We start from the raw sequence: 54,995 nt of genomic DNA, 5'->3' as shown, positions 1-54,995 counted from the left end.
GTGGGCCAGTCCTGAACGAGAAAAGCCCCTGAACCGAAATGCGGTTCAGGGGCTTTTCTGTTTCCATACGGTTCAGCGACCGCGAGGCCGGAGAAGCGCCCTCTCGGACACTTCCCCGGCAGATCCTCAGCTGTCGATATTGGTCCCTGCCGCCGCGATCGCGACGAGGCCGGAGGCCGACATGCGGATGCCGTTCACGCCCAGCATGATGTTGGTGCCGTCGGTCACCACGTCATTGACGATGGCGACCGAGTTGATCGTGGTGTCCAGCGTATTGCCCGCGCTGTCGGTGGCCTTCACGGAGAGCGTGTAGGCGCCGTTTTCGGCCTTGGAGCCATCCGCCTTGGTGCCGTCCCACTTGTAGGAGCCCTGCGCCTCGGCATCGAGCGTCACGGTGTTGACCACCTTGCCCGAGGAGTCCTTGATCTCCGCCGTGATCGCGGCAGGCGTGCCCTCGACGTAGTAGGTCCACTGCGCCGGCGCATCGCCGAGACCGGCTACCGGGGAATCGAAACGCGCCTCGCGACCGATATAGTTCGAAGCCGCCGACATCTGCTGCGAAGCAAGCTGGCCGAGGATATCCCCGAGCTTGCCGGTCTGCTGGATCGACTGTTCGACCTGCGAATACTGCACCAGCTGCTGCGTATATTCCGAGGTGTCCATCGGATCGAGCGGATCCTGGTTCGTCATCTGCGTGGTCAGCAGCTTGAGGAACAGGTTGTAGTCGGACAGCAGCCCGGAGGAGGAGGTTGCTGTGGTATCGTTCGTCGCCGTGGACGAAGTGCCTGAAACGGTGGTCATTGCTCTGGTGCCTTATGCCATGAGATCGACATGGCCGCTGCTCCTCAGCGGCCGGTAGATCGGGTCGTCGCTCCCGCCGAAGCCATCGGAAAGACCGCCGCCCTGGGACTGAAGCCCCGCCTGGCGGCCTTGTTCGCCCTGCCAGCGCTGCCCGCCGCCCTGACCGCCCGAGCGGCTGTCGAAGCGCAGGGATTGCCCGTCGGAGCGTACGCCTGCGTCGGCCAGCGCGCGGTTCAGGTCGGTGGCTTCGCGGCGCAGCATGTCCAGCGAGGACGCGCTATCCGCCGAGACGACGGCGCGCAGGACGCCGTCGTGATCGAACGAGAGACGCACGTCGATCCGGCCCATGTGGCGCGGATCGAGGCGGATCAGCAGGTCGTCGCTGCCCTTGTCGAGCGCGCGGGCGATCTCGACGCCGATGTCGTTGCCGAACTGGCCCTGCTGCACGGCAACCGTGGCGCTCTGCGGCGTCGATTGGGCGGCGGGCGCATAAGGCAGCGCGGATGGGCGCGCGGCGGTGCCGGTCAGGGTCTGGGTGAACAGCGGCGCCGAAAGGTTGGCATCGGCCGAGGATGCGCCCTGATCCGGCGCGGCATCGGCGGGACCGGCAGCGGTGGTCGGCACATTCTGGGCGCGTGCCCCCGAAGGCTCCTGCACGGTGCGTTCGAAACCGGCAGGCGCGCCCGCCTTCGCCAGCTTGGCGGAAGTCTTGCCGGAGGTCGCCACCGCGCTCTCGGCCTTGTCCTTGCCGGCCTCGGTCGCGGGAGCAGCGGCATCGTCATGCACGGGCGGCTGCACGACCGCGAGTTGCGGTTGGAGAGATGCGGCGGCCGTCTGGGGCGGCGCGGCTTGATTGGTCTGGACGGGCAGGACGAGGTCAGAAACTTCGGCATCGTGCCGGGTCGCAGGTGCCTCTGCATCGGCCGGGGCCTGATCGCCGTCGGCACCTTCCGCTTCAACCGTCTGTGTCGCCTGGTCCCCTGCACTATCGCCGGACGAGGCCGCCTGCTTCACCAGTTCCGGCAGGACCGGCTGGTCCGCAGCGACGTGCGGCTTGATGTGCTCGGCAGCGGGTGCGTGCGCGGATGCAGCGGGCTTTGCCGCCACGCCCAGGCCCACCGGCCGGGTATCGGCGGAAACCGCCTGCTGAACCGGAAGTTCGAATTCGGCCTGCGGCAGAAGCGCGGCGTCACCGGAAAGGGCATCGGCAGCCGGAGCTGCCGCGAGATCGGCGGTCGCCTGCGCATCGGGTAAGGGCGCATTCGCTGTCCCGGAGGGCTTGCCGGAGACCGCCTGCGCGGCACCCAGCAGCGACTGGAACGAGCCCGTCGCCTGCCTTGCGCTCTTGAGCGATCCGCCACCGGCAAGGCTGTCCGCCGCAGGCGCCGCAGAGGCGCCGCCGCTTGCCTGGGCGGCCATCGGAAACAGGGAATTCACGGAAACCGGCATTACTGGACGTCTCCCGGCCGACAGATTGCGGCCATCACTTCATCATAGAGGGATCGCGGCCCGACCGGTCGCATCTCCCCTGTTCGTCGGACCTGTCGGCCCCGCCACTCAACTCACTGCCGTCCAGCCCACCGAGCCGAGGCTGCGCAGGCGGGCGCGTGGATGGATCTCGTTCTGCGAAAGCACGACCGTGGCGGGGCGCACGCGTTCGATGATCGAGCGCACGAAAGGCCGCAGCGGCGGGCTGGTCAGCAGGCAGGGGATCTCGCCCTGTCCTGCGAGGCGATCGTAAGTGTCGCGGACCGAGGCGATGAAGGCCTGGAGCTGCGAGGGCGCCATGGCCAGATGGCGGTCGTCGCCCTGGCCGATGATGGCCTCGCCGAATGCCTCGTCCCACTCGCCGCCCAGGGTGACGATCGGGATCGTCCCGTCGAAAGTCTGCTGCGCCGAGATCTGGCGGGAAAGACGGGCGCGGACATGCTCGGTCACTTGCGTGAGGTTGCCGGTCATCGCCGTGGCCTCGGCCACGCCTTCCAGGATCGTCGGGATGTCGCGGATCGAGACGCCCTCGGCCAGCAGGTTCTGCAGCACGCGCTGCACGCCGGAGATCGAGATCTTGCCGGGGATCAGGTCCGCGATCAGCTTCTCGGTATCCTTGTGGACTTCGTTGAGCAGCTTCTGCGTCTCGGTATAGGAAAGCAGGTCGGCGATGTTGTCCTTGACGATCTCGGTCAGGTGGGTGGTGACCACCGTGCCGCAGTCGACCACGGTAAGGCCGCGGAAACCGGCTTCCTGCCGCATGTCGCGGTCGATCCAGAGCGCGGGAAGCTGGAACACCGGCTCCTTGGTAGGCTCGCCGCGAATGCCGATGTCCTGCCCACCCGCGTTGATCACCAGCAACTTGCCGATACGCAGTTCGCCGCGCGCGATCTCGGTTTCCTTGACGTAGACGATGTACTCGTTCGGCAGCAGCGCCATATTGTCGAGAATGCGGACCGAAGGCAGCACGAAGCCGTAGTCGATCGCCATCTGGCGGCGCAGCGCGCGCACCTGATCGTCGAGGCGCGGTTCGGCCTGGGAATCGTTGATCAGCGGCAGCAGGCCGTAGCCCAGCTCGATGCGCAGCGCGTCGATGGCCAAAGTGCGCGAGATCGGTTCCTCGGCCTGCGCCTCCATCTGCTGCTGCTTGGCCATGGCCTCCTGCATGCGCTCCTGCGCGGCATTGGCCTGGGCCTTGCGCGACATCGACCAGGCGAACCAGCCGCAGGCCCCGCCCAGCGTGGCGAAGGGAATGAACGGCAGGCCGGGCATCAGCGCCAGCGCGCCCATCAGCACGCCGACGATACCGAAGGCCTTGGGATAGCGGCCGAGCTGCTCGCCCAGCGCCGCGCCCGTCTTGCCGACCACACCGCCCTTGGACACGAGCAGGCCCGCGGCCGTCGAGACGATCAGCGCCGGGATCTGGCTGACCAGGCCGTCGCCGACCGTGAGGATGGTGTAAGTGGTGAAAGCCTCGCCGAACGGGACGCCGTGGATGGCGACGCCGATGATCAGGCCGACCACGATGTTGATCGCGGTGATCAGCAGGCCGGCGACCGCATCGCCCTTCACGAACTTCGAGGCACCGTCCATGGCGCCGTAGAAGCCGCTCTCCGCCTCGATCTCGGCGCGGCGCTCGCGCGCCTGCGCCTCGGTGATGGTCCCGGCATTGAGGTCGGCGTCGATCGCCATCTGCTTGCCGGGCATGGCATCGAGGCTGAAGCGCGCCGCCACTTCGGCGATACGGCCCGCACCCTTGGTGATGACCACGAAGTTGATGACGATGAGGATCGCAAAGATGGTGAGGCCGATGACGGTCTCCCCGCCCATCAGGAACTCGCCGAAGGCCGCGATCACGCCGCCTGCCGCCTGGTGCCCCTCATGCCCATGCCCCAGGATCAGGCGGGTCGAGGCAAGGTTGAGGCCGAGGCGCAGCATGGTGACGATCAGCAGGATCGTCGGGAAGCTCGACAGTTGCAGCGGCTTCTCGATGAACAGGGCCGTCATCAGGATCAGCACCGAAGCGGTGATCGACAGGGCCAGGCCCATGTCGAGCAGCCAGCCCGGCATCGGCAGGATCAGCATGCCGATGATCGCACTGACGCCCAGCGCCAGCGCGAGATCGCGGCTGGGGCCGAGGCGCGTCAGCAACTGGTCCAGCCTTTGAGAGACGATAGCGTTCATCGGGTCACCGGGTGTGTTCAGTCAGTGGCAGGTGGGAGCGATCAGTGGCGGATCAGGCCGGGCGGCACGGCCACGCCGTCCGACAGGAACGTGCGCAGCTTGTTGCGCATGGTCCGAACCGAGATCCCCAGCATAGAGGCGGCATTGGTGCGGTTGCCCCGGCAATGCTCCAGCGTCTTGAGGATCAGCTCGCGCTCCACGTCGGCGATGTTCTGGCCCACGAGTTCGGAAACTGCGGTACCAACGGAAGGCCCCCTGCCCTCGCCCCCCTCGGCGCGCTCACCCCGCAAGCGGGACAATACGTCGTCGAGGTTAACGGCGATATCGACCACCACCAGGTCGTTGCGGGCGCGGTGCCAGTCCTCGAAGACGGTGGAGTTGGCGGTGCCCACGGCAATGCTGGCGGGTGAACCGCGCACCATTTCCACGGCCAGGCCCATCGCATTGCCGAGATCACCCACCAGCATGAACCGTGTAGGATCGTGTTCGGAAGGAGGCATCATGCCTCCTGCCGGACAATTTCGGTGAGCGTGATGCCCAACGTGCTGTCGATCAGCACGACTTCGCCGCGCGCGATCAGGCGGTTGTTGACGAAGATGTCCACCGGTTCGCCGACGCGGCGGTCGAGTTCGACCACCATGCCCGGCTTCAGGCGCAGCAGTTCGCCGATATCCATTCGCGACCGGCCGAGTACGGCCTGGACCTTCACCGGCACGTCGAACACGGCCTGAAGGTCGTCCGGCGTCGGCGGCGTGGTGGGGCGGGGAGACTGCACGGCGGCATCGTCGCCCGGCAGGTCTGCCGGGGTCTCGTCGGAAAGGTGAGCAGGCGCGAGTTGGCGCGGCTCGAGCTCGTCGCTCATGATCATACCCTTTAACTGTTCATCCATTGACGGATTACGGATGCGGATTCTGCGGGACTGGCCGAAATGGCGTCACCGATGCGGCGCAGGGCGGAGAGCTTGATGCGGCCGTCGACCTGGGCGAGCGCGATTTCCTGATCGAGCATCTCGCCTTCCTCGGCGCGCATTTCCTCCAGCTTGCGCATGGCTTCCTCGTCGCCTTCGGCGGCGCGCTCGTTCAGCGCCATCATTTCCGCGTCGTCGGCGGTCAGGCGGCGCTCCACCACGCCTTCGACCAGCGGCGGCTCGGCGGGCTTGGGCCTCAGCATGCGCACGGCGAAGAGGATGATGCCGCCCACGATCAGGATCTTCAGAACGTCGAAGATGCGGTCCCAGGTCAGGCCGAAGGGCAGGCCGCCTTCCGATCCTTCAAGATCGGCGGGCGCACTGAAGGCCATGTTCTCGACCACGACGCTGTCGCCGCGATCGGCATCGAAGCCCACGGCGTTCTCGACCAGCCGCTGGAGACGCTGCACTTGCGCGGCGGGCAGGCCCTGCGGGCCGCCGTCCACCATGACCGCCACGGTCAGGCGCTTCACCTGGCCCGGCGTGCGCACCGCCACCTTCTGGGTGCGGCTGTTCTGGTAGGTCGTGTCTTCCGAAGTCTCGTTCTGGGCGGAGCGGCGCGCGTCGCCGCCACTGCCGTTGACGTTGCCCTGGTTGTCCGGGAGCTGCGAACCCACCGTCACGCCCTCGGCACCGGCAGAGTTCTCGTCGCTCTGATTGTTGGATTCCACCGTGGTCTGGTGGGAAATGACCTGGGTATCGGGATCGAAGACTTCCGATTCCTCGCGCACCTGATCGCGTTCGAGCACGGCGGCCACTTCGGCGCGCACCTTGCCTTGGCCGACGATCGGTTCGATCATCGCCTCGATTTCGCTGCGCAGGCGCGCTTCCACGGAATTCTGCCGGTCTTCGAGATTGCCCGCACCGGCATCGCCGCCCTCGCCCGCCCGCGCCAGCAGCGCGCCGGTCTGGTCGACGATCGAGACCGCTTCGGGATTGAGATCGGGCACGGCCGAGGATACGAGATAGCGGATCGCCTGGACCTGTTCGCTCGAAAGACGCCCGCTGGTCTTCACCGTTACCGAGGCGCTGGCCTTGCGCGGTTCGGTCTCGAACATCGCGCGGTCCGGCATGACCACATGGACGCGTGCCTTGCTGACCTTTTCGAGGCTTTCGATCGAGCGGACCAGTTCGCCTTCGATCGCCCGCGTCTCGTTCATCTTCGCGCGCGAGGAGGAAATGCCAAAAGGCTCCTCGGCATCGAGCACTTCATAGCCGATCTTGCCGCCGAGTTGCTCCGAGGCCATCGACATGCGCAGCTGTGCCAGCTTGTCGACAGGCGCCATGACCGCAGTACCGTCCGCGGAAATCTGGAAGGGAACATTCTGTCCCTTCAGCTTCTCGGTGATCGACTGGGCCGCCGAAGGATCGAGATCGGTATAGAGATAGCCCATCTCGGCCGCAGGGGTGCGGAAGGCCATCCATCCCAGTCCGACCAGCAGGGCAAGGGCCACGCCGCCCATCAGCAGGGCCCGGCGAGGGCCGATCTGCTCGATAAAGTTCCGCAACGGGTTCAAAAGTCGCCTCGTGTGTCAGCGGCGTCACCCCCTGGTGTCGCCCCTGACATTATAGGATAAACCGCTAGGCAACTCTTGCCGGGAACAGGAAAAGTTTACGCGGCGCCTTCCTGGCCGGCGGCGGTTCCCAGAACGCCTGCAAGTTCGGCCAGAACCGCGGCGCGGCGCGATGCCGCATCGACGTTGAGGCCGCCTTCCGCCCAGCCGATATGAGCGTCGCCCAAGGGCAGCGCCTCGTCATCGACGACGACGATCGACATGGAACGGCGTTCGCGGGCACGGCGATCCTCGACCAACCGTTCGATATCCTCGCGCATGGCGGGATTGGCGCGGATCGAGAGCGCGGTATCGCGCGCCACCTGATCGAGCGCGCGCGTCAGCGCCTCGTCGATGGCCCGCGCGGGCTGCGCGGTGATCGCATGTCCCGCCAGCAATTCCGCGGCCTGGAGCGCGATCGCCCCGGCCTCGGCCACGACCTGGTCCATCACCGCATCGAAACGGCGCTCGACATCGTCGATGGAGGCATGAAGCGCGTCGGTGGCAGCCAGCATGGCTTCCGCCCGCTCGCCCCGTGCCTGCTCCAGCCCGGCCTCGAAGCCGTCGACACGCGCCCGTGCGAGTTCGGCAACGTGGTCCTCGTGCAGGCGCTCGATCCGGGCCTGGAGTTCCGCGACATGCTCGCGCAGTTCGTCGTGTCGCCGCTCATCGACCGGCTCGCTGGTAGGAAAACGAAATATCCTGTCGAAACCGAATGGCTGAATGGTCATGGGATCCTCCATTATCGCCGCACCCTCGGAATTCGTAAATACTTTCAATACCTGAGCTTTCGCTTTGACGAAACAGGTTTGGTCCCGCTTCGCCCGGCACCGCCCCATTCCCGGATCGATGCCGCTTCCGGGCCGGAACCCGGATAAAGGATCAATAGATCATCGCGTCGTCGCTCTTGGGATCGACCAGCATGATCTCGCCGCGATCGCCCAGCGACTTGGCCAGGCGTACCAGCGCCGTCTGCGCTTCCTCACATTCGCGCGCACGAACCGGGCCCATCGCGGCCATGTCGTCGCGCATCAGCTTGGCGGCACGTTCGGTCATGGCGCCGAAGAACATCTTCTTCATCTCGTCCGGCGCACCCTTGAGCGCCAGAGCCAGTTCGCGCTTGTTGCAATTGCGCACGATCACCTGGATCGCGCCCGGCAGCAGGTTGCCCAAATCCTCGAAAGTGAACATGAGCGCGCGAATACGTTCGGCCGATTCCGGGGCCTTCTCGTCGAGTGCGCCCAGCATCGCTTCCTCGGTCGAACGATCGAGCGCGTTGAACAGTTCGGCCATGGTCTCGTGCGGATCGCGGCGCTGGGCGCGCGACAGGTTGGTCATGAACTCGCTCTTCAGCGTCTGCTCGACCTGGACGATCACGTCCTTCTGCACGGTGTCCATCCGCAGCATGCGCATGACGACATCGGTGGCGAATTCGCGCGGAAGTTCGGCCAGCACCCGCGCCGCGTGATCGGGGCGCAGCTTGTGCAGGATCACCGCCACGGTCTGCGGATATTCGTTCTTGAGATAGCCCGCGAGCACGGCTTCACTGACGTTGGACAGCTTGTCCCACATCGTGCGGCCGGAAGGACCACGGATATCCTCCATGATCTCCTTCACCCGGTCCGCCGAAAGGATACCCTCCAGCAGCCGCTCGGTGGTCTCGTAGGAACCGTGAAGCGAGGCCATTGACGAGACTTCGCCGGAAAACTGCACGAGCAGATGCTCGACGACGACCGAGGGCACCCGGCCGAGCTGGGCGATCGTGGAAGACAGCTCCTTGATTTCCTCGGTCGTCAGCTGCTCCCAGATCGGTCCGCCATGATCGCGGCCGAGAGCGAGCATCAGCGCGGCAGCGCGCTGCATCCCCGAGTATTTCTTGAGCTCCGGCGGCTCAACAACCGCAGCCATCATCGTCACTTCGATACCCCCGAAAAATTGCTCGATCCCGTACGGTCAGGGCCATGTTCCCTCTATTTATAGGAGAATGACCCGCGCAACCGCCCGATGGAGACAGAATTGACGATAAATTTAAACAACGGGTTGATCGGCCTCTCTGTCCTGGGCGGAACCAGCGCCTATTCCGCGCTTTCCACCTCGCTTGCCACCCTGGACAGCGCGGCGGTCATGAAAGCCAAGAAGGCCTTCACGCTTGCCGTGCCCGAGACCACGCCGCCATGGCAGGAAGATGCGGATACCAGCCCGGTCAGCTCGCAGATCCTGGCCATCAAGAAGATGCTGTCCCTCGTCGATACGACCAAGGACAGCAATCTTGAGGATCTGCCGGACGTGCAGACCGCCTTCACCACCTACAAGACGCTGGACCGGCTGCGCATCCTAGCCGAAAGCGCGGCCAAGGCGACCACTTCGTCCACCGAACGCGCCTCGCTCCAGCAGGCCTTCGCCAAGGGCCTCGCCGATCTCCAGGCCTATCTCGGCGGCGCCGAGACCGACCTGCTGAACCTGAATTTCGGCATGCCCGCCAGCGGCCAGTCGACAGTCGGCATCAACGCGGGCGTCACCTCTTCCAAGGTGACCGGCCAGGGCGTCTCCAAGACCCGCGATGCGGCGATCGCGGGCATGACCGGCAATGAGGTCTTGCAAGTCACCCTGACCCGGGGCACCACCACGGAAATCGTCACCGTCGATCTCTCGCAGACGACCCAGCCCCCCACGCTCGATTCCGTCGCCGCCGCGCTCAATGCCGCCATCGGCACCTCGCAATCGGTCGATGCCAACGGCAATCCCGTCGTCGATGCGGACGGCAATCCCGTCAGCAAGTGGAAGTCGAACTTCACGGTAGAGAAGAACGACGGCAAATGGGGCCTGGTGTTCAACCCGGCCGGTATCGAGAAAGCCGCCATCGACCAGGTCGGCGGCGGAGACGCGCTGATCGTCGCCAGCGGCGAAACGGCATACGGCTCCCCCACCGCCGCGCGCATCTACAAGGTGGAGGATCTCGAAGGCTCGCTGACCTGGCAGCGCGAGAGCAAGCTCAATGGCGTGGATGCCGACGCCACCGCGCGCGCCAAGGCGGCGGGGACGGCCACTACCACCACCACAAGCTCCTCCTCCACGACGGACACCACCGAGCCCGACTATACGGTCGCCGCCGCGACCCAGGCGCGCGCCATCGTCACCGACGAGCAGGGCTTCAGCTATGTCGTCGGCACGACCGCAGGCGATCTCGGCTCGAACATTTCCGACGGCAAGAACGACCTGTTCCTCACCAAAGTGGACAGCGAAGGCAATGTCGTCTGGCAGCGCACCCTGGGCGCGGCAGGCAGCGCCGAAGGCGCGGCGATCTCGCTGGCGCCCAATGGCGACATCGTCGTCGCGGGTTCGGTCAGCGGCGCGTTCAACAGTGCGGACGACAGCCAGACGGACATACTCGTCTCCCGCTTCAGCGCCGCCGGCGCCGAACTGTCCTCGACCGCGATCCGGCAGATCGGCAATGAAACGGCCAGCGCGGTCACCGTGGGCGACGACGGCAGCATCTATGTGGCCGGCAGGGCGTCCCAGGGCGGCGGCGACGCTTTCGTCGCCCGGCTCGACGCCACCGGCAAAGTGCAGGAACGCCGCCTGATCGACAGCGGCGGCAGCGATTCCATCACCGCCCTCGCCATCGACGGCAGCGGCAACCTTCTGGCCCTGACCAACGAGGGCGGCACCGCATCCGTCCGCCGGTTCGATGCCGCCTCGCTGTCGACGGACCTCGGATCTATCGCGCTCGGCAACGTTTCCGCCAGCGCCATCGCCGTGTCTGACAGCGGCGAGATCGCCGTCGTCGGCACCACCTCCACGGCAGTCAGCGGAAGCCAGGTCAATGCCATCAGCGGCGGCCAGGACGCTTTCGTCACCCGGATCGACAGCGCCCTGTCATCGGCCACCACGACGTACATCGGCACTTCGGCCTCGGACAAGGCCGACAGCGTCACTTACGTGAACGGCACGCTCTATGTCGGCGGACGTACCGCCGGTGACCTCGGCGGCACGAAATCGGGCACCGTCGACGGGTTCGTCGCCCGGATCGATTCGGCCACGGGCACAGTCGAGAACATCTCCCAATGGGGCATGCACGGCCTTACGGCCGAGCCGGTGAAGATCTCTGCGGCCGTCGGCGGATCGACGGTCCTGGGCGCGCTCGGCCTCAGCCGCGGCACGATCAACCAGCAGGAATCGACGACGCTCACGTCCCAGACCAGCCTGCGCGCGGGGGATCAGTTCACCATAAGGGTCGACGGCGGGGCCACGCGCACGATCACGATCGACGCCGACGAGACGATGGCGACGCTCTCCACCAAGATCCAGCGCATCACCGGCACCAAGGCGACGATCACCACCCCGCGTGTGGATGGTGAGACCACGCTGCGGATCCAGGTGAAATCGGGCTACAAGATCGAACTCGGCGCCGGCGCCGACGGCAAGGACGCACTTTCGAAGCTGGGCATCGATCCTGTCCGCCTGGTCGCATCCAAGACGCCGGAAAAGGACGCGCCAAAGGTATCGCCCGGCGGCACCTACAGCATGAACCTGACGACCGACCTTACCCTGACCAACGCCAAGTCCGCAGCTACGGCGCTGGCCAAGATCAATTCCGCCCTGTCGATGACCCAGTCCGCCTATCGCTCGCTCTACTGGGATTCGGGCAAGACCGCCCTTGTCGATGGAGCGCTCGGGTCCGGCGGCGGGTCCGCCTACCAGCAGAAACAGCTTGCCAACTACCAGGCCGCCCTGTCGCGCCTGACCGGTTCCTGAGGTAATCCCAGATGTCTTCACTTCCTCCTATCTTCGACGGCATGGGCCAGGCGATGAAGTTCATGGCCGAACACCAGCGGGTGATCGCCGAGAACATCGCCAACAACGAAACGCCCGGCTTCAAGGCCCGCACGGTCGACGCCCCGGATTTCTCCTCGCTCGTCTCCCAATATGGCGAAACGGCGGGAGCGCCGCGCGTCTCGCGGCCGAAAGTCGAACTCTCGGGCAGCATGACCGCTCTCGGCGCGCGGCCGCCGCAGGCGGGCAGCCATATCGTTCTCGACGGCGAGACCACCGAAACCAAGCCGGACGGCAACAATGTGACGCTTGAAGATCAGCTGCTCAATCTCGGGCAGGTACAGGCCGACTTCGCGGCCATGACCAATCTCTACCGCAAGCAGATCGGCCTGATGAAGACCGCCCTCGGCCGCGGCTGACCGCGCTCCAGGCGATTGCTCCGGTGCTCCAGAAAGGGGCGCGGTCCTGCCGGGATCGCGCCCTTTTCCTTGAAAACCGAACGTCGGCCGTCCTTCTACCCCTAAAGAGGTATCCTTCACCTCGTCCCGTCAGGATGGGAATTCGCCGCCGACGCGGTTTCGTTCAGCCTGCCTTCAAGCTAGCCCATCCTATTCTGGATAAAGAGGTGGGCTGAATTTCAATAGGAGGGGAACGGAATGAACGATGAGACGTTCAAAAACAAAATATATATGTTTCAGATTTTTAACTCTTCGTTTGTGCGATCATCGCGTCATTCGCAGCGCCCACAAATGGTAGGAAAGTTTTTCCTGCAACGAAGCTGAAATTTCCAGGAAACACCACATGACTACCCGTTATGGTGCAAAATAGGAAGGATACTGGTGGAAGTTATTGCCGGGGATCGCAATCCGACCCACTTTGGCACGATATACATAATGGATTATTGACCGAGTGGGCGTTCCGTGGAACAAATTCCTCATCCATAGCCAGATTTAAGAGCTTCAATGACCCAAAAACCGCTTGGATCGCAGAAGCGGACTGGGAAGGCGCTTGCAACGGCGCCGACCGCAATCGAGATCGATGCTTACCGCACGCTCGTCTTTCCGAACCGCATCCGCAAATTCCGAAAGCAGTTGAATATTGGATCGCTGCTTGAGTTGTCGGATAAACTTCCGACAATCACCTATATTCGCCTCTCCAAGATCGAGCGGGGCGAGATCTTCGCGCGTGCCGGAGAGCTGCGGGATATTGCCGCCGCCCTGGGCATCGATGCGGCAGATCTGCTGATCGATATCGACGATCCCGAATTCGACATCTCGGCCTGGGCCGATCCGCTTCATGCCGCCGACCGGGCCGACCCGGAAGCCGAACGTTTCGCGGTGCTCCTGGCAGCGGCCCTGCGCAACCGGCGCGCTTCAGACAATGCACTGACGATCGCCGCGTTGGAGCAGGAATACGGGATCGCCCCGGTTATCCTTTCCCGGATCGAGAATGCCCTGAAGCCTTACGATCGCTGGAACGAAGACGTCCGCGCTTCGCTGCGCCGCCTCTTCGCCGCCGCCGACGATGCCCAGCTGACCGCCGTGGTTCATGACGCCTATCAGCGCGGAGAACTGGACACGGTCCTGCCGCTGGTGGCCAACCCCGAACTGCGCATCGCCAAGTCCCGCGCCCGTATCGGTGCGCTACGCGGTGAGCTGCAGCAGGCTCCCGCCGCCCGCGCCGAGCCCCTTGGCCGAGGGCTGCCGCAGACCCTGCTCGAACGCTCCGCCGCAAGGCAGAAGCCTTCGCCCGAGGCGGTAGAGACTGCGGCGAGCGCGGATACGCTTGTTGCCGAAGCCCCGCCCCAGCGTCTTGTACCGGTATTCGGCAGCCCCCTGCCCGAAGGCCTGATCGCGCGCACCCCCGCCGGAGACCAGGTCGAGGCGCCCCGCAGCGCCGGGCCGCGCGCCTATGGCCTGCGTCTCGGGCGCCCGACCCTGGGTGCGGGCCTGCCGGGGCGGTCGATCCTGGTCGTCGATCCCGATCGCTTCCCATCGGCCGGCGGCCTTGCCGTCGTCACCGAAGGACAGGGCCTGCGCGTGCTGTCGGTCACGCTCGACCGGCACGGCCGCATGCTCGGCTACAGCGAGAATCCCGATCTGGAGATCGCGATCGACGAACTCGATCCGGCTGGCCTCGCAACCGTGGTGGCTGCTGTTTTCGAATAGATGACGGTAATTGACATCTCCTCCGGCCCGTAGTCCCCGCCGGAGCGATATAATGGTATGTGTCCAAGGGTCCGAAAGACACGATGCGCATACCCCATCCATTCAGGCCGAATGGAAAGCGGCCCCCGCCGCGATCCACGGCCATCCCGCCGATCCCGCGCGTCCCCCCGCTGCGCCTGATCGAGCAGGCTGTTGCGGGGCTTCGCGCGCCCTCGCGCGCCCTGTCGCTGCTGATGGTCAATCTCGACCGCTTCAAGCTGGTCAACGACCTTTGCGGCCATGCCTGCGGCGACCACCTTATCGACATCGTGTACGACCGCTGCACCCGGCTCTCCGGGCACCTGGCCGTCATCCACCTCGGCGCGGACGAATTCGCCTGCCTGCTGCCGGTCACAGAGGGCACCAGCCCGAAGATGGCCGCAGAAACGATTGCGTGCCGGCTGCTGGAGGCGATCGGCGATCCCGTCAGCCTCGGCCGCCATATCGTTCATCCCACAGCCGCGATCGGCATTGCCAGCGACCCGGGCGGCACCATGACAGTCGAGGAACTGCTGCGCGGCGCATCGATCGCGCTGTCCCACGCCAAGCAGGCGGGAAGCGGCACCATCGAACAGTTTGCGCCGGAAATGTACGACAGCCTGAGCGAACGCGCCGCCCTGGAGGCGGACTTGCGCAGCGGGCTGCTGCGGGGGGAAATCATTCCCCATTACCAGCCCATCGTCGCCCTGCCCTCTCACCAAGCCGTCCGCTTCGAAGCCCTCGCACGCTGGGATCACCCGCAGCGCGGCCTGCTCGGCCCCGATCGCTTCCTGGGCCTGGCCGAGAACGCCGCGCTCGACGACGATCTGCTTTTCGCGATGCTGCGCCAGTGCTGCCGTGACGCCCGCGACTGGGACGGCCACCTCGGACTGTCGCTCAACATGGCACCCCGCCAGGTCTGCGACCCCGGGATCGCCGCCCGCCTGATGCGCATCGTCTTCGCAAGCGGCCTGCGGCCCGACCGGCTGACCGTGGAGATCACCGAGCATGCGGTGATGCACAATGTCGAGGCGGCACAGGCCACCGTGGCGAGTCTGCGGGAGGCGGGCATCAAAGTGGCGCTGGACGATTTCGGGACCGGCTATGCCAGCCTCGCCAGGATCTCCAAGCTGCCACTCGACATGATCAAGATCGACCGCACCCTCGTCCAGGCGCTCGACAGCGATGCCGGGCGCAAGCTGGTGAAAGTGGTGGTCGACCTCGGCCGGAGCCTCGACATGCCGGTGACGGCCGAGGGGATCGAGACCATGCAGCAGGCCCGCCACTTGTCCCAGCTCGGCTGCGCTTTCGGCCAGGGCTTCCTGTTCGGACGCCCGGTGCCTTCCGGTGACACGGCGGCGATGACGGGCAGGACAGCGCGTTCCCTGTCCCTCTAGGACCGATCGTCATGCAAGAAGGGGAGGAACGGCCTCGTGCCACGCCTCCCCTTCTTGCATCGATAAAGCTTCAGCCCAGTCAGTATTCGGTGTTGAACGAGATCGGTGTGGTCAGATCGAGGCGCGCGATGTCGCCCCTGGGGCTATAGGTGTAGGTCCGATTGCCCGAGAGCCGCTTGGCCTCGTTGGCGATGGCGCCCATCATCTCCATCGACAGTTCGATCTGCCGCTCCAGCAGCGCCGAGTTCACCATCGAGGCGGCCCGCAACTCGCCCAGAGCCTCGGCAAGGCGCTCGCGCGTCTCGTCGTCCATCTGCTCGGTCCACTCCGGGTCGAGCCGGTTGCGGCGCGCCAGCACTTCTTCCAGCGAACCCACGAGCCGGGTCTTCGCCGCCGCCAGTTCCGCCAGATCGAGCGCACGCTCGCGGCCTTCGAGGCGTTCGGTTTCCTCGCGCATCACCATCGAGAGCGAGGTCATGATCTCGATCAGTTCATTCGGCACGGTTGCTGCCTCCCTGAAGGCGGATGATCTGCGCCTCTACGGCGGATGCGATGCCCAGCCCCTTGCCCTTGGCGATCTGGTTGCCGATCTGCTCGGCCAGCACGCCGCGGAACATTTCCTCGCCGTGGCCGCCGTTGAAATCCTCGCCCTGTTCGACGGTTTCCAGCAGGATCTTGGTGATCTGTCCGGCGAAGACGCCTTCGAAATCGCGCGCCACCTTGGCGGGGCTGCGATCCGGGGTCTGGACCACGGGACGGGAAGGAAGCGAACGAAGAACCGGATCTGCCATCTTTACTGTACCGCTATTTCGGCCTGAAGCGCGCCCGCCGTGCGCAGCGCTTGCAGGATGGTGATGAGGTCGCGCGGGCTGACGCCCAGCGAATTGAGCCCGGCAACCAGTGTCTGGAGCGAAGTCCCGCTGTTCAGCACCGCCAGATGTGCGCCGCTGCCGTCGTCCGCTTCCACGCGAGTGCGCGGCACCACGGTGGTCTCGCCATTGGAGAAGGGCGCAGGCTGCGAGACGATCGGCGTCTCGGTGACGCTGATCGTCAGCCCGCCCTGGGCTATGGCCACGGGGCTGACGCGCACGTCGGCGCCCATGACCACGGTGCCCGCCGCCTCGTTGATGACGATGCGGGCGGCCTGATCCACCTGGACCGGAAGATTTTCGACACGGGTAATCAGGTCGATCACCGAACCGCCCGCCGGATTGAGTTCCACGGTGCCGGGATCGAGCACTTGCGCGGCGCCGGGCGCTTCGCGGTTGATGGTGGCCGCGATCTGGCGCGCCGTGGTGAAATCGGGGTTCTTGAGCGCCAGCTTGAGCGTCTGGGCGGAGCGCAGGTCATAAGGGACCTCGCGCTCGACGATGGCACCGCCCGCGATCCGAGCGGTCGTCATGACGCCGCGGCTGAGCCGCGCCGCGGCGCCCTGCGCCTTGAAGCCGGAAACCGCGACCGGCCCCTGCGCCACCGCGTAGATCTCCCCGTCCAACGCGCGCAGCGAGGAAACGAGGAGGATACCGCCCTGGAGACTGGTGGAATCGCCCAGCGCCGAAACCTGCACGTCGATCGCCGAACCGGCGCGGGCGTAAGGCGGCATCGTTGCCGTCACCGTGACCGCCGCGACGTTCTGCGTCAGCATCTGCGTGCCGCGAATGTTCACGCCCATGCGCTCCAGCATGGCCTGCAAGGTCTCTTCGGTGAAGGGAATGTTGCGGATGCGGTCGCCGGTGCCCTGGAGGCCGACGACGAGACCGTAGCCGACCAACTGGTTCGACCGCACGTTCTCGACATCGACGATGTCCTTGATACGCGGCTGCGGACCGGCAAGGGCCACGCCGGGCGCAAGCAGGACCATGCCAGCCGCCAGGGCCAGCAGGGGAGCGCGCATCCTCGATTTGAAACGCTTGGACATCTCTGACCTTATAGGATGATTGGAGCGATGGGCGGGCTGGATCGGCATTTTCACCTCACTTCTTCCCGATCTTCGCCAGCCGCATGACGTAGCCGATGATTTCGGCGACCGCGGCGTAATGCTCGATGGGGATCGGCCGATCGATATCGACGGCGGCATAGAGGGCGCGGGCCAGCGGCGGACTTTCCACGATCGGCACCTTGGATTCGGTGGCGATCTCGCGAATACGCAGCGCGATCGCGTCGAGGCCCTTGGCCACCACGACCGGCGCCGCCATGGCACCGTGGTCGTACTTGAGCGCAACGGCATAGTGCGTCGGGTTGGTGATGATGACGCTGGCCTCGGGCACGGCCGCCATCATCCGCTTGCGGGAGCGCTGCATCTGGATCTGGCGGATCTTGGCCTTGATCTTGGGGTCGCCGTCGCTCTGCTTGTGCTCGTCCTTCACCTCCTGGAGCGTCATCATCATGCGCTTCATGAAGGCGCGGCGCTGGTAGATGAAATCGAACAGCGCCAGCGCGACGACCAGCAGCAAGACCGCGCGGATCGCTTCGTAGGCGAGTTCCCCCGCCGCCGCGCCCACCGCGCCCGGCGCGAAGCCCACGAGCTGGTCGAGGCCGGTCATGCGCGGCCTCAGCACCATGAACACGACAAGTCCGATGGCGCTGAACTTGGCCAGTGTCTTGCCGAACTCCACCAGCGCCCGCATCCCGAAGATGCGCTTGAATCCGCTGGCGGGATTGAGCTTGGACCACTTGGGTTTCACCCGCGACCAACTCAGCATGGCACGGCTCTGCAGGAAGATCGTCGCCACCGCGCAGACCAGCAGCACGCCGAACACCGGCAGCAGCGACAGCGCGAAATGGCGCGCCACGCCGGTCATCAGGTTCTGGGCGCCGTCAGGGTCGAGCGCATAGTCCTCGGCGCTGCCCCAGAGGCGGGTCATCATCATGCCGAGGTGACGGATCGCGGAAATGCCGACCCATCCGGTGACGATCAGCGCGCCTGCCATCATCGTGGCATGGCGCACTTCCGGGGCCATGGCCACTTCGCCGCGCTTGCGGGCATCCTCGAGCTTCTTCTGGGTCGGCTCGTGTGTACGCTGGTCCTTGTCGCTCTCGGCCATGGCTCTAGAGGCTCCATCCGTTCTGCATGAACGACCCCATCGCGGTCGCGAAAGCGGTCAGCATCGTGCCGAGCGTCATCGCCAGCACCGAGATGCCGAGCAGCAGGTTGAGCGGCTGGGTGATGAAGAAGACCTGGATCGAGGGCGCGACACGCGCCGCCAGGCCAAGGCCGACATTGAACAGCGCGCCATAAAGGATCAGCGGCGCCGAAAGGCTGACGCCCAGCGCCATCGCCTGCCCGGTCACCTTGACCGCCAGATCGGCGAACTGCGCGGCGGGTGGAAGGCCGCCCACTGGGAACACCGAATAGGACTGGAAGATCGAGGCGATCCACAAGTGATGGACGCCCAGGCTCATGCAGACGATGACCGCCGCGACGCCGAAGAGGCGGGAGAGCAGCGGCGCCTGCCCGCCCATCGACGGATCGTTGACCAGGGCGGAAGCCAGGCCGACCTGCTGGCTGGCGATGGAACCGGCGATGGCGGCGGCGCTGAACAGGATCTTCACGATCATGCCCATCGCCAGGCCCACCATCATCTCGCCGATCACCAGCAGCGGCAGCGAGGCCTCGGACTTCACGGCAGGCGCAACGTGTCCCTGAAGCATGCCGTAAAGCCCGAGCGTGAAGCCGAGCGCCATCACCAGCCTGATCTGCGGCGGCACGGCATCCTCGGAGAATGCCGGCAGCAGCATGATCACCGCCCCGACCCGGCAGAACAGGATCAGGAAGGTCGCCGCGTCGATCGGCAGGGCCGCGAGCGTCGCCAGGTCGAGAGATCCCCCGCCCATTGCCTCAGCCGGTGACGATGGCGTCGGCAATGCGATCCATGAACGCGCCAAGAGCATGGCCGATCATGGGCAACGACAGCAGCATGACCACGCCCAGGACCAGGATCTTGGGCACGAAAGTCAGCGTCATTTCCTGCACCTGGGTAAGCGCCTGGAGCAGGCCGATGGCAACGCCGACGATTAGCGCGGCGATCAGCATCGGGCCGGCGATGGTCAGCACCAGCACCAGCGCGGCGCGCGCGATCTCGATGGCTTCGGGTGAGGTCATGACGCGGAAACTTCCCCTGAACCGGCTCTAGATCTGCATCCGCATGATGTCGGAATAGGCGTTCACCACGCGGTCGCGCACGGCGACCACGGTATCGAGCGCGGTTTCCGCCGCACCGATCGCGGTGACGACGTCGATGAGGTCGCCCTTGCCCGCCACCTGCTTGGCGCTTTCCGCTTCGGCGGTGCGCAGCGAGGTCGAGGCGTCGGTCACCATGGATTCCACCATGCTGCCGAAGTTGCCGCCAGCGCCGCCCGCAGCGGCGGAAAGGCCGCCGGCCATGTCGCCGAGACCGGCGAGGCCGCCTGCCGCGCCGCCTGCCGAAGGCGCAGCCGTCTTCATCGCGCGGCCGTAGGCGGCCGCGGCGTCGAGTGCTCCGATTGCCATGGAGTGTTTCCTTACTTGAGCAGGTCGATCGTGCGCATGGTCATGCCGCGCGCGGATTCGATTGCATTGAGATTGGCTTCGTAGGACCGCTGGGCCGCCTTCATGTCGGCAGCCTCGATCAGCGGATTGACGTTGGGCTGGCTGACATAGCCCTGCGCGTCGGCCGCCGGGCTGCCCGGCTGGTAGACACGCCCGAACTGGCTCTTGTCGCCTTCGATCGACTTGACGGCAACCTGCGTGGCGCCGCTGGCGCGATCGACTTCGGCGGTGAAAGTGGCCACCCGGCGGCGATAGGGATCGGCATCCGGGGTCTTCGCCACGGAGTCCGAGTTCGCCAGGTTTTCCGCGATCACACGCATCCGCAGCGACTGGGCGCGAAGGCCCGATGCCGAGACGCCGATCGAGTTGTTCAATTCCATCAAGACAGCTCCTGCCCTGCCCTTGCGGCAGTCAGCTTCCTTATAGGCATTTTTTGCCTAGCAGCGCGCACTCCTATAAAATAATTCCTATAAGCAGCCTTGAAAGGAGACGCGCCATGTCCGTCCTCGAAGGCATTCCCATCGACATGTCGATCGTACTCGGATCGACCAGCATCCCCATCCGCCAGGTTCTCAAAATGAGCCGCGGCGCGATGATCCCCCTCGACTGCGGGCACAGTGACCCCACCCGCGTCTACGTCAACGACCAGCTGGTGGCGGAAGGCAAGATCCTGATGAACGGCGAGATCATGTCGCTGGAGATCACCAAGGTCGTCGAGCGCGAGCGCTGAACGCATGGACTTTCTCTCTCTCCTGCGCACCATCGGCGCGCTCGGCGTCGTGCTCGGCATGCTTGTCGGCGCGCTCTGGGTCGTGCGTCGCTATGACTTGAAGCTGCCGCAGAAATGGCTGAACGGCCAGCTTTTCGCAGGCCTCGGCACGGATCGCGGCGAGCGCCGTCTGGAACTGATCGAGCGCCTTTCGATCGATCCGCGCCGCTCGGTCGTCCTCATCCGCCGCGATTACCGCGAGATCAGCCTGCTGATCTCGCCCGAAGGCGTCGTCATGCTCGATTCCGCGCCGTGCATCGGTCCGGTCACTCCGAAAGCTCCTTCCGATGCATAAGCGTTATGCCGTCGCCGCCGCACTCTGCGGGGCGGCAATTCTTGCCGTATTGCCCGAAGCCGCCATGGCCCAGAAGGCCGCCGCCGCTGCAGGTCCGCTCGGAGAGGGCGCGATGTCCGGCCGGGTGATCCAGCTGGTCCTGCTGATGACGGTGCTCAGCCTCGCGCCCGGCATCCTGATGACGATCACTTCGTTCACGCGCATCATAGTCGCACTGTCGCTGCTGCGCTCGGGCCTCGGCGTGCAGGGCGTGCCGCCGAACCCGGTGGTCATCAGCCTGGCGCTGTTCCTCTCGTTCTTCGTCATGGCGCCCACGTTCGACGCGGCCTGGAAGGACGGCATGGTCCCCTACAACCAGGGCCGCATCAACGAGACCCAGGCGCTGGAGCGGGCCAGCAAGCCGTTCCACACATTCATGCTCAAGCAGGTCCGCGACGACGACGTGAAGCTCTTCGTCCAGCTTTCCGGCAAAGTGCCCGCCTCGCGCGCGGAACTGCCGATGACCACGCTGATGCCCGCTTTCATGATCTCCGAACTGCGCCGCGCTTTCGAGATCGGGTTCCTATTGCTGCTGCCCTTCCTGGTAATCGACCTGGCCGTAGCGGCGGTGCTGATGGCGATGGGTATGATGATGCTGCCGCCCGCAACGATCTCGCTACCGATGAAGATCATCTTCTTCGTGCTGGTCGATGGATGGGCCTTGATCGCCGGTTCGCTGGTGAAGAGTTTCGGCGGGCCGGGTTGACGCGGCTCCCTTCGATCGCCTGAAAGAAAGGGCGCGGCAGGATGAAAACCTTGCCGCGCCCTTTTTCTTTTCATCAGGCTCCGTAGCGTAGCGGCCGGTTGTTCAGCCAGGGGCCGAAATCCGCGAAGGCGAGCGGCTCCAGGAACGAAAGGCCGAAAGCGCCCTCGCCCACCCAGCGCACGGCGGCTTCGCGCTCGCCCAGCCCGGGAACCGCGAGGCGGACGATCGCGTCCCGCTCCATGCGCAAGTCTCCGACAAGACGCGCGCCGCCCTGCGAGAGGTCGATCAGCCGCACCTCGTGGCGCTGGTGCGCGGCGTGGAGTTCGGCGCTGCAATCCACCTCGAAGCGGGGTCCGCGCGCGATGCCTTCGGGGCCGATGCGATTGGCGACATGGCCCAGCAGCGCGGCGACATCCACCGGACCGTCGAACTCCACGCCGATCCGGCCGTTGAGCGACCAGCGGATCCGGCCGCACAGGACGTCGCCCGCCTTCAGCGTCACGGCGACCTGGTCTTCCACCGCGAAGGCGCCGTGGACTTCGGCCATGAGGCCGTTGTCGGAAATATTGCGGATACGGCAGATGGTCTCGCCGGACTGGCCCGCGAGCTTGCCGATCAGCAGTATCGTAGTGACGCGCGGACCGCGCGGCGTGAGCAGATCCGGGCCGGACGCACCTGCCGGATCGCGGGAAATGGCGAATGACGATGCGGGCATCGCTGGCTTCATCTTCCCTTCGCTCAGACCGGCGACGCCTGCGTGACCACCACCCGGCGCACCAGGTCCTTGCCGTAGACTTCCACGGCCGCGTCCATGACGACGCGGCGGAAAGCCTCGATGCCGGGCACCATGCCGTCCGGCCCGCTGGCCAGCGGCGTGCGATAGGTCCGCATGTTCACCGCGTTGAGCAACAGCGGCAACTGGCTCGTCACCTCCTCGCCCTTGCCCTTGGCCACTTCGACCTGGCACTCGAACGAGACGTAGCCCGAAAGCCGCCCATCCGGGAAAGTCAGCGGCGCCAGCATCGTGCCGGTCGGCACGAATTCGGTCTCGACCTTGATCGGGCCGAGATCGGGCATGACCTGGGGAAGGAACTGCCTGGCCGCATAGGCCCCGCCGATGCCGACGCCGGTCCCGGCGATCAGGGCTGCGAGGCCGATCACGATCCGCTTGATCACGACATTCTCCAATCTTTGCCCATCGCGTCAGAACTTGAAGCTGGCGTCGCGCGGGAGCGCCGAAGGCTCGGCCATGACGACGATGGTGATACGGCGGTTTTCCGGGCGATCCGGGCGGTCGGGATAGACCGGCTCGGTCCCTGCCTTGGCCACCACTTCGGCGAAGCGATCCGCCGGCAGGCCAGAGGCGACCAGGGCCGCGCGGGCGGAAAGGGCGCGCTGGGCCGAAAGGTTCCAATTCGCCTCGCTCTGGCCGCCGCTGCTATCGGTATGCCCCTCGATCGCCACTTGCGCGCCGGTGCCCGCCAGCTTGCGGGCGATCCGACCCAGGACGCCCCGCGCGTAGTCGTTGAGTTCCGCAGTCGGTCCCTTGAACATAGAGCGATGCTCATTGTCCATCAGATGGATGCGGAACCCGTCGCGGTCGGGCTGCACGTCGATATTGCGCTTGCCCTGCGTGGCGTCGACCGGCGGATCGAGCGAAAGCTGCATTTCCTGCGCCATGACCCGCAGCGCGGCCTCGGGGATCTCGGCCGTGCCGCCGCGCGCCGCGCCCTTGGTCCCGGCTTCCGCCGAGGGCTCGCCCACGGATACGCTGTCGGCCGACTGGGCGCGGCGGCTGTGCCCGCCCATGCCCGGCTGCGAACCGGGCTTGTTGGTCAGCGTCGTCGCCGGGGAGGACCGGTCGGCATTGGGCGAAAAGTATTCCGCCAGCCCCTTGAGCTGGTCCTTGTCCGGGTTGGCCAGCAACCAGAGCAGCATGAAGAAGGCCATCATCGCGGTCACGAAGTCGGCATAGGCGACTTTCCAGGCGCCGCCGTGATGACCGGCATGCGCATGCTTCTTGACCTTGCGGATGACGATCGTGGGATGTTCGTCGTTGCCCCGTGCCACGTTCCGTTCCTCAATCCAGCGCGGCGCGAAGCCGGTCCTGCATGACGGTCAGGCGCACCTGCCCCACGGCCTCGTCGGGACTCTGCCCCCCGGCCACGCGGTCGAGCAGCGCGGCGCTTTCGTCGACGTGCTGGGCGATGAGATCGAAAGCCTGAAGCTGGTCGATATAGTCGAGGACGAAGCGCTCGTCGGTGACGAGCACACCCGCCAGCTGCTCCAGCAGTTCACGCGCCACGCGCATCTCGCGGGCCAGGGCCTGCCACAGCGGCCCAGCGGGTCCATCTGCCGCTGCCGCGACCTTGGCCGCGGGCGCACCTTCCGGCAGTTCCTCTAAATGAGTGGTCATTGCTTCTCTCTGCATTTCGGTGCGTTGCGCGTCTTTGCCTGCCGATTCCGGGCCGGCCATAGTCAGAAAAGTTCCAGTTCGCCGGTCGGCTGGGCGACCGGAGCGGGCCTGGGCCGCTCGACCGGGGGCAGCGGCTGATCCTGAACCAGCGTCGCGCGCACCCGTCCTTCGTAAGGCATGAATTCGACCTTGCGCGCCTGGGTCCCGCCCAGGTCGCAATGGTCGAGCGCAATGCCTTCGGTCCGCATGAAGTTGCGCGCGAACTGCCCGTTCTTGGTGCCGATACCGCCCAGCCCGGCGACGATATTGGCGCCGCCGTAAAGATGGCCGCGCAGGCGCGAACGCTGCGCACCGCGCTTCATCAGATCGTTGATCAGAAGCTCCATCGCATGGACGCCGTAGCGCTGCATGTCCGCCGGGTTGACGGGCACATCGGCACCCGGCTCTCCCAGCAGGAAATGGTTCATGCCGCCCACCCGCGCGACCGGGTCCTGAAGGCAGGCCGCGACGCACGAACCCAGCAGCGTCGAAATGACGACGCCGGGCTGGTAGACCACATGGTATTCACCCTGAACGATGGCGACGCGGCGCATGGCCTCAGACCAGCTCCCCGAAGACGCGCTCGATCTTTTCCTTGAGCGCGGCCGGCGCGAAAGGCTTCACGACATAGTTGTTGACGCCCAGCGCGGCGGCCTTCTGGACGATTTCCTTGTCGGCCGAACCGGTGAGCATGATGAACACGGTCTTGCCGATCACCGGATCCTGCCGCACCGCTTCCAGGAACTGCAAGCCGTCCATGTCGGGCATGTTGTAGTCGGAGATGATGAGGTGAACGCGATCGGCCTTGATCGCGGCAAGCGCCTCGACCGGGCCAGCCTTGTCGCGAATGTCCTTGAAACCCAGATCCTGTAGCGCGCGACGGATCATCGCGCGCATGGACGTCTGATCGTCGACCACCATTACTTTTATTGCAGACGCTGCCGGCATGAACCGCTCCATTTACCTCCGACACGCGCCGAGGATGGCCTCGGGCATGGCGGACAAACTGAATTCCTTTTCGACCGCGCCCGCCTCGAAGGCGGCGCGCGGCATTCCGTAGACCACGCAGGTCTCGCGAGACTGCCCGAGCGTGCGGGCCCCGGCATCACGCATGGCCTTGAGGCCGACCGCACCGTCCGAACCCATCCCGGTCAGGATGACCCCCACCGCGCGCGAGCCGAGCCGCGAGACCGAGTTGAACAGCACATCCACCGAAGGACGATGTCCGCTGACGGTATCGCCCGTCACCAGCCGGATCTGGCCACTGGTGCCACCCAGCAATTCCATGTGCTGGCCGCCGCCGGGCGCGAGATAGACCGTGCCCCGGCGCAGCGGCATGCCGTTCTGCGCTTCCACCACCTGCACCCGCGCGGCCTTGTCGAGCCGCGTGGCGAAACTGCCGGTGAAAGCGGCGGGCATGTGCTGGACCACCAGCACCGGCGGGCAATCCGGCGGCAGGGCACCGATGATCGAGAACAGGGCTTCCACCCCGCCGGTCGAGGCGCCCACCGCGATCACGACGTCGCGCAAGGTTCCCTGCACGGCATTGACGGGCGTGGGCGGGCTGGCCGTGCGGCGCACCGAAGAGCGCGCCGCCGCCTTGACGATCTTGCGCAGCAGCGCGCCGTCCTGGGCGATCTCCAGCGGATTGCCGGAAGGCTTCGCGATGCAGTCCACCGCGCCAAGGCGCATGGCCTCGATGGTCGCCTCGGTCCCGCGCGCGGTCAGCGTGGAGCACATGACCACCGGCATGGGCCGCAGGCGCATGATCCGTTCGAGGAAGGACAACCCGTCCATCCCCGGCATCTCGATATCGAGCGTGACCACGTCGGGATTGAGCGACTTGATCATCTCGCGCGCGGCATGCGGCTCGGGCGCCATGCCGACGACCTCGATAGCAGGATCGTGGCTGAGTAGCTTGTTCAGCAGCGCGCGCATCGCCGCGCTGTCGTCGACGATGAGAACGCGGGTCTTTTCGGGCGCCGGGATCATGCCGATGCTCCGTCATTGCGCGCATAGATCGTCTGGCCGACCGGCTTCATCTGCCGCGCGGCAGGCCCGATGAGGCGCTCGGAATGGCCGATGTAGAGCGTGCCGCCGGGCGCCAGCATCTCGACGAAACGCGCCTCCAGCTCGGCCTTGGCGGTATCGTCGAAATAGATCATCACGTTGCGGCAGAAGATCACGTCGTACTTGCGCCGCATCGGCCAGGGCTCGAACAGGTTCAGCACCCGCGCCGCGACGAGTTCGCGCAGAGAATCGGCGATAACGTGATCGCCGTTCGCTTCCGCGCGCATCCAGCGGCGGCGGTAGCTCTCCGGGATCGGCTCGACCGTGGCTGCCGAATAGCGCGCATCGCGCACGGCCTGGACGACCGGCGGCGAGATGTCGGTGGCCAGCAGGCGCACGTCGCCCTGCTGGAGCCAGGCCGCGCTCGTCGGCCCGTCGCCTGCCAGGCACATGGCGATCGAATAGACTTCCTCGCCGCTGGAACAGCCTGCCGACCAGATGCGCACTTTCTCGCCCTTGCGCGCGCGGTCCTGCAAGCGGGGCAGGACGTCACGGCGCAAGTGGTCGAAGTGATGGTTCTCGCGGAAGAAGTGCGTGTGGTTGGTGGTGAGCGCCACCACCATGGCATGGCGTTCCTGCGCATCGCGCTGCACCAGCGCGACGTAGTCGACGAAGCTGGACAGCCCATGCTCGCGCAAGCGGCGGCTCAGGCGCGAGTGGACGAGCGTCATCTTGGCCTCGACCAGATGGATGCGCGCCTCCCGCTGCATGATCGCAGCAATGTCGCGGAACTGAGCGGGGCGCAGTTCGGCCGTGCCGCCCAAGGCGCTTGCACCCGAAGCGGCACTGCCACTCGCTCCTTCAGGAGAAGCCAGCAGGGTCATTACGCGAAGTCCGGCACCTGGCGGGTCAGGCTCAGCGCATCGAGGTCGAGCAGCAGGCACATGGCCTCGGCATTGGCCGTGTCATGGGTGCGGCGCTCGATCTTGACGAGACCGGCGATGGCGCCCTGCTCGTTGATCTCCACGTCCGGCGCGGGCTGGATCTCGCTGCCCTGGATCACGACGATATCCTGCACTTCGTCCACCAGGAAACCGGCATGGCGGCCATTGATGGTGACGACGAGGATGCACGAGCGCGAATGCAGCTCGCTCGGCGCCCAGCCCAGGCGCTCGGACAGGCCGACCACGGGAACCACCGAGCCGCGCAAGTTGGTCACGCCCTTCACATAAGGCGGCACGCTCGGCAGCGGGGTGGGTTCTTCCCATTCGCGGATCTCGATCAGCGAGCGCATGTCGATGCCGAACAGGCGGCTGCCCAGGGTGAAAGTGACGATCTTGCGTTCGTCGAGTTCGGTTTCTTCGGTGCTCATGCTGCCATTCCTTTCAGCGCATACTTGGACGAGCCGCCGGTCGCGACCAGGGCGTCGATATCGAGGATCAGCGCGATCGAGCCGTCACCCAGGATCGTCGCGCCGCCGAGGCCGCGGATCGGGTGGAGGTTGTCCTCCAGGCTCTTGATCACGACTTCGCGGCGGTTATCGATCGTGTCGACCATCAGGCCGACGTTGCCGGCGGTCTCGCTCTCGACGATGATCACGAGCGATTCCTCGGCCGGGCGCAGAGAGCGCATGCCGAACAGTTCGCCCACTCGGCGTACCGGCAGGTACTGGCCGCGCAGCTCGATCACTTCGGACGTCGGCGAGGTTTCCTTGACCTGGCCCCGCTCGGGCTGGACGGTCTCGATCACATTGGCCAGCGGCAACACGAAACGCTGCTCGCCAAGACGCACGATCATGCCGTCGAGGATCGCCAGGGTGAGCGGCAGGGCCATGGTGAACGTCGTGCCCTCGCCCGGAACGGAGTTGATCTCCAGGCGTCCGCCCAGCGCCTCGACGTTCGAACGGACCACGTCCATGCCGACGCCGCGCCCCGAAATGTTCGAGATGGTCTCGGCGGTCGAGAAGCCCGGCGCGCAGATCAGTCCGTCGATCTCCTCGTCGGAAATCGCGGCATCGGCGGCGATGATGCCGCGCTCGATGGCCTTGGCGCGCACCCGTTCGCGGTTGATGCCGCGCCCGTCGTCGCGCACGCGCACGATGATGCGCGCGCCCTTCTGCTCGGCGGAAAGATGGATCGTGCCTTCCTCGGGCTTGCCCGCGGCGATGCGCTCTTCCGCGCTCTCGATGCCGTGGTCCACCGCGTTGCGGATCATGTGGGTCAGCGGGTCGCCGATCTTCTCGATCACGCCCTTGTCCACTTCGGTCATCTCGCCGATGGTTTCGAGGATCACCTTCTTGCCGGTCTCGGCCGAAAGATCGCGCAGCATGCGCGGCACGCGCGAGAAGGCCTGCTTGATGGGCTGCGCACGCAGCGACATCACATTGTCCTGGATCTGGCGCGTCAGACGCGAAAGCTCGGGAAGCTCGACACGCTCCTGGTCGGCGGGCGAGAGCCGGTCCGACAAGATCGAGCCGCGGATCACCAGTTCGCCCACGAGGTTCAGGAGCTGGTCGAGCTTGGAAAGATCGACGCGGATGGTCTGGGCCACCTCGACGCTGGCGGGACGCGCTTCGGCCTTGGGCTTGTCCGCTACCGCCTTTACCGCAGGTTGCGGAGCAGCGACGACAGGCGCGGCAGCAGGCGCAGGCTCAAGTGGCGCGATATCCCCAGTGACGCCCGCAGTAACCGGCACCAAGGTCAGCAGGTCCGCCGGTGCGGGCAGCGGTTCGAATACGCCGAAGTCATCCGCTTCGGGAACCACGGGATCGTCCACCAGGACGACCAGCAGTTCTTCGCGCGCGATCTCGATCAGCGAGTCCGGGGACACGAAATCGAAGCAGTCGCGGATGTCCTGTTCGGCCACGGTGCCGGGCAGGCGCAGCGTCCAGACGAAATAGCTGTCCTCGGGGTCAAGGTCGCGCAGGCCCGGAAGCGTTTCCATGTCGACACCGGTGACGGCGGCGCCCATTTCTTCCAGTTCGCGGATCACCAGCATCGGCTCGCCGCCGTTGCCCAGCGCACCACGCGAAGGCCCGAAGCGGACGGTCCATCCGGCGAGCTCGGCCGGTTCGGCCGAGACAAGATCGTCCAGCTCGACCGCGACCGGCTCGAAGCCGAAAGGATCGAAGTCCTCGATCACTGCCGCAACCGGGGTGAAGCCGAACTCGTCGGCTTCCTGGACCGGAGCAGGCTCCGGCGCCACCGGGGTAGAGGTCGGGGCCGAAGCGCCCTTGTTCTCCAGGATCGCGTCAAGCTGCTCCAGCATCCCGGCATCGGCCGGAGGCTCGGTGCCGCCTTGCGCCGCCGCGACATGGTCCGACAGGATGTCGAAGGCGCCCAGCAGGGTCTGCGTCACTTCGCCGCTGGCCGGGATGCGGCCGCCGCGCACCTCGTCGAGAACGTTCTCGAAACGGTGCGAGAAGGCCAGCAACGCGGCATGGCCGAACGCCCCCGAACCGCCCTTGATCGAGTGGACGGCGCGAAACACGCCCGCGATCGTCTCGGAAGAGGCATCGCCTGCCGCCATGGCCGAAAGACCGGCCTCGGCCACGGCGAGGCCCTCGGTGCATTCCTCGAAGAAGATGCCCTGGATTTCGTCGAGTTCGTCGCTCACGGGCAGACGCGGCGCACGGCCGCTCCCAGCTTGGCCGCTTCGAAGGGCTTGGTGATCCAGCCGGTCGCCCCGGCCTCGCGGGCGCGGGTCTTCTTCTCGTCCGAGAACTCGGTCGAGAGCACCAGGATCGGCGTGCCGCGGAATTCGGGCACTGCACGCACCGCCTCGATCAGTTCGAAGCCGTCCATCTTGGGCATGTTGATGTCGGTGATGAGCAAGTCCGGCTTCACTTCGTGCATGCGCTCAAGGCCATGCTCGCCGTCATCGGCGCTCTCGACGCGAAACCCCTGCGCAGCAAGGGACGCCTTGAGGAGCATCCGCATCGAGGCGGAGTCGTCGACGGTCAGGATGAGTTTGCTCACGACGGGAATTCCTCTTCAGAAAGGCCGACGGCTTCGGCCAGCCCGCAGGCCTGCACGCGCTCGACGAAGGCGGTGCTGGGATTGACGATTTCGAATTCGTGGCCGGCCTCGCTCGCTTCGGTGCGGGCGGCCACGAGCAGCTGGAGAACGGCCTGGCCGACCGTCTCGACCTGGCTGGCATCGATCTGCATCGCGCCGTCGAGATCGCAGGCCAGGACCATGCGGACGCGCAGGTCCTCGGCAGTCACGGTCGAGCCGTGGACGGGCAGGTGCAGCGAGCGATCCTCGGGAACGGACACCGATTCAGGCATTGATTCAGGCGCCAACGCTTCGATCTGCGCGGGTTCAGGCGGGTTTGGCATTGAGCTGATCCTTCACTTCGTCGAGCGCGGTCTCGAGCTGCGTGAACGAGGGGGCATAGGGAGAAGGCGTCATGCGGCGCGCCAGTTCGATGGCCACTTCGGTCGGCTGACCCTGCGCATGACCGACGATGGCGGTCTTGACGATCAGGTAGGGCTTGAAGTCGGAATCGATGATCTGGTGCAGCTTCTGCGCGATCGGACCGACCAGGCAGTAGGCCAGAAGCACGCCCAGGAAGGTGCCGACCAGAGCACCGCCGATCATCGCCCCGAGGATCTCGGTCGGCTGATCGATCGAGCTCATCGTCTTGATGACGCCGAGAACGGCGGCGACGATGCCCAGTGCGGGCAAGCCGTCCGCCATCATCTGCAGCGCATGCTGCGGCGCCATTTCCTCGGCATGGTGGCGCTCGATATCGCCTTCCATCGCTTCGGCAAGCTGGTGCGGATCCTCGAAGTTCACGGTCATCATGCGCAAGTAGTCGCACGTGAACTCGACCAGGCCCTCGTCTTCCAGCAGGCGCGGGTAGCGGGTGAAGATGGGGCTTTCCTCGGGCGCGTCGAGGTGCTTCTCGATCGAGTTCGCCCCTTCCTTGCGGAACGTGGCGAGCAGCGTGAAAAGCAGCGCCAGCAGGTCGCGAAAATCGACCTCGGTCCAGCGCCCGCCCTTGAAGACGCGGCGGATGCCCGCCCAGGTCTTCTTGACCGTGGTCATCGAGTTGCCGAGGATGAACGCGCCCACCGCCGCACCGGCGATCGCCAGCATTTCGTGCGGCAGGGCGTGAGCGATGACCATTATGTTGCCGCCCGACATCAGGAAGCTGCCGAAGACGCACAGCAGGATGACGACAAGGCCGATGGCGTTGAGCATGAAGAAGATCCGCGATTGATGGCCGCAAAAGGTTACGGGGCCGAAGCCCTGCGTTAGTTATAGGATGCTCGGGCCTGAGGCGGTGCGCCGCGACGGATTTTCAATGACACTCTCGGAACTGCCGGGCTCAAAACAGGCAGGACGCGACCGATCGCCCCGCCATCGTCCTATATAGGGGTGGCGGACGTCCTTGCTGGAGCCATCATGTCACTCAATGCCTATCAACGCGTGCAGCAGATCGCCGCCACGCCTCGCCGGAACGAATACCGGCTGATGAGCCAGATCACCGGCGAGATGATCGCCGCGCGGGATGCGGGCCTGGCCGGCGCGCAACTTGCCCCGGCCCTTCATCGCAATCGAATGGCGTGGTCGACCTTCTCGTCCATGTGCGCCACCCAGGGCAATCAGCTTCCCGACGACTTGCGCGCCAGAATCATTTCGATCGGGATGTGGGTGGACAAGTACACTTCGCAGGTCATTACTGGCCGCGATACGATCGATGACTTGATCGTCGTGAATCGTGCGATAATCGAAGGCCTGGCAAACGAGAACGGTGCCGGCAACTAAGGAAAATCACTTAACGATTGGTGATATTTTTTTAGAAAGTATAATCAACCGCTTATTGCCGCCTCATCCGGCAAGGCCGAATTGTCCTGCGCCGCGTCTATTTACAAAGACGTGTCAGGCCCTATTGGCCCGATCGCCTTGATGCCTTAAGACACAAGGCGCAATAAGCGGGTCGGAATGCAGGAACTGAATCCACCGCCGCAGCGCTTGGGCGGGTCGTTTCCCGTAAGGAAGGCTCCGGTCGTTCCCGCCCTGGTCATCGCGGCGCAACTTGTCTGCGCCGCCGTCTTGTGCGGCTGGGCCTTCGGGATTCCCGGAGGATCGATCGTGGCGGGTAGCGTCGCGGGCGGCAGGATCCTGATGCAGCCTCTCACCGCAGTGGCCGGCCTCGGGGCCGGCGCGGGCATCCTGCTGGTCTATCGTTCCCGGCCGAACCTTGCTCGCCTGGCCTTGGCCATTCCCCTGATCGTGGCCTTTTCGGCGCTGATCCAGGATCTTTCCGGGACCTCCTTCGGCATCGACCGACTGCTTTTCCCGGACAGCGTCGCCCTCCAGCCGCGATACCATCCCGGACGGCCCGGCGTGCTTCCGGCGCTGTCCATGCTGCTCCTGGCCCTGTCGATTCTGGCCTTCCACCCGCACAGCGCCAGCTTTCGGCGCCTGACCGTACCGCTGGCCTGCGTCGCGATCACAGCGGCGGCCATTTCCGGGATGCTCGTTCCGCTTGGCATTTCGCGGGCCGACCCGGCAACCCGCCACGCCCTGATGTCGGTTCCCACGGCCGTGACGATCTGCCTGCTCTCGGTCGGCGTGATCGCGCTGCGACGACAATATGCCTGGCCGCGCAAGTCCGACTTCGGCTTCGGTTCGGCCACGATCCAGACCTGCCTCCTGCTCTGCGTGGTCCTGCCGATCATCTCGGCCCTCGCGCATTTCTGGGCCGAGCAGCGCGCCGTCGCCTCTGCGGAAATGATCGAGATCGTCCAGGCCATTGCCCAGGTCATGCTGTCCTGCGGACTGATCGCATGGGCCTGGTCGCGGATCGCCCGCGAAAGCGGCGCGCGCTCGGCAGTCAACCTCGCGCTCGATGCCGCGCCGGTCTCCATTACCGACCTGGACGGGCGGATCCTGCGCTGGTCGGCAGGCTGCGAAAGGCTCTACGGCTGGACCTCCGAACAGGCGATCGGCCGCTTCCAGCAAGTGCTGACCGGCACGCCGCCGATGTCGGAGGCCGGTGTCGAAACCCTGCTCGGCGGCATTCGCCACGAAAGCGAAACGACCGCCTATCGCAAGGACGGCGCGGCCCTTCGCGTGCTGCACAATCGCCAGGCGGTGCAGTCCCGCAGCGACATTGCGCCGATGATCGTCCATTCGATGACCGACATCACCGCCCGCATCCAGGCCGAACGCGCCATGCTGGTCAGCGATGCGCGGCTTGCGCTGGCGGTGGACCTCCACGAACTCGGCATCTTCGAATGGTCGCTCTCGACCGACCGCTTCGTCTTCCACGGCCATGCCGAACGCCTGTTCGCGCTGGAGCCCGGTGGGTTCGAAGGCGGGCTGGATGACTGGAAGCGGCACCTGCTCGCCACTTTCGGCAGTACCTTCCGCGTGCCCGGCCCGCCCGAGACCTGGCGGCCCGGCCGCCACGGCTTCCGACTTGTCGCGGTGGCACCCGATTCCGGCTCGGGCCTGCCGAAAGTGGTGGAAGGCACCGCCCATATCCATCACGGCCCGGACGACGAGATCTCGCTGATCGGCATCGTCATGGATGCCACCGAACGCGAGCAGCGCGCCGAGATGCTCAAGTCTCGCGAATCCGAACTTCGCTCGATCCTTGATACGGTGCCGGAGGCGATGATCACGATCGACGGGCACGGCCGCATCCGCTCCTTCTCGGTGACGGCGGAGGCCCTGTTCGGCTATTCGGCGGAGGAAGTGCTGGGCAAGGACGTCAGGCTGCTGCTGCCCCGCTACGTGCGCCCCGCCAGCGATCCCGCCCTGCCCGCGACCACCAGCATCACCGCCGGACTCGACCGCCAGGGCAACGAACTGCCGATCGAGATCGCCATCGGCGCGGCCAACATCGGCAGCGAGCGCATTTCCATCGCCTTCATCCGCAACTTGCGCGAGCAGCTTGCCGCCCAGGCCCGCATGGGCGAACTGCGCGAACAGTTCCTCCATGCCTCACGCGTCAGTGCCATGGGCGAGATGGGCGCCGGGCTTGCCCATGAGCTCAACCAGCCGCTTACCGCCACCTCCAACCTGCTGGGCGCCATCGACCTGATGATGGCGCGCGACGGAGACCCGGAACAAGTGCGCTGCATGCTGGAGCTGGCCCGTCAGGAAGTGCTGCGCGCCGGTTCGATCATCCGGCGGATGCGCGCCTTCGTGGCCAAGGGCGAACTGGAGATCCGGGCCGAGCCTCTCGACGAACTGATCGCCGAAACAATTCAGCTCGCACGTTCGCGCAGCCGCATTCCGGGCGTGAGGCTGACCTATCGCCCGAGTGTCGAAGCTGCATGCGTCCTTGCCGATCGCATCCAAATGCAGCAGGTGCTGATCAACCTCATCAACAATGCCTTCGACGCACTCGCGGGCCTCAACGACAGGCAGCCTGAAATCACTTTATCAACCCGCCAGCTGAACGATGCCCACATCATGATCAGTGTCATCGATAACGGGCCGGGCCTGCCCGAAACCATTCTCAATCGCCCCTTCGAGGCCTTTTCCTCCACCAAGGCGAACGGACTGGGCCTCGGCCTGTCGATCTGCCGCCGCATCGTGGAAGCGCATGGCGGGCGCTTCTCCATGCGCAACGTGCCCGATGGCGGCGCGGCGATCGAATTCACCTTCCCCTCCTATTCCGAACTGGAGCTCAAGGCAGGATGACGTCCCGACGCATCTATATCGTCGACGACGATCTCGCCGTGCGCACTTCGCTGGAATATCTGCTGGCGATGATCGGCGACAGCCGCATCACCTGCTTCGATTCCGGGGATGCCTTTCTGGAAGCCGCGCCGCTGCTGGAACCCGGCTGCCTGCTGCTCGACCTGCAGATGCCGGGTGCGTCGGGCCTGCAGGTCCTCAGCACCGTGGGTGGGCGGCCCACCCGCTTCGTGCCGATCGTGCTGACCGGGGAAGGCGACGTTTCCGTGGCGGTACAGGCGATGAAGCTGGGCGCGATCGATTTCATCGAAAAGCCCTGCGACCACCTCAAGCTGATGAGTGCGGTCGAATCCGCTTTCACCCACCAAGCGGCCTCCACGGCCGAGGAACGTCGCAAGGAAAAGGCGATCTCGCTGCTGGAGCAGCTCTCTCCGCGCGAACTGGACGTGCTGAAGGGCCTGATCGACGGGCAATCGAACAAGATCATCGCCCATGCACTCGACATCAGCCCGCGCACGGTCGAGATCTACCGCGCCAAGCTGATGGAGAAGCTCCAGGTCCGCAGCCTCTCCGAAGTGCTGCGCATCGCCTTCGCGGCTGGCCTGGTGCCGATGGATTGAAAGAGTCCTTTTGAAAATCCGCCGCAGGCGGATTTTGGCGGCACCGGCCCTCTCCCCCACCCGACCTCCCACTCAGTGTATCCTAGATGGGAGGTCGGGTGGGGGAGAGGGCCGGTGCAGCAAGCCATTCGCGGATGCGAATGGCTCACTCAACAAAGACGCGGGACACGGAGTACCTCAGAAATCGAAATAGAGGTCGATATAGCCGTACTTGGTGTCGCCGGTCTGGGGCGCATTCGGCGCGTCCTTCAGGAAGCGGCCCTTGGCTAGGTAAGCGACGCCGGTATCCACGCGCAGCACGTCGGGGATCAGCGTGCGGCGATAGCGCGCCTCGAACTGGTTGCCCGCGAAGGCACCGCTAGCGCCCGAGGAGTCCCGCACCCCGGTGTTCGAAAAGCTGTCGGTCTTCGAATCCAGCCAGAGCGCCCGGTACATCATCATCACGTCCGACTTGCCGTCCGGCTTCACTTCGAACCGCGCCCCGCCCGAAATCGTGTTGAAGCGCCCGACCGCGCCATAGAGCCCGGTGGGGCCGAAGTCGAAGCGGCGGGCACCGAACAGGGTGTCGAAACGGTTGTAGGTCTTCGCCTTGGAACGATCGCCGCTGGCGATGTCGAAATCGAAGGACAGGCGCGGCTGCCAGCCACCGGAGAAAGTACGGCCCGCTTCGGCATGGATGAAATAGGCCGAGACGTCGAGATCGGTGAGATCGGTCGGCGCGGTCGTGGCGCGGGTGCGGCCGAACTGGTAGGCACCTTCCACGTCATAGTCCACGCGTCCGGCCTTGGGCGCGCGATAGGCACGCAGGCCCGGCGTGAAGATGTGGCGGTTGCGGGTCGGCCGGTTGGCGCTGTCGCGTTCAGCCAGTCCATAGCCGTAGATCTCCAGGGATCCGCCAAGAACGCCGGCCTTGGTCAGCGAGCCGCCGTAGAATTGCAGGTCGCTGGTTTCCTTGTCGCGCTTCACCGAGTTGTCGTGAATGCCTTCGATATCGTCGGGCAGGCGAAGCTGCGGCATGGCCCAGAGCAAGGTCAGCTGGTCGCCGCCGCGCCCCTTCCACTGGAAATTGACGCCGGTGAAGGCATTGGTCGTATTGCGAAAGGCCTGGCGGGCAACCAGGCGGCGCGAACCCAGGTTCATCGTGAACCGGCCTGCCGTCACTTGTGCCTTCGAGCCGCCGCCCATGCCGAAATCGAGCCCGACATAGGCCTGGACCATCTCCATCGCATCGACTTCGCCGGTCCCTGCCGAGGAATTGGACTTTTCGCCATAGGCGCGGCCGTCCCAGAGTTCGCCGCCGATGCGCCATGGCCCGCCGTCATATTCGACCTGGAGCGTGGTCTTGAGCGAGAACATTGCATCGTCCTGCGCCGCATTGGGGCGGAACTGCCCGTCGATCCCTTCGACGCGCGCGCGCACTTCGCCCTTGATCGTCAGGCCCTCGGGCGCGCCCACGGCCGTTTCCAGCAGTCCATCCGCACGGGCCACCGCCCCCTGCCCTGCCAGGAGCACGCCTCCACCTAATATGCCGAGCAAAACCGGCGCGCGCATCCGGCGCGGAGAGGCGTTCCGATCAAACGGGACCGGGGCGAACAGGCAGGCAGGCATTGGTATCTCCCGAAGTTGCGGTCCATTATAGGATGGTGACCGCAACCCTCGGAGACCGGAACCCGGTTTTTGCCCGCAGTCGCGTCGGAATTTTCCTGATCACTTCAGGGCGCGACATGCAAGCGGTTTGTCCCGCCTGCGAAAGCGGGAAATCGCGGCGCTCCAGCGTGGAGGAGCGCCGCCGCCCGTCAGTGCGCGGCGACCGGCGCCAGCATCGACTGGCGATATTCCGCCATCATCGTGAAGCGGGGATCGGCGCCTGCAAGGTCGCTCATGGTCTTGGCCGCGCGCTTGGCGATCTGCCGGACGCGTTCCTTGGCGACACCGCTGTCGTCGTCGCCGGTGTCGAGAGCGGTCATCTCGAAGAGACGCCCTTCCACCACCCGGCGGTTATGCTCCAGCCGCTCTTCCAGTTCCGCCAGTTCGGCGGGATCGAGCATCGACTTGCCGGTGCGCCAGACCGCGCGGCGGGCACCGGTTTCGGTGCGGGGCGCCTTCTTGGGCTGGGCCTTGCGGCGGATCCGCTCGACGCCGATGTTGCGCAAGTGCTCGACATAGCTGTCGGTCAGCGAGGCCATGGCCTGCCGCGCGAGGTAGTCGGAAGCGCCGGATTCGGTGCGGCCCAGCGCGTCCTCGTCCTCGATCGAGGCGACGATCGACTGACCCTCGCCATCCTCGCCCACGCCCACCGCATCGAGCGACACGGTGACGGCTTCCACTTTCTTGGCGGAAGGGCGCTGATCGGTCATCAGGCGGAAACGCAGGCTCTGAAGCTCGCCGCGGATCTGCCAGTTCACGAACGTCGTGAACTGCGCCTTCTGCGGGTCGTAGGCCTGGATCGCGCGGTGGACGGCGATCGCGCAGACCTGCTCGGCGTCGTCCCAATGGGCGACGAGCCCGTACTGGCGGATGAAATGACGGATGCGCGGCGCGATCAGCTTGATGATCTGCGCGAAGGCGCGATCCACGACGGCGCGCTGGCGTGCCGACTGTGCCTGGCCTTCGGCCGGCATGTTCGCGCTGACGGTCGCGACCGCGGACTCCAGAGCGATGGTGATCTTCGACATGTTGAACCCCCGGTTAGAGAGGAGCTACGGGCGCCCATCGCCGCTGCTCCGCTTCAACGAGACCTGTTGTCTCGTGAATTTCTGAACGCGAGGTTAATCCTATAACCGGATTTCCTATATTTCCTATAAATTTTTTCACTTCGTCGGGAACAAAGTGCATTTCGCCGGAATATCAGCCCGCGAAACGGTCCGGGCGAATGTTGCGGCCGACATAATCGAGCAGCCAGGAGCGGTGCGCGGCGACGGCGCTTCCCGCCATTTCAATCCGGCGATTCGCACTGGCGGCGCCGACCTGAGCATTGAGCAGGGCGCGCGCGCGATCCGGCGAGAGACCGCCTTTCAGGAACCGCACCGCATCACCCAGGCCGAGATGGTGCCCGAGGTATGCTGCCTGCGCCTGTTCGACCACGCCCTCCCCGATCCGCACGCCCGATCCGCGCAGGGACGCGAGATTGGTGCGGGCATAGTCGGCAATCGTCTCGATCGAGGCCTGCGGATCGTAGCGCAGGGCCAGCAAGGCACCCCGGCTCTCGCTCCGCACATGACCACGCTCGTTCAGCCAGCCGCTCTGCTGCGCAAAAGCATGGAGCCAGGTGCCTTCCCGCTCCGCCTGACCTTCCCAGGTCCGGTTGAGGAACTGGCCGATGCCCGCCGCGCTGGAGCGCGGATTACGCGAGTAGGGAAGCCAGCGGCCGTCGGAACCCTTGGCCGCTTCCGCATTGACGATCGTAGCCAGCGCCGCGGCGGGAATGCCGGTACGCGAGGCCGCCGAGCCGAGAATGCCGGCGTAACGGGCATTGGGGCCGTTCTGCATCGAAAGCGCGGCATTGGCGCCGTTTTCGCTTTCGCCTTCTCCGGCCCGTTCACCCTGCTGCCGGGCGAAACGTTCCCATACGCCCCCCTGTGAACCGCAGGCGGCAGCATCGGCAGACGCCTTGGGAAGTGCTTGTTCGGGCGCGGCAGGATGGCCGGATGCCGCCCTTGTTTTCTCGTCGAGCAGGGCCAGAAGGCCGTCCAGCCCCAGCGGATCGGAACGCTTGTCGATCAGGCCTCCGGCCTGTTTCTCGTCATCGCCGCCCAGCGCCGCGCGCCAGAGCCGCCCCGAAAGTTCGCTGCGCGCCTGGGTATAGATCAGCTGCGCCTTCTGCGCCGCCGTCAGTCCCTGAAGACTGCCGGAGTGACTGGCGTTTTGGGCGCCCAGGATCTGGCTGCCGACACCATCGACCATCACGAATCCTCACGGCGCATGGCGCGCCGGGCCTTGATGAACGACATGGCCGCGAAATCGTCGATACCGGCCTGCTCGGCGTTGGCGATCACGCGCGCGGCGTCCTGCCGATAGCCGTCCGCCGCCGTCTCGATGGCGCGGAACGTGCCATAGGCATCGACCGCCTTGTCGCGAAGTTCGTCGAGGCGGGCCTTGAGCAGGACCTCCCGCGCCGTCAGTTGCCGCCGCTCGTGGCGCATGCGCTGGAGATAGGCATGGGAGCAGACGCCCAGATCGCCCGAAGCCAGATCGGCCTCGCGCGTCATGGACTTGGAAACGCGGTCCCGCGCCTTCTCCACTTCGCCCAGCACGCCGGAATGGCTGCTGATCGCCGCGCTCATCTCGTCGATCTCGCGCTGCTGCACGCGCAGCGCGGCATCATACGGCGTCTTCATCCGGGACCTCCATCAGCGCTGCCAGCGCCTCGAAACTCTCCTGCGCGAAGCCGCGATCCTGCTTGCCCTGCTTGAGCAGGTCCTCGATGCGCGGGGCCAATGCCACCGCGCGGTCCACTTCGGCGCTCGACCCGGCGCGGTAGGCGCCGAGACGGACCATTTCCTCCATGTCCTTGTAAGTCGCCATCTCGCGCCGCGCGGCGAGGCGGATGTGGTTTTCCTCCTCGCCAAGGCAGTGCGGCAGGGTTCGCGAGACCGACTTGAGCACGTCGATCGCCGGATAGCGGCCGCGCTCGGCGATCTGGCGGGTGATCACAATGTGCCCGTCCAGAATGCCGCGCACGGCATCCGCCACCGGCTCGTTGTGATCGTCGCCGTCCACCAGCACCGTGAACAGGCCGGTGATCGCGCCCTGTCCGGGCAGCCCCGGCCCTGCCCGTTCCAGCAGGCGCGGCAGTTCGGCAAAGACGGTCGGCGTATAGCCCTTGGTCGCAGGCGGCTCGCCGCTGGCCAGGCCGATTTCGCGCTGAGCCATGGCGAAGCGGGTGACCGAGTCCATCAGACAGAGCACGTTAAGGCCCTGGTCGCGGAAATGCTCGGCCACGGTGAGCGTGGTCCAGGCGGCCTGGCGGCGCATCAGCGCGGGCTCGTCCGAAGTGGCGACGACGACGACGCTGCGGGCAAGGCCCTCCTCGCCGAGATCGTCCTGCACGAATTCCTGCACTTCGCGGCCACGCTCGCCGATCAGGCCGATCACCGCGACATCGCATTCGGTCCAGCGCGCCAGCATCGAGAGCAGCACCGACTTGCCGACACCGGACCCGGCGAAAAGGCCGAGGCGCTGGCCACGGCAGAGCGGCGCGAACAGGTCCAGCGCGCGCACGCCCGTGGAAAGCCGCGCCCCCACGCGCGCCCGCGCCGAGGCGGGCGGCGGCGAGGCCTTGATCTTGCGCAGCATCGCACCCTGTTCGAGCGGCCCCTTGCCGTCGACCGGACGACCGAGCCCGTCGACCATGCGGCCAAGCCAGCCGCTGGAAGGCCGCAAAGCGAACTGGCTGGCGGAAAGGTCTGCGCGCGCCCCGGAAGCGATGCCCTGCGGCTCGCTGAAGGGCATGCAATGCGCGATACCCCGGTCCAGCCCGGTGACTTCCGCCTCGACCTGTCCGGTCGGCGAATTGAGCGTGACGCGCGAGCCGATCTGCGCCGCGCCCGAAAGGCCCTCGACCTCGATCAGGGCGCCGCGAACGGCCACGACCCGGCCATAGCGCTGGTCGGGCGTGAGCAGGCGAAGACCTGCGGCGGCAGCGGCGAGACTGGCCATGAAGCCTTCTCCCGCGTCAGCCCGCGGCCGCGGTTTCGGCGGCGGGCTGCGCAACCGGGGCGGAAATCCCGGCGGGCTGTTCCAGACGGGAAAGCGCGTCGGATTCGTAGCCGATCAGCCAGCGGCAGTCGGCCAGGGCATTATAGAACTGCCCGGTCGCCACTTTCTGCGCGAAACGGATGCAGACCGCCTTGGCCTCCGTCGTCTCCAGCGCGGTCATCAGCCCTTCCAGCCTGGCCAGAAGCACTTGCTGGTGACGCGAAAGATCGGCCGGATCGATATAGGCCATCATGCAGGCGAAATAGAGCTGGCGCGCCGGGGAAGTCGCTTCCTCCGGCTTCATTACGTCGCGCCCGCGCAGGATCGTGGCGTCGTTCTCGACCACCAGGTCGGTACGGCCGACCGCGCGCAGGACCGCACCGTTCACGATCACCGGCTCCCCATTGCGAAGCGAAATGCGAAGAGTCATGTCAATTGCCCCCGTGACATCTGTTTCATTTATAGGATGACAAAGTCACGTCCGTGGCAGTCGTCCATAAATTTTCGCGGCCCTTCGCGCAGGTGGCGCTGCAATTCTTCCTACAATGGCTCTGTTCGGTGGCCGGTACGCCATATTTCCCGGCCGTCACGCACAGGAGAACGAAATGAGCCTCTATTCAGCTCTTTATGCCGGCGTTTCCGGCCTCGGCGCGCAGGCGAGCGCCATGGCCACGGTCGCGGACAACATCACCAACGTCAACACCATCGGTTACAAGGGCGTATCGGCCCAGTTCCAGACGCTCGTCACCGACGGCAAGATGAAGAGCAGCTATTCGGCAGGCGGCGTCACCGCCGCGCCCAAGGCGCTCATCTCCAAGCAGGGCCTGCTTCAGGCTTCCAGCAGCCTGACCGACATCGGCATCGACGGCGCCGGCTTCTTCGTCGTGCGCTCCAGCGCCGACAACAGCGGCCAGATCGCCTATACCCGCGCCGGTTCGTTCACGCCGGATGCCGACGGTTACTTGCGCAACACCGCCGGTTACTACCTGACCGGCTGGCCGCTCGACGCTAGCGGCAACTACGTGAACAACGGCAGCTTCACCTCGCTGGAGCCGATCAAGCCGAACTCGCTGACCGGCGCCGCACTGCCGACCACCAAGATCTCGATGCGCGCCAACCTCGATTCCACGGCGGAACCGATCACCGGCGCCTATGTACCGGGATCGATGGCTTCCGGCGCACTGTCTCCGCAGTTCTCGCGCTCCATGGAAATCTACGATTCCCAGGGCACGCCGCACAGCCTGACCTTCAACTTCGTCAAGACCGCCGCCAATGAGTGGATTGCCGAAATCTCGGGCGATCCCACCCAGATCACCACCTCCAACGGCGCCGCGATCACCGATGGCGTGCTGGCCAGCGGCACGGTGAAGTTCAATGCCGACGGCAGCCTCGATGTCGCCGGATCCGACCCGGACCTCTTCGCCAACCTTGACATCGGCTGGGCCAACGGCGCCGGTTCGACGCCGATCACGCTGGGCCTCGGCACCAACGGCGGGCTTGACGGCCTGACCCAGTTCGGCAGCGATTCCGCCCTGCTTTCCTCCAGCGTCGACGGCGGCGTGCTGGGCACGGTGGCCTCGGTCGAAATCTCGGACAAGGGCATCGTCAGCGCCGTGTTCGACGACGGCACGACCCGCGCGATCTACCAGCTGCCGATCGCCACCTTCCAGAACCCCGACGGCCTTACCCGCACCAGCGGCAATGCCTACGTCGCCTCGGCGATCTCCGGCAACGTCGCGATCAACGAGCCCGGCGCGCTGGGCGGCGGTTCGATCTCGGCCGGTGTGCTCGAAGCCTCGAACGTCGATCTGGCGTCCGAGTTCTCGAACATGATCCTGTTCCAGCGCGCCTACAGCGCATCGTCGAAGATCATCACCACGGTCGACGACATGCTGCAGGAAGTCAGCAACCTGAAGCGCTGATCGAAGCGGCGTTAACGGCCGCTTCCCCAAGACCTTCCCGTTCCCGACGATATTTTCAGGAAGACCAGAAACGTGTCCCTCAACCAGATACTCAATTCCGCCATGTCCGGCCTTGCGGCCTCTCAAGCGGGAATGTCTACGGTTTCCAACAATATCGCCAACGTCAACACGGTGGGCTACGCCCGCCAGAAGACGACGCTCTCCACGGGCGTATCGGGCGGGAAGGTCAACGGGGTCGTGGTCGGCGAACCCTCGCGCGTGGCGGACAAGTTCCTCGAGAACGCGGTGTACCAGCGCGCGGGCAATGCCGGGCGCAGCGAGGCGGTTTCCACCTATCTCGACCGCCTCCAGTCGCTGCTGGGATCCACCGATTCCAAGTCGGGCATCGCCGCCCGGCTGAATGCCCTTTCGACGTCGGTATCGCAGATCGCCAGCCTCCAGGGCTCGGCGCAGTCGATCGCACTGTTCACCGGCAATGTCTCCGACACGATCGACACCCTGAACCAGCTTCAGGGCGACGTGGGCAACCTGCAGGCCGATGTCGAGAGCGAAGTCTCCGACACGGTGGAACGCACCAATGTGCTGCTCAGGAAGATCCACGATCTCAATGCCGAAGTGGCTCGCCTCCAGGGCCTGGGCAAGAGCGTCTCCGGCCCGGCGGACGAGCGCATGTCGGCCCTGGAAGAACTCAGCGGGTTGATGGACGTGAAAGTCCGCGAACAGCCTGACGGCCGCGTCACCATCGACACCGCCTCGGGCCAGGTCCTGCTCGACAAGCGCCTGCGCCAGCTCAGCTACCCCTCGGGCGCTGCGGCTTCGCAGGCGACCTATCCCGCCATCGACATCCGCTTCGCGTCCGACAGCGGCGTGATGGGCGCCTCGACCGGCGAGAAGATCGATTCCACCGCCGTGGGCGGCAAGCTGGGCGGCCTGCTCGACATTCGCGACCGCGCCCTGCCCAATTTCTCCGAACAGCTCGGCCAGCTCTTCACCGGCCTCGCCGAAACGCTGAACAAGGTTTCCAATGAGGGCACCACCCTGCCCCCGCCCAATACGATGACCGGCGAGCCGAACGGGCTTGTCGGCACCGACCGCCTGGGCTTCACCGGCAAGGCGACCTTTGCCGTCGTCGGCAAGGACGGCACGCTGGTCTCCAAGGCCACCATCGATTTCGACGCCCTCGGCCCGACCGCGACCGTCGATGACGTGATCGCCGCGCTCAATGCCGCCTCTCCGAACGGCCTCGCGCCCGACGCCACCGCCAGCTTCACCGACGGCGTGCTGTCGATCAGCGCGGCATCGTCGGCAAACGGCATCGCCATCGCGCAGGACCCGGACACCCCCAGCGACCGCGCGGGCGTGGGCTTCTCGCAGTTCTTCGGGCTCAACAACCTGATCCGGTCGGACACCAGCGCCCTTGCCCCCTCGGGCTTCGTCGCCAGCGATCCCCACGGCTTCGGCACCGGCGAAACCGCGCAGATCGTGCTGCGCGATCCCACCGGCAAGGTCCTGACGGAATATACCCTGACCGGCTCCGCAGGTTCGACCTGGGGCGATCTGGTGACGGAGCTCAACGCCAGCCCGCTTTCGGCTTACGGCAGCTTCGAACTGGACGACAGCGGCCGCGTTCAGTTCAACACCAATACCGCCAGTTCCGGCTCGACGATCTCGATCCCTTCGGACTCGACCAATCGCCTCGGCACCGGACGGTCGTTCTCGTCCCTGTCCGGCCTTACCGGCGCGGCCAGCGGTCTCGGTTCTGCCGAAGTGCCTGCAAACATCCTGGCGGACCCGACCAAGCTGCCGCTGGCCCAGCTCCAGTTGGACGTGCCCGTGGGCGGAAAGGCGATCGGCTCGGGCGACATCCGCAATGTCGCCAGCTTCGTCGATGCTCTGTCCGCCTCCGTGGATTTCGGCAAGGACGGCAGCGCGACCATCGGCACTTTCGCCAACCGCCTGCTCGGCAGTGCCGGTTCGCAGGCCTCATTGGCGCAGACCAACTATTCAGACGCCACCTCGCGGCTCAGCGACGCGCTGGATCGCCGCGATTCCTTCTCCGGCGTGAACGTCGACGAGGAACTCGCCCAGATGGTGGTCCTGCAGAACAGCTATTCGGCCGCGGCACGCGTCATGACCACGGCCTCGGACATGTACGACACCCTGATCGGCATGCTCCGCTAAAAGACAAGGACGAGGACCAGACAATGACCCGCGTAGCGACCATCCCCCTCCAGCGCACCCTTGCCAGCGCCATCACGCGCTCGCAGGAAAACCTCGCCACCAGCCAGCTCCAGCTGACCTCCGGCAAGAAGGCCACCGACTATGCCGGGCTCGGCCTCGATGCGGTGCGCACCCTGTCGGCCCGCTCGATGCTGGCACAGCAGGAATCGTACAAGAGCAACGCCGGGCGCGTATCGACCTCGCTCTCGCTCTACGATGCCAACCTGAGCCAGATCGATTCCTCGCTTTCGGATCTGCGCACCGAACTGATGACCGCCATGGGCACTGGCGATTCTCCCTCGCTTCAGGCCACCATCGAGAGCGCCTTCGGCGACTTGCGCACCTCGCTCAACGCCACCGAGGCAGGCATCCCCCTGTTCGCCGGTTCGCAGACGTCGAGCCAGCCGTTCCTGCCCAAGACCCTTCAGGACACCGTAGGCCTCGACGCCGCCGATGCCTTCGCCAACGACACCGTTCGCCAGTCGACCCGCGTGGGCGACAGCATCGAGCTTGAATACGGCGTCGGCGCCAGCGAGGTCGCCACCAACCTGATTCCCGCCTTCCGCGCCCTGGCCGAGGCCGGTCCCTTCGGCGAAACCCTGACCGATACCCAGAAGCAGGCCATCGGCGATGCGATCGCCCTGCTCGACGTGGGCATCAAGGACGTGCGCACCGTCAACGCCACCAACGGCCGCAACCAGAACAAGGTCGAAGCCCTGTCCGACCGCGCCGACGACCGGATCACGTTGTTCACCGAAGTGATCGGCTCGGTGGAGGATGCCGACCTTGGCCAGGTGGCGATCGACATCACGCAGCGCCAGACCATTCTCGAGGCAAGCTACTCGGTCTTCGCGCAGCTGAACTCGATGTCGCTGGCGCAGTTCCTGAAGTGAACGCCTGACGGCATTGCAACCCCAACAGAAAGGGCGCCGGGATCGAAATCCCGGCGCCCTTTCTGTTTGTCCCGGCTTGCCCCGTCACCCTCTCGGGGCAGTGCTCCCCGGCGCCCGTTCCAGCAGGTCCGCGAATTCGCCCGCCGGGCTGACCGACGGCATCGCCGCCATGGCGCGTGCCAGTTGCGGGCCGCTGGCCTGCGCAGGGCTTCCCGTCAGCATCTCGAACACAGGGGCCGAGGGTAGCCCTTGGAATGCCGCCGCATAGCGCGCGTGAAGGCCCGAGAGCGCTTCCTCGCGGCCCAGCATGGCGAGCGAGATGGCATGGCGCAGGACCACGGCCTGGCCGATCGCATCCAGCCCCCGCCCGGTCGGCAGTCCCGCCGCGGAGGCTTCGGCATAACGTGCCCAGTCGCGCTGCTTCCAGAGGATTTCCGCGCGCAGGGTGTCGGCATCCGGCACGTCCTGGAGCACGGCCATAGCCTCATCGATCCGGCCGATCTGGCTGAGCGCAGCGGCTTCCACCCGCTTGCGCGCGGCGATCATCGGATCGGGGAACGAAGGATCGTCGGACTTGCGAAGGGTCTGTAGCGCCCGGTCCGGCCGTCCGGCCAGAATGAACAGCGTCGCCACCCGCGCCGAAAGCGGGCCGCGCGCCAGATCGCCCGCGCGCACGAAAAGCTGATAGGTCAGCAAGTCGCCCGCACGCTCGTAAAGACCCGCCTGCTGGAGGCGCTCGGCAAGGTGGCTGGCCATGAGGTCGCCCTCGGCCCCGCCCGGCGCGATATCGCGGTAGTCCCAGTAGAGACCGGCGGCCTTGTCCAGCGGCAGCTTGCGCGCGGGATCGAGCGCATCGGTAAGCTTGGTGCGCAACCCCGGAAGGAAGTCCGCACCCTGCCGTCCTACGTCATGATAGCGGAACAGCGCGGCACCTGCGGCGAGGGCGCCGGACAAGTCGCCGCGCGCGTCATAGAGCTTGTAGGTCAGGCGCAGCGCCCGCTCCTCGATGGCATCGCCGCGCCAGGCGTAACGGATCGCGTCGAGCCGCTTGAGTGCCGCTTCCGGTCCGACGGCACGATGCGCCACCTCGGATTCCACTTCGCTCAGCCGCGCGTCCATGCGCTGCTCCATGGTACCCGAACGCTCCACCCGCGCGAAGCGCAGGCGCGCCTGATCGGCATGGCCCAGCGCCAGTTCGGCACGGCCACGATAGAGATTGGCCGCCGGATCCCGGTCGGGAAGCGGCGAAAGCCACTGCATGGCCTTGGCGGGCGCGCCACCTTCGATGGCACCGCGCGCCGCCGCCAGGACGAAAGCCCTGGGACGAGGGATGGCCAGCGCCGGACGCGCGCAATCGAGCTGTTGCAGGGCCTGCTCGCCCAGCGCGCTCTGCGCCAGGGCACGCAGGCGCCAGGCGCAGGCTTCGGGATTGGTTCCCAGCCCCGCTGCGCCGAGCGCGGCAAGCGCGTCGGGATAGCGCCCCAGCAAGGTCAGGGCCGCACCCTGGGCAAGGCGGAAGGTATCGACCATCTCCAGGTCGGGATCGTCCTGCCGCATGACTTCGAGCACGCCGAAAGCCTCGCCGCCGCGCTCCTGTCCGATCAGGCTGCGCGCATAGTTCCAGCGCGCCTGCTGGCGTTCCGGGCGGGGCACCCGCGCCAGCCGGGTCCAGGCCTCGGCCTCGGAGAGCTTCGCCCAGGCTGCCGGGCCGACGATCGCCGGTTGCTGGGCGAGATCGGCAGCGAAGCGCGGCAGGCGCGGAGCAGGCGGCAGGGTCACAGGCTTGACCGCAGCTGCCGCCTGCGGAGTAGCAGGCGATGCGCCCTGGGCCGGAGATTGCAGCGCTGTCGGCGCGGAAACCAGCGCGGCGCCGGGCACGAGCGCGGCAGTCGCAAGCAGACGGGTAAGAATCACAGCAGGGCTCCGGGGAACAGGACCGACATCGTAAACAGCACGCCGCCCAGCGCGCTGCCGATCAGGAACAAAACCGCCGCCAGCATGACCCACAACGCCCCGCCGCTTTTGGCAGCCGGGGTTGCGGCATCAAGGGCGGCGATCTGGGGCGCATCGGTGCGGCGGCGTCCGGGGTTATTCGGTTGGGCCTGGCCCGCCGCGTTTTGCCCGGCCTTGGCGCCAGGAGAATTCCCGTCCGGCGTGCCGGAAGAGAAGACCCTGACTTTCGCCGGGCGCCGATCGTCACTCATCTTAACCTGACTCCTGGGGTTTCGTTCTATTATAGAGGAAGAAGCCGCCGGGCGGTCCGCTCCGTCCGGCCCGATCTGGAGTCTCCGATGCCGTCTTCCGCCCCTTCCCGCAGTGCCTCGCGGCTGGCAGCGCTGCTTGTCGCGACCGTCGCGGCGACGGCAGCGGCAGTGCCGACGCAAGCCGAAACCGGCCAAACCGGAACTGGAAAGACGGAGGCCAAGAAGGCCGACCCGATCCCGCCGCCCGATCCCTCTTTCGTGGTCATGGAGCCGATCGACGCGCCGATCATCGACAGCGGCCGGATCGACGGCGTGCTCCACCTCTCGCTGGCGGTAAAGACGAAGTCCGCAGAGAATGCCGCCGAACTGACCAAGCGCATGCCCGAACTGCGCGCTGCCTCACTGGCAGCCGCCATCGAGTTCGCCCGCCTCCATGCCTCGCCCTATGCGCCCGTGAACGTCGCGCGGCTCTCGGCAATGATGGCCGCGCCCATCAAGCGGCTGGACCGGGGCATCGAGAAAGTGCTGATCGTGAAAGTCTCCGCCGACGAGGGCTGACCCCGTTTCGTCGTCCCGGATCAAGTCCGGGACCGCTGGCGTTCTTGAGGGGAACCCTTGCTTGAGAGCGCCTGGCCGAAAGGTGGGCCGTTCACGGCCAGCGGTCCCGGATCAAGTCCGGGACGACATATATGAAAAAAGCCCCCGTCCAGATCTGGACGGGGGCTTTTTTTCGTTACTGCGCGGGAGGCGCTGCCGGTTGTACCGGCTTGCCGGAGGCCGCAAGCGCCTGCGGCTTGCCGCGCTTTGGCTGGGGCTGGGAAGCCACTGGCGGCGGCGCCTTGATGACCTTGCGGCCCGCCAGCGCCATCGATAGTTCCACCGCCGAACTCGGCGTCATATAGGCCATGATCTGCGCCGTCGCCCGCTCGCGCATGCGGCGCGCGACTTGCGCCTGCACTTCGATGTCGAGCTTCTCGAAGATCGGTGCGGCGCGCTGGGGCTTCATCGTCTGATAGATGCGCGCCAGATTGTCATAAGGCACTTCCGGCTCTGCCTCGCCGTTCTTGCCGGTGGGCGTCGCCGCAGCGGCGGCCTGGTTCTGCTGGGCCTGGCCGGCCAGCCGCGCCTCGCCGGCCTTGACCGCCTGCTCGCGCATTTCCAGCTTGCGCCGCTCGGCCGCCAGAACGCGGTCGCGCTGTGCCCCGGCATCCTGGAGCGAGGCGCCAAGACGGCCGGAGTCGCCCTTGACGGTGCTGACGGGCGGCGCGGCCAGGGCGATGGCATTGGCCACCGCCGCCACTCCGGCCACGCCCAGGATCAGCCGCGAGGGCGTCACCAGGGCGCGGAGCGGAGCCAGCATGCCGCCCACAAGCCCCGAACCGGAAGCCTGGGGCTGCATCATGCAACGGCGCTTTCACGCGAAGCGCGGGCCGTGGCGATATCGCGCACGACGCCGCTGGCATCGTTGATCGCAGCCGGAACGGCAACCTTGCGGCGCGAACGGGTGCGAGCCGGAGCGGCAACCTTTTCGGCTTCGAGAATGCCCGCGACGACCTTCTCGGCATCGCTCGACTTGGCCGCGGGCGCGGCGGTCTTGGGCTTGGTCGTGCGCGGCTTGCGCACGGCGCGCTTCTTCGGCGGCGCCTTTTCTTCCGCCTTGGGAGTCTTGGCGGCCGCTTCCATGATGCGGTCGGCCACGGCATTGCCGATGCCCACCATCAGGGTCAGTTCGTCGCGGATTTCCTCTGCGGCGGCGATGGCAGTGGCCTGGGCCTGGCCGTCGGTCGAGAGCACGCGCTTGAGATCGCCCAGCACCGCGCGGGCCTGGCCGGTCGCCCTTTCGAGCTGGGCAACGCCCTCGGCAAGCTGGGTGTCGCGCAGAGTGCGCAGGCGGCGGCTCATCCGGGCGCTCTGGACGAGCACGGAAACGCAAAGCAGGATCAGCACGACATTGATCGTTGTGGCGAAGGTCATTTCGGATACCCCTTGGAAATGTCAGTGGCCATGCGAATGGCGATATTGCTCGAACGCTGGCCGATATGCGCGCGGCCCAGCGGCACGCCGCCGCACTGGACCTGAAGCGCATCGTTCGGGCTGTGGCTGAGGGCGATCGTCTGCCCCACCTTGAGAGTCATCACGTCGCGCAGGCTCATCAGCTTTTCGCCGAGCACGACGTCCACGGTGACTTCGGTATTGTAGAGTTCGCTGGCCATGTGCGCGGCCCAGATGCGGTCGCGGCCGAGCTTTTCGCCCATGAAGCGTTGCAGCAGCTTGTCGCGGACCGGCTCGATCGTCGCATAAGGCAGCAGCACCGAGAACTTGCCCCCGCGCCCTTCCATGTCGACGCGGAACGTGGCGACGGCGGCGATGTTGCTGGGTCCGGCGATGGCGGCGAAGCGCGGGCTCGATTCCATGCGCTCGACCACCATGGTCACCGGCTCGATCGCCTCGAAGGCACTCGAAAGGTCGTCCAGCGCAAGCTGCACCATCTTGGAAACCAGCATGGTCTCGATCGTGGTGAAGGCGCGCCCCTCGACCCGCATCGGGCGCGAACCCTTGCGGCCGCCCAGCAGGGCATCGACGACAGCATAGATCAGCCCGGAATCGACGGTGACGACGCCGTAGTTCTCCCACTCGGTCACCTGGAACACGCCGAACATCGCGGGCAGCGCCACGCGGTTCATGAACTCGCCGAAGCGGGTGGAGGTGATTTCCTCCAGCGTGACGTCGATCGCATCCGAAGTCAGGTTGCGCATGCTGGTGGCGAAGGACCGCACCATGCGTTCGCAGACCACTTCCAGCATGGGCAGCCGTTCGTGGCTGATCACGTTGGATTCGATCATCGCCTTCAGCCCGCTCTTGGGCGCGGCCGGCATGTCGCTGTCGAACCCGAACAGCGCATCGATGCTGTCCTGGTCGAAAGTGTCGTCGTTGATCGCGCCCATCTTGGGCGGATCGGGGAGGATGAAGTCGTCGAAATCGTCGCTCATTGCTGGACGAGGTCCTGGATCAGCACGTCCTTGACCATGCCCGCGCCAAGCGCCTGGGTCGCACGCGTCATCATCTCTTCCTTGATGCGGAAAACGGCTGCCGATCCGTTGAGGTCGTCGGGCCGCAGTTCGCGTAGGAACGGCTGAAGCGCATCGAGCACCGCGGGCAGCTTGGCCTTGACCTTGTCGGTCTTGCCGTCGGCGGCGACGATGATGAAGCGCAGTTTCAGGAAGCGCGCCTGGCTGTCGCTGCCGCGCAAGTTCACGATCATCGGCGGCACTTCAATATAGGATGAAGCATCACCCTCGCCCGCGGCGCTTTCGGCCGGGGCATGTTCCGCCTCTTCCGATCCGCCGCGCATGAACCACCAGGCTCCGCCGCCGCCCGCAAGCAGCGCCAGGACCGCGGCCCCGCCGATTACCAGCATTTTCTTACCGGACTTCTTGGGCTCCGGCACATCGACCGCCGTAATGTCGATCACGTCGTCGCTGGACACATTCATCCCCTTGGCTCCTGGGATGCGCCCCCTGCACCGAAATGGTGTCCGCGCATCCGCTTTCGCGATTTCGCCTCTATTATAGGAAAGCTGAGCGGCAAAATCTGCCTAGCGCCGAATATCTGGAACTTTTTCGCAAGGTGCCCGAATGGACGTCTCTTCCTTCGTTCTGCTGAGCCATGAGCAGGCCTTGCGCCGCCAGCTCGACATCACTGCCAACAACATGGCGAACACCAGTACCGTGGGGTACAAGCGCGAGCAGGCGCTGTTCCACGAATATGTCGAGACCGTGAAGGACGCGCCGGTCGAGGATGCCCGCAAGACATCCTTCGTGCTGGACTTCGGCGCCGTTCACGACGCCTCGCAGGGCGCCTTCCAGTCGACCGGCAACGCGCTGGACGTGATGATCGACGGCCCCGGCTATCTCAATGTCGAAACGCCCGAAGGCGGCGTCGCCTATACGCGCGCGGGCTTCGTGAAGATCCTCAGCACCGGCGAACTGGCCACGTCCGGCGGCCAGCGCCTGCTGGACGAGAACGGCCAGCCGATCACGGTTCCCACCGATCAGCTGAACCTCGTGACGATCACCGAGGACGGTTCGGTCATGGTCGGCGACGGCCCTGTCGGCCGCCTGGCAGTGACCGATTTCGCGGACGAGAACATGCTGGAGCCGCGCGGCGACGGCATGCTCGCCGGCACCAACGGCCGCATGCTCACCCAGGCGCAGACCAGGCTCAAGACCGGCGGCGTGGAAGGCTCCAATGTCGAGCCGATCACCGAGACCACCCACATGGTCGAGATCCTGCGCTCCTACCAGACCAGCCAGCGCCTCTCGGCCGACCTCAACGACATGCGCAAGCGCGCGATCGACCGCCTGAGCAGGGTCGGCTGACCGCTAGAATCTCTTCTCCACCCACCTGATCCAACGAGGAGCCAACATGCGTTCTCTCTCCATCGCCTCGACCGGGATGCTCGCGCAGCAGACCAACGTCGATGTCATCTCGAACAATATCGCCAACATGAACACCACCGCGTTCAAGCGTCAGCGCGCGGAGTTCCAGGACCTGCTCTACCAGCAGGTATCGCGCCCCGGTTCCAACACCAGCGACACCGGCACCAAGGTCCCCACCGGCATCCAGATCGGTGCGGGCGTGCGCACCGGCGGCGTCTATCGCATCACCGAGCAGGGCGCGCTGACCAATACCGGCAATACCTACGACATGGCGATCGACGGCCCCGGCTATTTCCAGATCACCATGCCCTCCGGCGACATATCCTATACGCGCGCCGGTTCGTTCCAGCTTTCCGACCAGGGCGAACTCGTCACCACCGACGGCTATCTGGTCCAGCCCAACATCACGATCCCGCAGGGCGCGCTCGACGTCACCGTCTCCAAGACCGGCGAAGTCCAGGTGAAGATCGCGGGCCAGGCCGAAATGCAGACCGTGGGCCAGCTCGAACTCGCCACCTTCATCAACGAGGCGGGTCTCGAGGCGATCGGTTCGAACCTGTTCCTGGAAACCGGCGCGTCGGGTCAGCCGACCATCTCCACGCCGGGCCAGCCTTCGTTCGGCACCCTGAGCCAGGGCTTCATCGAAGCCTCGAACGTCAATCCGGTCTCGGAAATCACCTCGCTCATCACCGCGCAGCGCGCCTACGAGATGAACAGCCGCGTGCTCAAGACGGCTGACGAGATGCTCCAGACCTCGACGCAGATAAGCTGAGATCATGCTCACCGCACTCCTCCTCGCGCCCGCGCTGGCCACCGCCCCGGCCATGCCGTCCGGCGAGCCCGCGCCCGTTCTCGCCCGCACCGTCGAACGCGGCGAAGTGCTGTCGGCAGCAGACTTCGTCACCGCGCCGGTCTTTCCGGCGATCGCGCGCAATGCGCTGAGCCCGGCCGAAGCAGCGGGGCAGGAGGCGGTGCGCCGCCTCAATGCCGGTGCTCCGGTACGCTCGACCGACCTCACCGCGCCCCGGCTCGTCCGGCGTGGCGAGGCGGTGACGATCTCGCTGATCTCCGGCGCGCTCAAGATCACCTCGGCCGGGCGCGCGCTCAGCGACGGCGGCAAGGGCGAGCAGGTCCGCGTGCTCAACCTCGCCACCAACCGCACGCTCGATGCCGTAGCCATGGGCTCGGGCGACGTGCGGATCACCGCACAATAGGGAGACCGGCCGTGAACAACCGTTTCGCACCTCTCGTTTCCGTGCTCCTCGCCGCCAGCCTGCTTTCGGGCTGCGGCGCGGTGGGCCGTCTCAAGAACGTCGGCAAGCCGCCGAAGATGTCCGAGGCGGAAGAACCGGTGGCACCGCGCCTGGAACCTTCGCTGGGCAATCACTCGGTGGACGACCGGGCGCTCGTGGCGAACGGCCAGCAGGCGGACGCCGCACGCGGCGCCTCGCTGTTCCGCACCGGCGGCGGCGCTTTCTTCCGCGACCAGCGCGCCTCGCGCGTGGGGGACATCGTGACGATCCGCATCAACATCGCGGACAACGCACAAGTCGCGAACTCCACCACCCGCACCCGCAACGGCAGCGAGAACAGCGGCATCGCCGCGCTGCTGGGGCTGGAAACCGTGATCCCCAAGATCCTGCCGGGCAATCCCGACCCCTCGAACCTCGTCAGCACGGATTCGAAGTCCAGCGCGACGGGCGTGGGCAACACGACCCGCAGCGAGCAGATCAACATGACGGTGGCCGCCACGGTCATCGGCGTGCTGCCCAACGGCAATCTCCAGATCCGCGGCAAGCAAGAAGTGCGCGTCAACTACGAGTTGCGCGAACTCGTCGTCACCGGCGTGATCCGGCCCGAGGACATCGCCCGCGACAACTCGATCAAGCATTCCCAGATCGCCGAAGCCCGCATCAGCTACGGCGGCCGCGGCCAGCTTACCGACGCCCAGCAGGCCCGGTGGGGACAACAGATCTACGACGCCCTCTTCCCGTTCTGATCGGGCGTACTATTGCGACACGAATTGCACCTCTCCGGCAGTAGCCGGAGGGGTTTCGTGCGTAATGCAATAGAGTAACAGCGCCGGATACTGATCGATAAGGGCTAACGACAGCATCCACACCGCCATTCGAAAACTTTTCTTTCCAAATTCCCGGGCGGTTATTTTCCCTTCCTAGAATGAAGAT

Annotated in this window: 60 protein-coding genes (1 of these 60 running past the window's edge); 19 read left to right on the top strand and 41 right to left on the bottom strand. The window is 65.9% G+C overall.

Features of this window, described 5'->3' with window-relative positions:
* Positions 1-15, top strand: the 3' portion of a protein-coding gene (locus NTCA1_RS05375; protein ID WP_143840416.1) for a hypothetical protein. 198 nt of this gene lie to the left of the window's left edge; the window shows 15 of its 213 coding nt (coding positions 199-213); its start codon lies off the left edge, out of view; it ends in the stop codon at positions 13-15.
* Between the two features lie 111 nt (positions 16-126).
* On the opposite strand, the gene NTCA1_RS05370 is transcribed toward NTCA1_RS05375, so the two are convergent.
* From NTCA1_RS05370 to NTCA1_RS05335, 8 genes are all read right to left on the bottom strand, one after another.
* A complete protein-coding gene (locus NTCA1_RS05370) occupies positions 127-801 on the bottom strand; it encodes a flagellar hook assembly protein FlgD (RefSeq protein WP_159829075.1) in 675 nt (224 codons plus the stop codon).
* A gap of 12 nt (positions 802-813) precedes the next feature.
* The gene (locus tag NTCA1_RS05365) at positions 814-2,250 is read right to left on the bottom strand and encodes a flagellar hook-length control protein FliK (protein ID WP_159829073.1); all 1,437 of its coding nucleotides are present in this window, start codon (positions 2,248-2,250) and stop codon (positions 814-816) included.
* 108 nt (positions 2,251-2,358) lie between these two features.
* The gene (flhA, locus tag NTCA1_RS05360) at positions 2,359-4,473 is read right to left on the bottom strand and encodes a flagellar biosynthesis protein FlhA (RefSeq protein WP_086491356.1); all 2,115 of its coding nucleotides are present in this window, start codon (positions 4,471-4,473) and stop codon (positions 2,359-2,361) included.
* Between the two features lie 41 nt (positions 4,474-4,514).
* Positions 4,515-4,973, bottom strand: a complete 459-nt coding sequence (locus NTCA1_RS29040; RefSeq protein WP_086491405.1) for a helix-turn-helix domain-containing protein — start codon at positions 4,971-4,973, stop codon at positions 4,515-4,517.
* A complete protein-coding gene (gene fliN, locus NTCA1_RS05350; protein WP_133083512.1) occupies positions 4,973-5,335 on the bottom strand; it encodes a flagellar motor switch protein FliN in 363 nt (120 codons plus the stop codon). The genes NTCA1_RS29040 and fliN overlap by 1 nt, the downstream gene beginning before the upstream one ends.
* Before the next feature lie 11 nt (positions 5,336-5,346).
* On the bottom strand, positions 5,347-6,957 hold the full coding sequence (gene fliF, locus NTCA1_RS05345) for a flagellar basal-body MS-ring/collar protein FliF (RefSeq protein WP_086491355.1): 1,611 nt from the start codon (positions 6,955-6,957) through the stop codon (positions 5,347-5,349).
* Between the two features lie 95 nt (positions 6,958-7,052).
* Complete coding sequence (locus tag NTCA1_RS05340) at positions 7,053-7,724, bottom strand: FliH/SctL family protein (protein WP_236549111.1); 672 nt, start codon at positions 7,722-7,724, stop codon at positions 7,053-7,055.
* A gap of 151 nt (positions 7,725-7,875) precedes the next feature.
* The gene (locus NTCA1_RS05335) at positions 7,876-8,904 is read right to left on the bottom strand and encodes a flagellar motor switch protein FliG (RefSeq protein WP_374705164.1); all 1,029 of its coding nucleotides are present in this window, start codon (positions 8,902-8,904) and stop codon (positions 7,876-7,878) included.
* Between the two features lie 105 nt (positions 8,905-9,009).
* On the opposite strand from NTCA1_RS05335, the gene NTCA1_RS05330 reads away from it, so the two are divergent.
* From NTCA1_RS05330 to NTCA1_RS05315, 4 genes are all read left to right on the top strand, one after another.
* Positions 9,010-11,748 carry a hypothetical protein gene (locus tag NTCA1_RS05330; protein WP_159829067.1) on the top strand — a complete coding sequence of 913 codons (2,739 nt, stop codon included), beginning with the start codon at positions 9,010-9,012 and terminating at the stop codon, positions 11,746-11,748.
* 11 nt (positions 11,749-11,759) lie between these two features.
* On the top strand, positions 11,760-12,185 hold the full coding sequence (locus tag NTCA1_RS05325; protein WP_086491352.1) for a flagellar biosynthesis protein FlgB: 426 nt from the start codon (positions 11,760-11,762) through the stop codon (positions 12,183-12,185).
* A gap of 696 nt (positions 12,186-12,881) precedes the next feature.
* Positions 12,882-13,934, top strand: a complete 1,053-nt coding sequence (locus NTCA1_RS05320; protein ID WP_236549110.1) for an XRE family transcriptional regulator — start codon at positions 12,882-12,884, stop codon at positions 13,932-13,934.
* Positions 13,935-14,017: 83 nt separating this feature from the next.
* Positions 14,018-15,349, top strand: a complete 1,332-nt coding sequence (locus NTCA1_RS05315; RefSeq protein WP_159829064.1) for a bifunctional diguanylate cyclase/phosphodiesterase — start codon at positions 14,018-14,020, stop codon at positions 15,347-15,349.
* Positions 15,350-15,428: 79 nt separating this feature from the next.
* Here NTCA1_RS05315 and NTCA1_RS05310 read toward each other — a convergent pair whose 3' ends face one another.
* From NTCA1_RS05310 to flgC, 8 genes are read right to left on the bottom strand one after another with little or no spacing between them, the layout of a single operon-like run.
* On the bottom strand, positions 15,429-15,851 hold the full coding sequence (locus NTCA1_RS05310) for a flagellar biosynthesis protein FlgN (RefSeq protein WP_086491350.1): 423 nt from the start codon (positions 15,849-15,851) through the stop codon (positions 15,429-15,431).
* Positions 15,841-16,140, bottom strand: a complete 300-nt coding sequence (locus NTCA1_RS05305) for a rod-binding protein (RefSeq protein WP_133083508.1) — start codon at positions 16,138-16,140, stop codon at positions 15,841-15,843. Before NTCA1_RS05305 ends, NTCA1_RS05310 begins: the two co-directional genes overlap by 11 nt.
* Positions 16,141-16,142: 2 nt before the next feature.
* On the bottom strand, positions 16,143-17,267 hold the full coding sequence (locus tag NTCA1_RS05300; RefSeq protein WP_374705160.1) for a flagellar basal body P-ring protein FlgI: 1,125 nt from the start codon (positions 17,265-17,267) through the stop codon (positions 16,143-16,145).
* A gap of 55 nt (positions 17,268-17,322) precedes the next feature.
* A complete protein-coding gene (gene flhB / locus NTCA1_RS05295) occupies positions 17,323-18,393 on the bottom strand; it encodes a flagellar biosynthesis protein FlhB (RefSeq protein WP_159829061.1) in 1,071 nt (356 codons plus the stop codon).
* Between the two features lie 4 nt (positions 18,394-18,397).
* Positions 18,398-19,183, bottom strand: coding sequence for a flagellar biosynthetic protein FliR (gene fliR / locus NTCA1_RS05290; RefSeq protein ID WP_159829058.1), 786 nt, complete (start codon positions 19,181-19,183; stop codon positions 18,398-18,400).
* Positions 19,184-19,187: 4 nt separating this feature from the next.
* Positions 19,188-19,451 (bottom strand): flagellar biosynthetic protein FliQ, encoded by a 264-nt coding sequence (locus NTCA1_RS05285; RefSeq protein WP_086491346.1) that lies wholly within the window; start codon positions 19,449-19,451, stop codon positions 19,188-19,190.
* A 27-nt stretch (positions 19,452-19,478) separates the two neighbouring features.
* Positions 19,479-19,838, bottom strand: a complete 360-nt coding sequence (locus NTCA1_RS05280) for a flagellar hook-basal body complex protein FliE (RefSeq protein ID WP_086491345.1) — start codon at positions 19,836-19,838, stop codon at positions 19,479-19,481.
* A gap of 11 nt (positions 19,839-19,849) precedes the next feature.
* Positions 19,850-20,257 (bottom strand): flagellar basal body rod protein FlgC, encoded by a 408-nt coding sequence (gene flgC, locus NTCA1_RS05275; protein WP_086491344.1) that lies wholly within the window; start codon positions 20,255-20,257, stop codon positions 19,850-19,852.
* A 116-nt stretch (positions 20,258-20,373) separates the two neighbouring features.
* On the opposite strand from flgC, the gene NTCA1_RS05270 reads away from it, so the two are divergent.
* The 3 genes from NTCA1_RS05270 to fliP are packed head-to-tail and all read left to right on the top strand — an operon-like array spanning position 20,374 to position 21,686.
* Positions 20,374-20,607, top strand: coding sequence for a FliM/FliN family flagellar motor switch protein (locus tag NTCA1_RS05270; protein WP_086491343.1), 234 nt, complete (start codon positions 20,374-20,376; stop codon positions 20,605-20,607).
* Positions 20,608-20,611: 4 nt separating this feature from the next.
* Positions 20,612-20,941 carry a flagellar biosynthetic protein FliO gene (locus tag NTCA1_RS05265; protein ID WP_086491342.1) on the top strand — a complete coding sequence of 110 codons (330 nt, stop codon included), beginning with the start codon at positions 20,612-20,614 and terminating at the stop codon, positions 20,939-20,941.
* Positions 20,934-21,686, top strand: a complete 753-nt coding sequence (gene fliP / locus NTCA1_RS05260) for a flagellar type III secretion system pore protein FliP (protein ID WP_086491341.1) — start codon at positions 20,934-20,936, stop codon at positions 21,684-21,686. Before NTCA1_RS05265 ends, fliP begins: the two co-directional genes overlap by 8 nt.
* A 73-nt stretch (positions 21,687-21,759) precedes the next feature.
* Here the strand turns inward: fliP and NTCA1_RS05255 are convergent, their stop codons facing one another.
* From NTCA1_RS05255 to motA, 13 genes are all read right to left on the bottom strand, one after another.
* On the bottom strand, positions 21,760-22,401 hold the full coding sequence (locus NTCA1_RS05255) for a PilZ domain-containing protein (protein ID WP_159829055.1): 642 nt from the start codon (positions 22,399-22,401) through the stop codon (positions 21,760-21,762).
* A gap of 23 nt (positions 22,402-22,424) precedes the next feature.
* Positions 22,425-22,862, bottom strand: coding sequence for a hypothetical protein (locus tag NTCA1_RS05250; RefSeq protein WP_306439277.1), 438 nt, complete (start codon positions 22,860-22,862; stop codon positions 22,425-22,427).
* 27 nt (positions 22,863-22,889) lie between these two features.
* A complete protein-coding gene (locus tag NTCA1_RS05245) occupies positions 22,890-23,756 on the bottom strand; it encodes a flagellar motor protein MotB (RefSeq protein WP_133083504.1) in 867 nt (288 codons plus the stop codon).
* 10 nt (positions 23,757-23,766) lie between these two features.
* Positions 23,767-24,102: a hypothetical protein gene (locus NTCA1_RS05240; protein ID WP_236549109.1), complete on the bottom strand. Its 336-nt coding sequence runs from the start codon at positions 24,100-24,102 to the stop codon at positions 23,767-23,769.
* A 62-nt stretch (positions 24,103-24,164) separates the two neighbouring features.
* A complete protein-coding gene (locus tag NTCA1_RS05235; protein ID WP_086491338.1) occupies positions 24,165-24,695 on the bottom strand; it encodes a chemotaxis protein CheD in 531 nt (176 codons plus the stop codon).
* A 4-nt stretch (positions 24,696-24,699) separates the two neighbouring features.
* Positions 24,700-25,089 carry a response regulator gene (locus tag NTCA1_RS05230; RefSeq protein WP_201282419.1) on the bottom strand — a complete coding sequence of 130 codons (390 nt, stop codon included), beginning with the start codon at positions 25,087-25,089 and terminating at the stop codon, positions 24,700-24,702.
* A 12-nt stretch (positions 25,090-25,101) separates the two neighbouring features.
* Complete coding sequence (locus NTCA1_RS05225) at positions 25,102-26,133, bottom strand: chemotaxis response regulator protein-glutamate methylesterase (RefSeq protein WP_086491336.1); 1,032 nt, start codon at positions 26,131-26,133, stop codon at positions 25,102-25,104.
* Positions 26,130-27,035 carry a protein-glutamate O-methyltransferase CheR gene (locus tag NTCA1_RS05220; protein WP_159829052.1) on the bottom strand — a complete coding sequence of 302 codons (906 nt, stop codon included), beginning with the start codon at positions 27,033-27,035 and terminating at the stop codon, positions 26,130-26,132. Before NTCA1_RS05220 ends, NTCA1_RS05225 begins: the two co-directional genes overlap by 4 nt.
* Entirely contained in the window at positions 27,035-27,523 is a 489-nt protein-coding gene (locus NTCA1_RS05215; RefSeq protein WP_086491334.1) for a chemotaxis protein CheW, read from the bottom strand. Before NTCA1_RS05215 ends, NTCA1_RS05220 begins: the two co-directional genes overlap by 1 nt.
* Positions 27,520-29,766 carry a chemotaxis protein CheA gene (locus NTCA1_RS05210; protein ID WP_159829049.1) on the bottom strand — a complete coding sequence of 749 codons (2,247 nt, stop codon included), beginning with the start codon at positions 29,764-29,766 and terminating at the stop codon, positions 27,520-27,522. The genes NTCA1_RS05215 and NTCA1_RS05210 overlap by 4 nt, the downstream gene beginning before the upstream one ends.
* Positions 29,763-30,128, bottom strand: a complete 366-nt coding sequence (locus NTCA1_RS05205) for a response regulator (protein WP_086491332.1) — start codon at positions 30,126-30,128, stop codon at positions 29,763-29,765. The genes NTCA1_RS05210 and NTCA1_RS05205 overlap by 4 nt, the downstream gene beginning before the upstream one ends.
* Complete coding sequence (locus NTCA1_RS05200) at positions 30,125-30,439, bottom strand: STAS domain-containing protein (protein ID WP_086491398.1); 315 nt, start codon at positions 30,437-30,439, stop codon at positions 30,125-30,127. The genes NTCA1_RS05205 and NTCA1_RS05200 overlap by 4 nt, the downstream gene beginning before the upstream one ends.
* A 34-nt stretch (positions 30,440-30,473) precedes the next feature.
* Complete coding sequence (gene motA / locus NTCA1_RS05195; RefSeq protein ID WP_086491331.1) at positions 30,474-31,358, bottom strand: flagellar motor stator protein MotA; 885 nt, start codon at positions 31,356-31,358, stop codon at positions 30,474-30,476.
* Between the two features lie 204 nt (positions 31,359-31,562).
* Here motA and flaF point away from each other — a divergent pair, with 204 nt between their 5' ends.
* The 3 genes from flaF (at position 31,563) to NTCA1_RS05180 (ending at position 35,434) form a co-directional block, all read left to right on the top strand.
* Positions 31,563-31,925: a flagellar biosynthesis regulator FlaF gene (gene flaF / locus NTCA1_RS05190; RefSeq protein ID WP_086491330.1), complete on the top strand. Its 363-nt coding sequence runs from the start codon at positions 31,563-31,565 to the stop codon at positions 31,923-31,925.
* 177 nt (positions 31,926-32,102) lie between these two features.
* On the top strand, positions 32,103-34,817 hold the full coding sequence (locus tag NTCA1_RS05185) for a PAS domain S-box protein (RefSeq protein WP_159829046.1): 2,715 nt from the start codon (positions 32,103-32,105) through the stop codon (positions 34,815-34,817).
* Positions 34,814-35,434 carry a response regulator transcription factor gene (locus NTCA1_RS05180; protein ID WP_159829043.1) on the top strand — a complete coding sequence of 207 codons (621 nt, stop codon included), beginning with the start codon at positions 34,814-34,816 and terminating at the stop codon, positions 35,432-35,434. Before NTCA1_RS05185 ends, NTCA1_RS05180 begins: the two co-directional genes overlap by 4 nt.
* Positions 35,435-35,611: 177 nt before the next feature.
* Here NTCA1_RS05180 and NTCA1_RS05175 read toward each other — a convergent pair whose 3' ends face one another.
* From NTCA1_RS05175 to NTCA1_RS05150, 6 genes are all read right to left on the bottom strand, one after another.
* Entirely contained in the window at positions 35,612-37,042 is a 1,431-nt protein-coding gene (locus NTCA1_RS05175) for an alginate export family protein (RefSeq protein ID WP_159829040.1), read from the bottom strand.
* Positions 37,043-37,230: 188 nt separating this feature from the next.
* The gene (locus tag NTCA1_RS05170; protein WP_086491326.1) at positions 37,231-38,109 is read right to left on the bottom strand and encodes an RNA polymerase subunit sigma-70; all 879 of its coding nucleotides are present in this window, start codon (positions 38,107-38,109) and stop codon (positions 37,231-37,233) included.
* 172 nt (positions 38,110-38,281) lie between these two features.
* A complete protein-coding gene (locus NTCA1_RS05165) occupies positions 38,282-39,337 on the bottom strand; it encodes a peptidoglycan-binding protein (RefSeq protein ID WP_236549108.1) in 1,056 nt (351 codons plus the stop codon).
* The gene (locus NTCA1_RS05160; protein ID WP_086491325.1) at positions 39,337-39,771 is read right to left on the bottom strand and encodes a hypothetical protein; all 435 of its coding nucleotides are present in this window, start codon (positions 39,769-39,771) and stop codon (positions 39,337-39,339) included. The genes NTCA1_RS05165 and NTCA1_RS05160 overlap by 1 nt, the downstream gene beginning before the upstream one ends.
* Positions 39,755-41,092, bottom strand: a complete 1,338-nt coding sequence (gene fliI / locus NTCA1_RS05155; RefSeq protein ID WP_133083496.1) for a flagellar protein export ATPase FliI — start codon at positions 41,090-41,092, stop codon at positions 39,755-39,757. The genes NTCA1_RS05160 and fliI overlap by 17 nt, the downstream gene beginning before the upstream one ends.
* Before the next feature lie 16 nt (positions 41,093-41,108).
* Positions 41,109-41,561, bottom strand: coding sequence for a flagellar biosynthesis repressor FlbT (locus NTCA1_RS05150; protein WP_133083495.1), 453 nt, complete (start codon positions 41,559-41,561; stop codon positions 41,109-41,111).
* Positions 41,562-41,736: 175 nt separating this feature from the next.
* On the opposite strand from NTCA1_RS05150, the gene flgE reads away from it, so the two are divergent.
* The 3 genes from flgE to NTCA1_RS05135 all read left to right on the top strand — a co-directional run bounded on the left by flgE (position 41,737) and on the right by NTCA1_RS05135 (position 46,166).
* The gene (gene flgE / locus NTCA1_RS05145; RefSeq protein WP_159829037.1) at positions 41,737-43,053 is read left to right on the top strand and encodes a flagellar hook protein FlgE; all 1,317 of its coding nucleotides are present in this window, start codon (positions 41,737-41,739) and stop codon (positions 43,051-43,053) included.
* Positions 43,054-43,125: 72 nt separating this feature from the next.
* A complete protein-coding gene (gene flgK / locus NTCA1_RS05140) occupies positions 43,126-45,234 on the top strand; it encodes a flagellar hook-associated protein FlgK (RefSeq protein WP_167381835.1) in 2,109 nt (702 codons plus the stop codon).
* Between the two features lie 23 nt (positions 45,235-45,257).
* Positions 45,258-46,166, top strand: a complete 909-nt coding sequence (locus NTCA1_RS05135; protein ID WP_086491321.1) for a flagellin — start codon at positions 45,258-45,260, stop codon at positions 46,164-46,166.
* A gap of 84 nt (positions 46,167-46,250) precedes the next feature.
* Here the strand turns inward: NTCA1_RS05135 and NTCA1_RS05130 are convergent, their stop codons facing one another.
* Positions 46,251-48,080 (bottom strand): hypothetical protein, encoded by a 1,830-nt coding sequence (locus NTCA1_RS05130; protein WP_159829034.1) that lies wholly within the window; start codon positions 48,078-48,080, stop codon positions 46,251-46,253.
* The gene (locus NTCA1_RS05125) at positions 48,077-48,370 is read right to left on the bottom strand and encodes a hypothetical protein (RefSeq protein ID WP_086491319.1); all 294 of its coding nucleotides are present in this window, start codon (positions 48,368-48,370) and stop codon (positions 48,077-48,079) included. Before NTCA1_RS05125 ends, NTCA1_RS05130 begins: the two co-directional genes overlap by 4 nt.
* Before the next feature lie 87 nt (positions 48,371-48,457).
* Between NTCA1_RS05125 and NTCA1_RS05120 the strand changes: the two genes are divergently transcribed.
* Positions 48,458-48,928 (top strand): hypothetical protein, encoded by a 471-nt coding sequence (locus NTCA1_RS05120; protein WP_159829031.1) that lies wholly within the window; start codon positions 48,458-48,460, stop codon positions 48,926-48,928.
* Between the two features lie 175 nt (positions 48,929-49,103).
* Here NTCA1_RS05120 and NTCA1_RS05115 read toward each other — a convergent pair whose 3' ends face one another.
* Genes NTCA1_RS05115 through NTCA1_RS05100 form a run of 4 tightly spaced genes read right to left on the bottom strand, consistent with a single transcriptional unit; the run spans position 49,104 to position 51,863 of the window.
* Entirely contained in the window at positions 49,104-49,772 is a 669-nt protein-coding gene (locus NTCA1_RS05115; RefSeq protein WP_236549107.1) for a MotE family protein, read from the bottom strand.
* The gene (locus NTCA1_RS05110) at positions 49,769-50,344 is read right to left on the bottom strand and encodes a DUF6468 domain-containing protein (protein ID WP_086491317.1); all 576 of its coding nucleotides are present in this window, start codon (positions 50,342-50,344) and stop codon (positions 49,769-49,771) included. Before NTCA1_RS05110 ends, NTCA1_RS05115 begins: the two co-directional genes overlap by 4 nt.
* Complete coding sequence (gene fliM / locus NTCA1_RS05105; protein ID WP_086491316.1) at positions 50,341-51,360, bottom strand: flagellar motor switch protein FliM; 1,020 nt, start codon at positions 51,358-51,360, stop codon at positions 50,341-50,343. Before fliM ends, NTCA1_RS05110 begins: the two co-directional genes overlap by 4 nt.
* Entirely contained in the window at positions 51,357-51,863 is a 507-nt protein-coding gene (locus NTCA1_RS05100; protein WP_133083492.1) for a flagellar basal body-associated FliL family protein, read from the bottom strand. Before NTCA1_RS05100 ends, fliM begins: the two co-directional genes overlap by 4 nt.
* A gap of 142 nt (positions 51,864-52,005) precedes the next feature.
* On the opposite strand from NTCA1_RS05100, the gene NTCA1_RS05095 reads away from it, so the two are divergent.
* From NTCA1_RS05095 to flgH, 4 genes are read left to right on the top strand one after another with little or no spacing between them, the layout of a single operon-like run.
* Complete coding sequence (locus NTCA1_RS05095) at positions 52,006-52,749, top strand: flagellar hook-basal body complex protein (protein WP_086491314.1); 744 nt, start codon at positions 52,006-52,008, stop codon at positions 52,747-52,749.
* A 46-nt stretch (positions 52,750-52,795) separates the two neighbouring features.
* Positions 52,796-53,581 carry a flagellar basal-body rod protein FlgG gene (gene flgG / locus NTCA1_RS05090; protein ID WP_086491313.1) on the top strand — a complete coding sequence of 262 codons (786 nt, stop codon included), beginning with the start codon at positions 52,796-52,798 and terminating at the stop codon, positions 53,579-53,581.
* A 4-nt stretch (positions 53,582-53,585) separates the two neighbouring features.
* A complete protein-coding gene (gene flgA / locus NTCA1_RS05085; RefSeq protein ID WP_086491312.1) occupies positions 53,586-54,023 on the top strand; it encodes a flagellar basal body P-ring formation chaperone FlgA in 438 nt (145 codons plus the stop codon).
* Positions 54,024-54,034: 11 nt separating this feature from the next.
* A complete protein-coding gene (flgH, locus tag NTCA1_RS05080) occupies positions 54,035-54,808 on the top strand; it encodes a flagellar basal body L-ring protein FlgH (RefSeq protein WP_159829028.1) in 774 nt (257 codons plus the stop codon).
* The last annotated feature ends 187 nt before the right edge of the window (positions 54,809-54,995 follow it).

It is taken from the genome of Novosphingobium sp. TCA1, assembly GCF_009811895.1.
Classification (GTDB): Bacteria; Pseudomonadota; Alphaproteobacteria; order Sphingomonadales; family Sphingomonadaceae; genus Novosphingobium; species Novosphingobium panipatense_A.
Note: the sequence above shows the minus strand (reverse complement) of the source record. Positions and strands in the feature narration are given on the sequence as shown.

Coding starts and splice junctions, on each gene's coding strand:
- NTCA1_RS05370 (WP_159829075.1), bottom strand. CDS start 801: ATGACCACCGTTTCAGGCACTTCGTCCACGGCGACGAACGATACCACA.
- NTCA1_RS05365 (WP_159829073.1), bottom strand. CDS start 2,250: ATGCCGGTTTCCGTGAATTCCCTGTTTCCGATGGCCGCCCAGGCAAGC.
- flhA (WP_086491356.1), bottom strand. CDS start 4,473: ATGAACGCTATCGTCTCTCAAAGGCTGGACCAGTTGCTGACGCGCCTC.
- NTCA1_RS29040 (WP_086491405.1), bottom strand. CDS start 4,973: ATGCCTCCTTCCGAACACGATCCTACACGGTTCATGCTGGTGGGTGAT.
- fliN (WP_133083512.1), bottom strand. CDS start 5,335: ATGAGCGACGAGCTCGAGCCGCGCCAACTCGCGCCTGCTCACCTTTCC.
- NTCA1_RS05340 (WP_236549111.1), bottom strand. CDS start 7,724: ATGACCATTCAGCCATTCGGTTTCGACAGGATATTTCGTTTTCCTACC.
- NTCA1_RS05335 (WP_374705164.1), bottom strand. CDS start 8,904: ATGATGGCTGCGGTTGTTGAGCCGCCGGAGCTCAAGAAATACTCGGGG.
- NTCA1_RS05325 (WP_086491352.1), top strand. CDS start 11,760: ATGTCTTCACTTCCTCCTATCTTCGACGGCATGGGCCAGGCGATGAAG.
- NTCA1_RS05315 (WP_159829064.1), top strand. CDS start 14,018: ATGCGCATACCCCATCCATTCAGGCCGAATGGAAAGCGGCCCCCGCCG.
- NTCA1_RS05305 (WP_133083508.1), bottom strand. CDS start 16,140: ATGGCAGATCCGGTTCTTCGTTCGCTTCCTTCCCGTCCCGTGGTCCAG.
- NTCA1_RS05300 (WP_374705160.1), bottom strand. CDS start 17,267: ATGTCCAAGCGTTTCAAATCGAGGATGCGCGCTCCCCTGCTGGCCCTG.
- flhB (WP_159829061.1), bottom strand. CDS start 18,393: ATGGCCGAGAGCGACAAGGACCAGCGTACACACGAGCCGACCCAGAAG.
- fliR (WP_159829058.1), bottom strand. CDS start 19,183: ATGGGCGGGGGATCTCTCGACCTGGCGACGCTCGCGGCCCTGCCGATC.
- NTCA1_RS05285 (WP_086491346.1), bottom strand. CDS start 19,451: ATGACCTCACCCGAAGCCATCGAGATCGCGCGCGCCGCGCTGGTGCTG.
- NTCA1_RS05280 (WP_086491345.1), bottom strand. CDS start 19,838: ATGGCAATCGGAGCACTCGACGCCGCGGCCGCCTACGGCCGCGCGATG.
- flgC (WP_086491344.1), bottom strand. CDS start 20,257: ATGGAATTGAACAACTCGATCGGCGTCTCGGCATCGGGCCTTCGCGCC.
- NTCA1_RS05270 (WP_086491343.1), top strand. CDS start 20,374: ATGTCCGTCCTCGAAGGCATTCCCATCGACATGTCGATCGTACTCGGA.
- NTCA1_RS05265 (WP_086491342.1), top strand. CDS start 20,612: ATGGACTTTCTCTCTCTCCTGCGCACCATCGGCGCGCTCGGCGTCGTG.
- fliP (WP_086491341.1), top strand. CDS start 20,934: ATGCATAAGCGTTATGCCGTCGCCGCCGCACTCTGCGGGGCGGCAATT.
- NTCA1_RS05255 (WP_159829055.1), bottom strand. CDS start 22,401: ATGCCCGCATCGTCATTCGCCATTTCCCGCGATCCGGCAGGTGCGTCC.
- NTCA1_RS05240 (WP_236549109.1), bottom strand. CDS start 24,102: ATGACCACTCATTTAGAGGAACTGCCGGAAGGTGCGCCCGCGGCCAAG.
- NTCA1_RS05235 (WP_086491338.1), bottom strand. CDS start 24,695: ATGCGCCGCGTCGCCATCGTTCAGGGTGAATACCATGTGGTCTACCAG.
- NTCA1_RS05230 (WP_201282419.1), bottom strand. CDS start 25,089: ATGCCGGCAGCGTCTGCAATAAAAGTAATGGTGGTCGACGATCAGACG.
- NTCA1_RS05225 (WP_086491336.1), bottom strand. CDS start 26,133: ATGATCCCGGCGCCCGAAAAGACCCGCGTTCTCATCGTCGACGACAGC.
- NTCA1_RS05220 (WP_159829052.1), bottom strand. CDS start 27,035: ATGACCCTGCTGGCTTCTCCTGAAGGAGCGAGTGGCAGTGCCGCTTCG.
- NTCA1_RS05215 (WP_086491334.1), bottom strand. CDS start 27,523: ATGAGCACCGAAGAAACCGAACTCGACGAACGCAAGATCGTCACTTTC.
- NTCA1_RS05200 (WP_086491398.1), bottom strand. CDS start 30,439: ATGCCTGAATCGGTGTCCGTTCCCGAGGATCGCTCGCTGCACCTGCCC.
- motA (WP_086491331.1), bottom strand. CDS start 31,358: ATGCTCAACGCCATCGGCCTTGTCGTCATCCTGCTGTGCGTCTTCGGC.
- flaF (WP_086491330.1), top strand. CDS start 31,563: ATGTCACTCAATGCCTATCAACGCGTGCAGCAGATCGCCGCCACGCCT.
- NTCA1_RS05185 (WP_159829046.1), top strand. CDS start 32,103: ATGCAGGAACTGAATCCACCGCCGCAGCGCTTGGGCGGGTCGTTTCCC.
- NTCA1_RS05180 (WP_159829043.1), top strand. CDS start 34,814: ATGACGTCCCGACGCATCTATATCGTCGACGACGATCTCGCCGTGCGC.
- NTCA1_RS05175 (WP_159829040.1), bottom strand. CDS start 37,042: ATGCCTGCCTGCCTGTTCGCCCCGGTCCCGTTTGATCGGAACGCCTCT.
- NTCA1_RS05170 (WP_086491326.1), bottom strand. CDS start 38,109: ATGTCGAAGATCACCATCGCTCTGGAGTCCGCGGTCGCGACCGTCAGC.
- NTCA1_RS05165 (WP_236549108.1), bottom strand. CDS start 39,337: ATGGTCGATGGTGTCGGCAGCCAGATCCTGGGCGCCCAAAACGCCAGT.
- NTCA1_RS05160 (WP_086491325.1), bottom strand. CDS start 39,771: ATGAAGACGCCGTATGATGCCGCGCTGCGCGTGCAGCAGCGCGAGATC.
- fliI (WP_133083496.1), bottom strand. CDS start 41,092: ATGGCCAGTCTCGCCGCTGCCGCCGCAGGTCTTCGCCTGCTCACGCCC.
- NTCA1_RS05150 (WP_133083495.1), bottom strand. CDS start 41,561: ATGACTCTTCGCATTTCGCTTCGCAATGGGGAGCCGGTGATCGTGAAC.
- flgE (WP_159829037.1), top strand. CDS start 41,737: ATGAGCCTCTATTCAGCTCTTTATGCCGGCGTTTCCGGCCTCGGCGCG.
- NTCA1_RS05135 (WP_086491321.1), top strand. CDS start 45,258: ATGACCCGCGTAGCGACCATCCCCCTCCAGCGCACCCTTGCCAGCGCC.
- NTCA1_RS05125 (WP_086491319.1), bottom strand. CDS start 48,370: ATGAGTGACGATCGGCGCCCGGCGAAAGTCAGGGTCTTCTCTTCCGGC.
- NTCA1_RS05120 (WP_159829031.1), top strand. CDS start 48,458: ATGCCGTCTTCCGCCCCTTCCCGCAGTGCCTCGCGGCTGGCAGCGCTG.
- NTCA1_RS05115 (WP_236549107.1), bottom strand. CDS start 49,772: ATGATGCAGCCCCAGGCTTCCGGTTCGGGGCTTGTGGGCGGCATGCTG.
- NTCA1_RS05110 (WP_086491317.1), bottom strand. CDS start 50,344: ATGACCTTCGCCACAACGATCAATGTCGTGCTGATCCTGCTTTGCGTT.
- fliM (WP_086491316.1), bottom strand. CDS start 51,360: ATGAGCGACGATTTCGACGACTTCATCCTCCCCGATCCGCCCAAGATG.
- NTCA1_RS05100 (WP_133083492.1), bottom strand. CDS start 51,863: ATGAATGTGTCCAGCGACGACGTGATCGACATTACGGCGGTCGATGTG.
- NTCA1_RS05095 (WP_086491314.1), top strand. CDS start 52,006: ATGGACGTCTCTTCCTTCGTTCTGCTGAGCCATGAGCAGGCCTTGCGC.
- flgG (WP_086491313.1), top strand. CDS start 52,796: ATGCGTTCTCTCTCCATCGCCTCGACCGGGATGCTCGCGCAGCAGACC.
- flgA (WP_086491312.1), top strand. CDS start 53,586: ATGCTCACCGCACTCCTCCTCGCGCCCGCGCTGGCCACCGCCCCGGCC.